The organism is Arthrobacter sp. YD2, assembly GCF_030410475.1.
GTDB lineage: Bacteria > Actinomycetota > Actinomycetes > Actinomycetales > Micrococcaceae > Arthrobacter_B > Arthrobacter_B zhangbolii.
Window position 1 is genome coordinate 166894 of sequence record NZ_JAUHHB010000001.1, and the last position, 55465, is coordinate 222358.

Annotated in this window: 58 protein-coding genes, 3 tRNA genes and 1 pseudogene (2 of these 62 running past the window's edge); 29 read left to right on the forward strand and 33 right to left on the reverse strand. The window is 63.5% G+C overall.

Features of this window, described 5'->3' with window-relative positions; genetic code table 11:
- The 4 genes from QWJ37_RS00850 to soxR all read right to left on the reverse strand — a co-directional run.
- Nucleotides 1-205, reverse strand: partial view of a pentapeptide repeat-containing protein gene (locus QWJ37_RS00850; protein WP_290243388.1) — the start only. 464 nt of this gene lie to the left of the window's left edge; 205 of the gene's 669 nt are visible here — the first part of the coding sequence; the start codon lies at nt 203-205; its stop codon lies beyond the left edge, outside the window.
- 2 nt (nt 206-207) lie between these two features.
- The gene (locus tag QWJ37_RS00855; protein ID WP_227903154.1) at nt 208-426 is read right to left on the reverse strand and encodes a PLDc N-terminal domain-containing protein; all 219 of its coding nucleotides are present in this window, start codon (nt 424-426) and stop codon (nt 208-210) included.
- Nucleotides 427-537: 111 nt separating this feature from the next.
- Entirely contained in the window at nt 538-1056 is a 519-nt protein-coding gene (locus tag QWJ37_RS00860) for a flavin reductase family protein (RefSeq protein WP_227903153.1), read from the reverse strand.
- An 82-nt stretch (nt 1057-1138) separates the two neighbouring features.
- Nucleotides 1139-1687: a redox-sensitive transcriptional activator SoxR gene (gene soxR / locus QWJ37_RS00865; protein WP_290243392.1), complete on the reverse strand. Its 549-nt coding sequence runs from the start codon at nt 1685-1687 to the stop codon at nt 1139-1141.
- A 178-nt stretch (nt 1688-1865) separates the two neighbouring features.
- Here soxR and QWJ37_RS00870 point away from each other — a divergent pair, with 178 nt between their 5' ends.
- The 3 genes from QWJ37_RS00870 to QWJ37_RS00880 are packed head-to-tail and all read left to right on the forward strand — an operon-like array spanning nt 1866 to nt 4027.
- On the forward strand, nt 1866-2801 hold the full coding sequence (locus QWJ37_RS00870) for a hypothetical protein (protein WP_227903152.1): 936 nt from the start codon (nt 1866-1868) through the stop codon (nt 2799-2801).
- A gap of 15 nt (nt 2802-2816) precedes the next feature.
- A complete protein-coding gene (locus QWJ37_RS00875; RefSeq protein WP_227903151.1) occupies nt 2817-3719 on the forward strand; it encodes a Ku protein in 903 nt (300 codons plus the stop codon).
- Nucleotides 3720-3724: 5 nt separating this feature from the next.
- The gene (locus QWJ37_RS00880) at nt 3725-4027 is read left to right on the forward strand and encodes a hypothetical protein (RefSeq protein WP_227903150.1); all 303 of its coding nucleotides are present in this window, start codon (nt 3725-3727) and stop codon (nt 4025-4027) included.
- Nucleotides 4028-4036: 9 nt separating this feature from the next.
- Here QWJ37_RS00880 and QWJ37_RS00885 read toward each other — a convergent pair whose 3' ends face one another.
- From QWJ37_RS00885 to QWJ37_RS00895, 3 genes are all read right to left on the reverse strand, one after another.
- A complete protein-coding gene (locus tag QWJ37_RS00885; RefSeq protein ID WP_227928111.1) occupies nt 4037-4276 on the reverse strand; it encodes a DUF2630 family protein in 240 nt (79 codons plus the stop codon).
- A 55-nt stretch (nt 4277-4331) separates the two neighbouring features.
- A complete protein-coding gene (locus QWJ37_RS00890; protein ID WP_227928113.1) occupies nt 4332-4901 on the reverse strand; it encodes an isochorismatase family cysteine hydrolase in 570 nt (189 codons plus the stop codon).
- 103 nt (nt 4902-5004) lie between these two features.
- Nucleotides 5005-5457, reverse strand: a complete 453-nt coding sequence (locus QWJ37_RS00895) for a DUF4383 domain-containing protein (protein ID WP_227903261.1) — start codon at nt 5455-5457, stop codon at nt 5005-5007.
- Between the two features lie 326 nt (nt 5458-5783).
- Between QWJ37_RS00895 and QWJ37_RS00900 the strand changes: the two genes are divergently transcribed.
- Nucleotides 5784-7268, forward strand: a complete 1485-nt coding sequence (locus QWJ37_RS00900; RefSeq protein ID WP_290243400.1) for an FAD-dependent oxidoreductase — start codon at nt 5784-5786, stop codon at nt 7266-7268.
- Nucleotides 7269-7524: 256 nt separating this feature from the next.
- Here the strand turns inward: QWJ37_RS00900 and QWJ37_RS00905 are convergent.
- A pseudogene (locus QWJ37_RS00905) lies at nt 7525-7971 on the reverse strand (SRPBCC family protein); the annotation flags it as partial.
- 273 nt (nt 7972-8244) lie between these two features.
- Here QWJ37_RS00905 and QWJ37_RS00910 point away from each other — a divergent pair.
- Complete coding sequence (locus tag QWJ37_RS00910; protein WP_227903146.1) at nt 8245-8742, forward strand: DNA starvation/stationary phase protection protein; 498 nt, start codon at nt 8245-8247, stop codon at nt 8740-8742.
- 58 nt (nt 8743-8800) lie between these two features.
- On the opposite strand, the gene QWJ37_RS00915 is transcribed toward QWJ37_RS00910, so the two are convergent.
- Nucleotides 8801-9517, reverse strand: a complete 717-nt coding sequence (locus tag QWJ37_RS00915) for an FCD domain-containing protein (RefSeq protein WP_227903145.1) — start codon at nt 9515-9517, stop codon at nt 8801-8803.
- A gap of 122 nt (nt 9518-9639) precedes the next feature.
- On the opposite strand from QWJ37_RS00915, the gene QWJ37_RS00920 reads away from it, so the two are divergent.
- Both QWJ37_RS00920 and QWJ37_RS00925 read left to right on the forward strand, forming a co-directional pair.
- Nucleotides 9640-10158, forward strand: coding sequence for a gluconokinase (locus QWJ37_RS00920; RefSeq protein WP_227903144.1), 519 nt, complete (start codon nt 9640-9642; stop codon nt 10156-10158).
- Nucleotides 10159-10276: 118 nt separating this feature from the next.
- A complete protein-coding gene (locus QWJ37_RS00925; protein ID WP_227903143.1) occupies nt 10277-11053 on the forward strand; it encodes a metal-dependent hydrolase in 777 nt (258 codons plus the stop codon).
- 28 nt (nt 11054-11081) lie between these two features.
- Here QWJ37_RS00925 and QWJ37_RS00930 read toward each other — a convergent pair whose 3' ends face one another.
- Both QWJ37_RS00930 and QWJ37_RS00935 read right to left on the reverse strand, forming a co-directional pair.
- Nucleotides 11082-11459: a VOC family protein gene (locus QWJ37_RS00930; protein WP_227903142.1), complete on the reverse strand. Its 378-nt coding sequence runs from the start codon at nt 11457-11459 to the stop codon at nt 11082-11084.
- 59 nt (nt 11460-11518) lie between these two features.
- Nucleotides 11519-12280 carry a LysR family transcriptional regulator substrate-binding protein gene (locus QWJ37_RS00935; protein WP_227903141.1) on the reverse strand — a complete coding sequence of 254 codons (762 nt, stop codon included), beginning with the start codon at nt 12278-12280 and terminating at the stop codon, nt 11519-11521.
- 52 nt (nt 12281-12332) lie between these two features.
- On the opposite strand from QWJ37_RS00935, the gene QWJ37_RS00940 reads away from it, so the two are divergent.
- Nucleotides 12333-12740 carry a DUF5997 family protein gene (locus QWJ37_RS00940; protein WP_227903140.1) on the forward strand — a complete coding sequence of 136 codons (408 nt, stop codon included), beginning with the start codon at nt 12333-12335 and terminating at the stop codon, nt 12738-12740.
- A gap of 258 nt (nt 12741-12998) precedes the next feature.
- Here QWJ37_RS00940 and QWJ37_RS00945 read toward each other — a convergent pair.
- Nucleotides 12999-13081 (reverse strand) — tRNA-Leu (locus tag QWJ37_RS00945).
- 436 nt (nt 13082-13517) lie between these two features.
- Here QWJ37_RS00945 and QWJ37_RS00950 point away from each other — a divergent pair.
- From QWJ37_RS00950 to pknB, 7 genes are read left to right on the forward strand one after another with little or no spacing between them, the layout of a single operon-like run.
- Complete coding sequence (locus tag QWJ37_RS00950) at nt 13518-14255, forward strand: DUF3662 and FHA domain-containing protein (protein WP_227903139.1); 738 nt, start codon at nt 13518-13520, stop codon at nt 14253-14255.
- 59 nt (nt 14256-14314) lie between these two features.
- Nucleotides 14315-14740, forward strand: a complete 426-nt coding sequence (locus QWJ37_RS00955) for an FHA domain-containing protein (RefSeq protein WP_227928180.1) — start codon at nt 14315-14317, stop codon at nt 14738-14740.
- 44 nt (nt 14741-14784) lie between these two features.
- The gene (locus tag QWJ37_RS00960) at nt 14785-16239 is read left to right on the forward strand and encodes a protein phosphatase 2C domain-containing protein (RefSeq protein ID WP_290244813.1); all 1455 of its coding nucleotides are present in this window, start codon (nt 14785-14787) and stop codon (nt 16237-16239) included.
- Entirely contained in the window at nt 16239-17651 is a 1413-nt protein-coding gene (locus tag QWJ37_RS00965) for an FtsW/RodA/SpoVE family cell cycle protein (protein ID WP_227903138.1), read from the forward strand. The genes QWJ37_RS00960 and QWJ37_RS00965 overlap by 1 nt, the downstream gene beginning before the upstream one ends.
- Nucleotides 17648-19087, forward strand: a complete 1440-nt coding sequence (locus QWJ37_RS00970) for a penicillin-binding protein 2 (protein ID WP_227903137.1) — start codon at nt 17648-17650, stop codon at nt 19085-19087. The genes QWJ37_RS00965 and QWJ37_RS00970 overlap by 4 nt, the downstream gene beginning before the upstream one ends.
- Nucleotides 19084-20904, forward strand: coding sequence for a protein kinase (locus QWJ37_RS00975; RefSeq protein ID WP_290243406.1), 1821 nt, complete (start codon nt 19084-19086; stop codon nt 20902-20904). The genes QWJ37_RS00970 and QWJ37_RS00975 overlap by 4 nt, the downstream gene beginning before the upstream one ends.
- A gap of 5 nt (nt 20905-20909) precedes the next feature.
- Nucleotides 20910-22850, forward strand: coding sequence for a Stk1 family PASTA domain-containing Ser/Thr kinase (gene pknB / locus QWJ37_RS00980; protein WP_290243408.1), 1941 nt, complete (start codon nt 20910-20912; stop codon nt 22848-22850).
- 54 nt (nt 22851-22904) lie between these two features.
- Here pknB and QWJ37_RS00985 read toward each other — a convergent pair whose 3' ends face one another.
- From QWJ37_RS00985 to QWJ37_RS00995, 3 genes are read right to left on the reverse strand one after another with little or no spacing between them, the layout of a single operon-like run.
- On the reverse strand, nt 22905-23558 hold the full coding sequence (locus QWJ37_RS00985; RefSeq protein ID WP_227903134.1) for an aminodeoxychorismate/anthranilate synthase component II: 654 nt from the start codon (nt 23556-23558) through the stop codon (nt 22905-22907).
- A gap of 4 nt (nt 23559-23562) precedes the next feature.
- A complete protein-coding gene (locus QWJ37_RS00990) occupies nt 23563-23733 on the reverse strand; it encodes a hypothetical protein (RefSeq protein ID WP_227903133.1) in 171 nt (56 codons plus the stop codon).
- 1 nt (nt 23734) lies between these two features.
- Nucleotides 23735-24448: a class E sortase gene (locus QWJ37_RS00995; RefSeq protein WP_290244814.1), complete on the reverse strand. Its 714-nt coding sequence runs from the start codon at nt 24446-24448 to the stop codon at nt 23735-23737.
- Nucleotides 24449-24750: 302 nt separating this feature from the next.
- Between QWJ37_RS00995 and QWJ37_RS01000 the strand changes: the two genes are divergently transcribed.
- A complete protein-coding gene (locus QWJ37_RS01000; RefSeq protein WP_227903132.1) occupies nt 24751-25005 on the forward strand; it encodes a cell division protein CrgA in 255 nt (84 codons plus the stop codon).
- A 383-nt stretch (nt 25006-25388) separates the two neighbouring features.
- On the opposite strand, the gene QWJ37_RS01005 is transcribed toward QWJ37_RS01000, so the two are convergent.
- A complete protein-coding gene (locus QWJ37_RS01005; protein ID WP_356880721.1) occupies nt 25389-26099 on the reverse strand; it encodes a rhomboid family intramembrane serine protease in 711 nt (236 codons plus the stop codon).
- A gap of 217 nt (nt 26100-26316) precedes the next feature.
- Entirely contained in the window at nt 26317-26859 is a 543-nt protein-coding gene (locus QWJ37_RS01010) for a peptidylprolyl isomerase (RefSeq protein WP_227903130.1), read from the reverse strand.
- 151 nt (nt 26860-27010) lie between these two features.
- Here QWJ37_RS01010 and QWJ37_RS01015 point away from each other — a divergent pair, with 151 nt between their 5' ends.
- Nucleotides 27011-27985: a hypothetical protein gene (locus QWJ37_RS01015; RefSeq protein ID WP_227928124.1), complete on the forward strand. Its 975-nt coding sequence runs from the start codon at nt 27011-27013 to the stop codon at nt 27983-27985.
- A gap of 105 nt (nt 27986-28090) precedes the next feature.
- On the opposite strand, the gene QWJ37_RS01020 is transcribed toward QWJ37_RS01015, so the two are convergent.
- The 12 genes from QWJ37_RS01020 to dnaA all read right to left on the reverse strand — a co-directional run bounded on the left by QWJ37_RS01020 (nt 28091) and on the right by dnaA (nt 41061).
- On the reverse strand, nt 28091-29011 hold the full coding sequence (locus tag QWJ37_RS01020; protein ID WP_227928125.1) for a DMT family transporter: 921 nt from the start codon (nt 29009-29011) through the stop codon (nt 28091-28093).
- A 105-nt stretch (nt 29012-29116) separates the two neighbouring features.
- Nucleotides 29117-29189: transfer RNA gene (locus tag QWJ37_RS01025), tRNA-Ala, on the reverse strand.
- Nucleotides 29190-29253: 64 nt separating this feature from the next.
- The gene (locus QWJ37_RS01030; protein ID WP_227903127.1) at nt 29254-29373 is read right to left on the reverse strand and encodes a DLW-39 family protein; all 120 of its coding nucleotides are present in this window, start codon (nt 29371-29373) and stop codon (nt 29254-29256) included.
- Nucleotides 29374-29418: 45 nt separating this feature from the next.
- Nucleotides 29419-29492 (reverse strand) — tRNA-Ile (locus QWJ37_RS01035).
- 110 nt (nt 29493-29602) lie between these two features.
- Nucleotides 29603-30112, reverse strand: coding sequence for a DUF3566 domain-containing protein (locus QWJ37_RS01040; protein ID WP_227903126.1), 510 nt, complete (start codon nt 30110-30112; stop codon nt 29603-29605).
- The gene (gene gyrA / locus QWJ37_RS01045) at nt 30109-32766 is read right to left on the reverse strand and encodes a DNA gyrase subunit A (RefSeq protein WP_227903125.1); all 2658 of its coding nucleotides are present in this window, start codon (nt 32764-32766) and stop codon (nt 30109-30111) included. The genes QWJ37_RS01040 and gyrA overlap by 4 nt, the downstream gene beginning before the upstream one ends.
- A 68-nt stretch (nt 32767-32834) precedes the next feature.
- Nucleotides 32835-34880 carry a DNA topoisomerase (ATP-hydrolyzing) subunit B gene (gyrB, locus tag QWJ37_RS01050; RefSeq protein WP_227903257.1) on the reverse strand — a complete coding sequence of 682 codons (2046 nt, stop codon included), beginning with the start codon at nt 34878-34880 and terminating at the stop codon, nt 32835-32837.
- A gap of 294 nt (nt 34881-35174) precedes the next feature.
- Complete coding sequence (locus tag QWJ37_RS01055) at nt 35175-35714, reverse strand: DciA family protein (RefSeq protein ID WP_290244815.1); 540 nt, start codon at nt 35712-35714, stop codon at nt 35175-35177.
- Nucleotides 35715-35727: 13 nt separating this feature from the next.
- Nucleotides 35728-36912, reverse strand: a complete 1185-nt coding sequence (gene recF, locus QWJ37_RS01060; protein ID WP_290243421.1) for a DNA replication/repair protein RecF — start codon at nt 36910-36912, stop codon at nt 35728-35730.
- 69 nt (nt 36913-36981) lie between these two features.
- Nucleotides 36982-37887 (reverse strand): phosphogluconate dehydrogenase (NAD(+)-dependent, decarboxylating), encoded by a 906-nt coding sequence (gene gnd / locus QWJ37_RS01065; RefSeq protein WP_290243423.1) that lies wholly within the window; start codon nt 37885-37887, stop codon nt 36982-36984.
- A 52-nt stretch (nt 37888-37939) separates the two neighbouring features.
- Entirely contained in the window at nt 37940-39064 is a 1125-nt protein-coding gene (gene dnaN, locus QWJ37_RS01070; protein ID WP_227903122.1) for a DNA polymerase III subunit beta, read from the reverse strand.
- Between the two features lie 578 nt (nt 39065-39642).
- Nucleotides 39643-41061: a chromosomal replication initiator protein DnaA gene (gene dnaA / locus QWJ37_RS01075; RefSeq protein ID WP_227903121.1), complete on the reverse strand. Its 1419-nt coding sequence runs from the start codon at nt 41059-41061 to the stop codon at nt 39643-39645.
- 468 nt (nt 41062-41529) lie between these two features.
- On the opposite strand from dnaA, the gene rpmH reads away from it, so the two are divergent.
- From rpmH to QWJ37_RS01120, 9 genes are all read left to right on the forward strand, one after another.
- Nucleotides 41530-41667 (forward strand): 50S ribosomal protein L34, encoded by a 138-nt coding sequence (gene rpmH / locus QWJ37_RS01080; RefSeq protein ID WP_022892375.1) that lies wholly within the window; start codon nt 41530-41532, stop codon nt 41665-41667.
- Nucleotides 41668-41730: 63 nt separating this feature from the next.
- On the forward strand, nt 41731-42096 hold the full coding sequence (gene rnpA, locus QWJ37_RS01085) for a ribonuclease P protein component (protein WP_227903120.1): 366 nt from the start codon (nt 41731-41733) through the stop codon (nt 42094-42096).
- 7 nt (nt 42097-42103) lie between these two features.
- Nucleotides 42104-42475, forward strand: a complete 372-nt coding sequence (yidD, locus tag QWJ37_RS01090) for a membrane protein insertion efficiency factor YidD (protein WP_227903119.1) — start codon at nt 42104-42106, stop codon at nt 42473-42475.
- Between the two features lie 9 nt (nt 42476-42484).
- On the forward strand, nt 42485-43447 hold the full coding sequence (gene yidC, locus QWJ37_RS01095; RefSeq protein ID WP_227903118.1) for a membrane protein insertase YidC: 963 nt from the start codon (nt 42485-42487) through the stop codon (nt 43445-43447).
- On the forward strand, nt 43444-43989 hold the full coding sequence (locus QWJ37_RS01100; RefSeq protein WP_227903117.1) for a R3H domain-containing nucleic acid-binding protein: 546 nt from the start codon (nt 43444-43446) through the stop codon (nt 43987-43989). Before yidC ends, QWJ37_RS01100 begins: the two co-directional genes overlap by 4 nt.
- Before the next feature lie 39 nt (nt 43990-44028).
- A complete protein-coding gene (gene rsmG, locus QWJ37_RS01105; RefSeq protein ID WP_290243445.1) occupies nt 44029-44661 on the forward strand; it encodes a 16S rRNA (guanine(527)-N(7))-methyltransferase RsmG in 633 nt (210 codons plus the stop codon).
- Nucleotides 44662-45115: 454 nt separating this feature from the next.
- Entirely contained in the window at nt 45116-46003 is an 888-nt protein-coding gene (locus tag QWJ37_RS01110) for a ParA family protein (protein ID WP_269436316.1), read from the forward strand.
- Nucleotides 46004-46106: 103 nt separating this feature from the next.
- On the forward strand, nt 46107-47501 hold the full coding sequence (locus QWJ37_RS01115) for a ParB/RepB/Spo0J family partition protein (protein WP_290243446.1): 1395 nt from the start codon (nt 46107-46109) through the stop codon (nt 47499-47501).
- Nucleotides 47502-49649: 2148 nt separating this feature from the next.
- On the forward strand, nt 49650-50135 hold the full coding sequence (locus QWJ37_RS01120; RefSeq protein ID WP_290243448.1) for a hypothetical protein: 486 nt from the start codon (nt 49650-49652) through the stop codon (nt 50133-50135).
- A 541-nt stretch (nt 50136-50676) separates the two neighbouring features.
- On the opposite strand, the gene QWJ37_RS01125 is transcribed toward QWJ37_RS01120, so the two are convergent.
- Nucleotides 50677-51225 (reverse strand): hypothetical protein, encoded by a 549-nt coding sequence (locus QWJ37_RS01125; protein ID WP_290243450.1) that lies wholly within the window; start codon nt 51223-51225, stop codon nt 50677-50679.
- A gap of 72 nt (nt 51226-51297) precedes the next feature.
- On the opposite strand from QWJ37_RS01125, the gene QWJ37_RS01130 reads away from it, so the two are divergent.
- Together QWJ37_RS01130 and QWJ37_RS01135 are read left to right on the forward strand one after the other, a co-directional pair.
- Nucleotides 51298-51750: a hypothetical protein gene (locus QWJ37_RS01130; protein ID WP_290243452.1), complete on the forward strand. Its 453-nt coding sequence runs from the start codon at nt 51298-51300 to the stop codon at nt 51748-51750.
- Between the two features lie 16 nt (nt 51751-51766).
- Entirely contained in the window at nt 51767-52018 is a 252-nt protein-coding gene (locus QWJ37_RS01135; RefSeq protein ID WP_290243454.1) for a hypothetical protein, read from the forward strand.
- A gap of 8 nt (nt 52019-52026) precedes the next feature.
- Here the strand turns inward: QWJ37_RS01135 and QWJ37_RS01140 are convergent, their stop codons facing one another.
- Nucleotides 52027-53082: a DMT family transporter gene (locus QWJ37_RS01140; RefSeq protein WP_290243456.1), complete on the reverse strand. Its 1056-nt coding sequence runs from the start codon at nt 53080-53082 to the stop codon at nt 52027-52029.
- Between the two features lie 72 nt (nt 53083-53154).
- Between QWJ37_RS01140 and QWJ37_RS01145 the strand changes: the two genes are divergently transcribed.
- A complete protein-coding gene (locus tag QWJ37_RS01145) occupies nt 53155-54051 on the forward strand; it encodes a LysR family transcriptional regulator (protein WP_227903110.1) in 897 nt (298 codons plus the stop codon).
- Between the two features lie 40 nt (nt 54052-54091).
- Here QWJ37_RS01145 and QWJ37_RS01150 read toward each other — a convergent pair whose 3' ends face one another.
- Both QWJ37_RS01150 and trxA read right to left on the reverse strand, forming a co-directional pair.
- Nucleotides 54092-55282: a peptidoglycan-binding protein gene (locus QWJ37_RS01150; protein ID WP_227928134.1), complete on the reverse strand. Its 1191-nt coding sequence runs from the start codon at nt 55280-55282 to the stop codon at nt 54092-54094.
- A gap of 12 nt (nt 55283-55294) precedes the next feature.
- On the reverse strand, nt 55295-55465 hold the 3' portion of the coding sequence (gene trxA, locus QWJ37_RS01155) for a thioredoxin (protein ID WP_227903108.1). The gene runs 156 nt beyond the window's last position; only the last 171 of its 327 coding nucleotides appear in the window; its start codon lies off the right edge, out of view — the gene reads right to left on this strand; its stop codon occupies nt 55295-55297.

The window sequence follows — 55465 nt, forward strand, 5'->3', positions numbered from 1 at the left end:
CCGCACCATCCAGTGAAACCCCGGTGAGGCTGCATTCGGAAAAAACCGCACCGCGCAGTTCCAGGCCGGCAAATGATTCATCGGCATATGCCACGGCCTCCTGATGGCCGCCCACAGGAACACCGGTGCCGCTGGCCAGTTCAGGCAGGCGTACCGGATCCAGCACCGGCGCTTTGGTTCCGGCTCCTGGGGATCTGCGCGCCATGCCTAGGCCGTGCGCCGGCCGAAGAGGAAATAGGCAATGGGACCGGCAAAGTTGATGCCGCAGGCCAGCATCCACAGTGTGCGGCTGCCGCGGATCAGGGTGGCGGGCCGCCGCCGGATATCCCGGAGGGCAGCGCCGGCAAGCAGGAACTGCAGGCCTGTCAGGACTCCGAGTCCCCTCTTTTGTCCCGTGCTCAGGTCCTTGAACTTCTTTTTGGCCATTGCTGCGTCCTCTTTCGGGTCCTTCGCCGGACGGCTTCCTGCCACCGGTTCTCCCCCGATTATCCCCTGTTTTCACAGCCGGAGGGCGGCGCGGGTCCGGGCTGGAGAACCTTAGCCCAGTGCCGAGTGCTCGCCCAGCCGGTGGAAGGTGCGGTTGTGGTAAACCAGCGGGTCCTGTCCCGTGCTGCCCGGGAGAATCGACAGGACGGATGCGGCAATCAGAATGGATCCGCCCACGGGCACCCGGCCGTCGATCCGGCAGAGCAGCGCCACGGGCGCGTCTTCGAGCAGGGGTTCTCCGCCGGGAAGCGTCCGGATCCTCGCGGAACCGAACCGGTCAGCGCCCTGCCGGGCGAAGATCCCGGCCAGCTCGGCATTGTCCGCACCCAGCAGGTGCACTACTACGGTTCCGGCGCCGGCGATGGCACCTGCCGTTCCGTGCATGGAGGCCAGGGAGAAGGAAAGAATGGGCGGTTCAGCCGATACCGAGGAGACCGAGGACGCCGTCAGGCCCACCGGTCCACTGCTGCCGTTGGCCGTGATGATTGCCACCCCCGCAGGATGTGCCCGGAAGGCGTCCTTGAATGCTTCCGTTACATCCCGCTCGCACAGAGCAGTATTGTGCGCCATTAATGAGTCCTTCCGCAGACCAGCCCGTTGAGGGTATGTTCCAACGGTAAAACCTCAACCATTGTTGAGGTCAAATCCGCGATTAGACGTCAAAGGCACGTGCACCGGTGCCGGAATCCGCCGAGGCGTCATCGGGATTCACAAACCGGCATTCGGCCAGTGACAGGCAGCCGCACCCGATACAGCCGCCCAGACGGTCACGCAGCGCCTGCAGGTGCCGGATACGGGAATCCAGTTCCTGCCGCCATGCTGCGGAGAGGCGCTGCCAGTCGGCCTGGTCCGGCACTCCGTCCGGCGGCAGTTCGTCAAAGGCGCGGCTGATGACGGCCAGCGGGATGCCTGCCTGTTGCGCTGCGCGGATCACAGCGACCCGCCGCAGCACGGAGCGGTCAAACCGGCGCTGGTTTCCCTGGGTCCGGCGGCTGGAAAGCAGGCCCTGACGCTCATAGAAATGCAGCGCGGAGACGCTGACACCGCTGCGCTGCGCTACCTGCCCCACTGACAGCTCCGAGCGCCCGGCCGTCAGCTCATCAGTCGCCGCCTCGCCGTGGTCGCCGTGATCCCTCTGCTCAGGCGACGTTCCCTGAGGCTCCGGGCCGCCGGACGGTGTCCCTGCTGCTCTGGTATCCACACCTGCCCCTTCCCTCGCTGCACCCCATTATCCCGCGGGCGCATTCCGCGGGCGCCCCGGCCCCCGGACGCCCGGGCGTAAACCGCCGTCGTCGTAGGTACTGGCGGTCAGCGTGCGGGCGTGTGAAAGTGTCCGTAGTGATTTTCCCCAGCCGCGCCGGAGCGCAGAGGAGGCCCCGATGGAAGGTGTACCGCTCGGCCCGCAGGAGAAACCCGGAACACTGCTCTTCCTGCCGGGTACCGGCCGGCCCAACCCGGCGCTCTCAGACCAGGTCCGGGAACAGGTGAACACAGTTCCCGGGCTCTCCGGCTGGTCGGTCCAAACCATTGAGTGGGCCGCTGCCGCGGCCGAGAACGTGAGCGGTGTTCCCGCCCTGCCGGAACGGTACTCGGCGGAGGACCCGCCTGCCCTTTCGGACGCATCTTTGGCCCTGGCCCTGTTCGGGGCCGATGTCAGCACCGCGGACCCGGTTCGCCAGGCCTCCGTGGCCGGGGCCGTCCCGTCCGTGCCGGAGGCCGCGCGGCTGGGCGAGACGCTGCAGGATCTGGTCCTGGGTGTGGTGACAGACGCCGCCGTCCGGCATCGGATCCGCCTGACCGACGCAGCCGGAGACTTCTTCAGCAAGGTCGCCTATTATCTGCGGCAGGGAGAGGGCGCCCGCACCGTCCTGGCGGATGCCCTGGGCAGTACCGACCAGGATGCCCCGGTGGTCCTGTTCGCGCACAGTCTGGGGTCCGTGGCGGCCGTTGACCTGCTGAGTTCGCCGGACTTCACCGGCAGCCGGGTGGACCTGCTGGTCACGCTCGGTTCACCTGCCCCATGGTTCTACCAGCTTGATGCCCTCGCATACCTTGGGCCGGGACGCGGGGGCAACGCTCCCGCAGCACCCTGGCTGAACTTCTGGGACGAGCGTGACCTGTTCGCTTTCTGCGCCGAACGTGTTTTCGCGGGGCGGATGGGCAGGATCACCGACAGCGAGGTGCAGTCGGGTAAGCCGTTTCCCGAGTCGCACCAGGCATATTTTTCCGACCCGAGGGTTTACCGGCTCCTCTGGGAACACCTGCAGGAGACGGAATCAGGGAAACCGGGCTCTGGCAACGGCACCGGAGTTTAGTGTTCACTGGTCTACATGAGAGCGATCTGGAAAGGCGCTATTGCCTTTGGGCTGGTTAACGTACCGGTCAAGGTTTATTCCGCCACCGAGGACCACGACGTCAGCCTTCACCAGGTGCACGGCAAGGACGGCGGGCGCATCCGCTATCAGCGCCGGTGCGAGATCTGCGGCGAAGTCGTTGAGTACAAGGACATAGCCAAGGCGTACGACGACGGCGAGCAGACGGTGGTCCTCACGGATGAGGACCTGGCTTCCCTGCCGGTTGAACGAAGCCGGGAGATCGACGTCGTGGAATTCGTTCCCAGCGACCAGGTGGACCCGATCCTGTTCGACCGTACGTATTATCTGGAACCTGATTCGAAATCCACCAAGTCCTATGTGCTGCTGCGCCGGACCCTGGAGGACACCGACCGCACCGCCATTGTGCAGTTCTCGCTGCGGCAGAAGAGCCGGCTAGGCGCCCTGCGCGTGCGCGGGGACGTCCTGACCCTGCAGACCCTGCTCTGGGAGGACGAAGTGCGGGAAGCGTCCTTCCCGTCGCTGGATGAAAAAGTACGGATTTCCGCCAAGGAACTGGAGATGTCCTCGGCACTCGTGGATTCCTTCAGCTCGGACTTTGATCCCTCTGAGTTCACTGACGACTATCAGGAACAGCTCAAGACGCTCATCGACGCCAAGCTCGAACAGGGCGAATCCCTGGATACCGAAGAGACATTCGGCGCGGAATCCGAAGACGAGGGCGGGAAGGTCCTGGACCTGATGGAAGCACTGCGGCGCAGTGTGGAGAAAAACCGGGACAAAAAGAGCGGTGCGGACTCAAAGTCGGCCGGTTCCAAGGGCGGGAGCACCAAAAAGGCTCCGGCCAAGTCCAAAACAGCCAGTTCCAAGAGCACCGCCAAAACCAGGAAAGGCGCCTGAGTCCTATGGCATCACGCAACTTCTTCACGGATCAGTTCGGCAGGCAGACGGTTATCGAGGTGCCCAATGCACCCATCATCGGCTGGGGTGTCTTCGGCCTCGCCTCCATGATGGCGTTGACGCCGCGGCGTGCGGACCAGCTGAAGACGCTCAGCAAGGCCTGCCTGCTGCTGTGGGCCCTGGGCGAAACCTTCCGCGGTGAAAGCGGATTCCGGCGCAGCATCGGCGCAGCAACACTGCTGAGCCAAATCACGGCCAGGCCGGAGAACGGAGAGAAGTCAGCTCAGGGGAAGGCGGCGGGGGCCTAGCCCGGCCGGCTACTGGCGGTAGCCTTCGACTTCGCTGATCGGCCGGGGCTGTGCCTCATCAGGATTCTGCCCGGCATCCAGCTTGGCCCGGCGCTGCCTCAGCAGATCCCAGCACTGGTCCAGCTGTTCCTCAACCCGGCGCAGCTCTTCCGCATGTTTTTCCGGTGCAGCTGCCGGGTCCGTATCCCGCAGGGATTGCTCCTGCGTAACGAGTTCCTGGATCCGGTGCTGAATGTCCTGTGCGTCCATGCCCCAACGTTAACCGTGCCGGACCGGGGTTACCAGCACCCGGCACGGCGGAAGGTCATCCCTGCGAGCTGCAGCTGTGCAGAAAGTCCTTGAGTTCGGCCGAGCTCTGCACCGGCTGGCGGTATTCATCCGAAAGCATTCTGAGAATGGTCTCCTCGTACTCGCTGTCGGTCGAGGCCAGCGCCTCGCGCGCAAACCGGACGCGGAAGTTGTTCGCGAACGCGTCTGCGGCTGTCTGGGCAACACAGTTGTGCGTCGCAACGCCGGCCAGGATCAGGGTTTCAACGTTCCAGTTCCTCAGCCGCAGCAGTACATCGGTACCGATGAATGCGCTGTCCCTGGTCTTCACCAGCCGGGGCAGGTCATTCCACTCCAGGCCGGGAACGAAGTCCGCCTGCTTACTGCCGCTGAAGATGAATCCCTGATCGTCGTCGAGCATGCTGAGCGTCCAGGTGGACTTGTCCCGTTCATGTTCGGTGCACACCATCAGCACCGGAACTCCGGCGGCTTTGGCCTCGCGGATCAGCTCGTTGGTCTTCTCCACCAGGCGTTCCTGATGCTGTTGCAGAGCGGGGCTTTCGAAATAGGCATTCTGCATGTCAATGACCATCAGTGCGGCTGACACAACCGGGTTCCTTCCTTCACGGACTGTCCGGGCTGGACAGAGTTAGGGAACCCAGTGTGCCAGCAGTGAGGCACCGGCGGTCAAATACAAGGTGCAGCCGGCTCTAGTTCGGGATGGAGCCCTCCCCGGGGTTTCCGCTGCTGCGCGAGGGTCCCCCGCCAGCCGAGGGACGCCGTTCGGTGTCCCGTCCAAGAATGAGCCCGAGCAGGATCATTACGACGGCCAGAACCACGTGGAGCCAGTTATCGGCCGTGTTGAACGGGACGAAGTTCGCACTTGAATCCAGCGGAATCAGCAGGCCGTAAATGAAGAGGACGGCGTACAGGATGCCCGCACCCACCAGGTAAAGGCGGGCGGAGGAATTGGTCCTGGCCATGGCCAGGCCGGCAAAGCCCAGCAGCATGTGGACCACGTTGTGCAGCACTGAGACCTGGAAGACGCCCAGCAGAACCGCTTCGGATTCATAGCCGGAGAAATATAGTGCGTTGTAATTCGCTGTGATCCCGGGGATGAACCCCAGGACGCCAATGAGCAGGAAAACAATTCCGAAAACCATTGCGGCTATCTGGGCGCTGGTCCGACGGGCGGAAAGGCCGCCTGAAGAACTGTAACTGGGGTAGGCCATGATGACTCCTCTGCTCCGCGGAACCGGAGGCCGGGCCGGGAGGATTAGGTGATCAGGGACTTTAAACTCTTGCACAATTGGGGCAAGGTGGGAAGCATACTGACTTTCCAAGGACCCTGAGGGGGAACGAATGAGTTTTAGCCCGATACCGGCCGCAGGTGCCGGTTCCGGTTCCGGCCGGAGCAGGTTCATCAGCGACAGGATCTTTGTCCGTTCCGGCGCCCGTATCGCCGCATCCATCCGGCGGGAAGGCTGACGTGTTATCTCTTTGGCTCAGCAGTGCACCCCATATCCCCAGCGACTCCTTCGAACCCGGCGCATCCTATGACTCAGTGGTCGTGGGTGCCGGCCTGACCGGACTCACCACCGCTGCGCTGCTGGCCCGCAGCGGACAACGGGTGGCCGTGCTGGAAGCACGGTCCGTGGGGGCCGTCACCACGGGCAATACCACCGCCAAGCTTTCACTGCTGCAGGGGACGCAGCTTTCCAGCATTACCTCCCACCACAATGCCGGGATTGCGCGGCAGTACGTCGAGGCCAACCGGCAGGGCCAAAGCTGGCTGCTTCGCTTCTGCGACGAAAACGGGATCAGCTACGAGGTCCGCGACGCCTACAGCTATGCCACCACCGCCCAGGGACTCAGGAGCCTGCGCAAGGAGCAGGAGGCGGCCACCGCTGCCGGGCTGGACGTCGAATTCAGCACGGAAACAGAACTGCCGTTCCCCGTCACGGGCGCCCTGAGACTGCGTGATCAGGCACAGCTCCACCCCCTGACGGTGCTGGCCGGACTGGCGAAGGACTTCCGGGACCACGGCGGCATCCTGGCCGAAGGAGTGCGCGTGACCGGAGCCCGCCACGAGGACGGCTTGGGCATCAAGGTCCTGACCGGTGACGGGGAGGTATCCGCACGAAACCTGGTACTGGCCACCGGCATCCCCATCCTGGACCGCGGCGGGTACTTTTCGGTACTGAAGCCTGAAAGGTCCTATGCTGCGGCCCTGCCCGTGACCGGTGACGTGCCGCAGGGCATGTACCTGTCCGTGGATTCACCGACCCGGTCCCTGCGCACCGCCGAGGCGGAGGGCATTTCATACCTGCTGGCCGGCGGCAACGGGCACACCGTGGGACGGAAAAAACACACGCAGGAACTGGTGGATGACCTGGTCGGCTGGACCGTGGACAACTTTGAGGTGGGCACTGCCGCCAGTTTTGCCTGGTCCGCCCAGGATTATGCACCGGCCGGCAGCCTTCCCTATGTGGGGCAGCTGCCCCTGATGGGAACCAACATCTACGCTGCCACCGGCTACAACAAGTGGGGCATGACCAACGGTGTCGCCGCCGCCCTGGCGCTGAGCGCCGAAATCCTCGGCGGCGAGAACCCCTGGGCCCGCGAACTGTACAAGCCTCGGGTGGCTCCCCTCGATGCTGCCTCGACGCTGCGGGATAACGCGGAGGTGGGCCTGGAGATGCTCACCGGCTGGGCGTCAGGCCTGGCCCGGAGCACTGAGGAAGCCCCGCCGGAAGGGCAGGGCGTGGTATCCAGGGAAAACGGCAAACCGGTGGGCACGTGCACGGTCAACGGCACCACCAGCCGGGTATCTGCCATCTGCCCGCACCTGAAGGGTGTCCTGAACTGGAACGATGCCGAGCAGTCCTGGGACTGTCCGCTCCACGGCTCGCGCTTCTCCGCCACCGGCTCGCTGCTGGAAGGGCCGGCCGTCAAGGACCTTGACCGGGCCTAGGCTGCGCCCGGTCCGCAGTCGGCGCTGCGCCGGTTAAAACGGAACTGCGGATGCCCGAAGGCATCCGCAGTTCCGTTTGCGCAGGTACTTTTGCGGCAGTCCGCGCTACAGGCGGTCCAGGCTACAAACCGGCCCGCGGTCCGCCGGATTCCGGATCATCCAGGGCCGGGTCCGCTGCCGGGGCTGCTGCCAGCCCTGCGGTGTTTGTGGACGTGGGTGTGCTGCCGCCCGCGCCGGTGGCGGCGTTGCCCGGAGCGTCGACATCCCCGCGCCAGGAACCGGTCTCGGAGCCGCGGCTTTCCATAAACTCCTTGAACCGCTTCAGGTCCGCCTTCACCTGGCGGTCATCAGCACCTACAACGGAACCGATTTTCTCCACGAAGGTCTCCGGGGCCCAGTCCAGCTGCACCGTCACCCGAGTGTCCGTTTCGGACAGCCGGTGGAAGGTCACGACGCCGGCGTGGGTGGTGCCATCGGTGCTCTTCCAGGCCACCCGCTCATCCGGATGCTGCTCAGTGATTTCGGTGTCGAACTCCCGCTCGACTCCACCGACCTTCGTCACCCAGTGGTTGGTGGTATCCGTGAGCTGGGCAATCGAGACGACGCCGCTCATAAAATGCGGAAATGATTCGAACTGCGTCCACTGGTTATAGGCCGTTGTCACCGGAACTGCTACATCAATTGACTCTTCTACGGTGGTCATACTGTCCCTCCGATAGTGCGAATCCTGCATCTGGACGGGCCGTTTACCACCGGCCCTGATGTCCTCACCGTACACAGGAGGACAACCCGGATCAACCGGAAGTAAGGTTGCTTACAGTGATACCCGCCGGAACCGTTTCTGTGTGGTCCGGACATCGGACCGGGGATACGCTGAAGGAGGAAAGCCGCCCGTCGGCGGGTGAAGGGAACGCCTGACACCCTGCTTTCGGACGGTTTATCGGGTTCTCATTTTTCGTCAACCTTGGAGGAAAACATGAAGGCATCAGAAGAACTGGCCACCAACCTGCAGGCTGTGCTTGTGGACATGATTGAACTGCATCTGCAGGGCAAGCAGGCGCACTGGAACGTGGTGGGCAAGAATTTCCGCGACCTGCACCTGCAGCTTGACGAGATTATTGACGATGCACGGCTTTTCGCTGATGAACTGGCCGAGCGGATGCGTGCGCTGCGGGCTGTTCCTGACGGCCGCAGCGTGGCCGTTGCCGAAGGCACCAGCCTTCCGCCCTTCCCTGCCGGACTGGTGGACACCCGCGACACCGTCACCCATGTGGTGGCCATGCTGGAAGGCGTAGTCGGGACCATGCGCAAGGTCCATGACCAGGTGGATGAGGAAGATCCCACCACCGCTGACATCCTGCACGGCTTTATTGCCAAGCTTGAGCAGTACGCGTGGATGGTGGATGCAGAAAACATTTCCGCCACCGCGGACGTGGTCAACCCCGAAGACAGCAATCAGGAAGCCACCCGCTAGCAGCAGCTTCCGTTCACGGCCGGCGTCCGCTTTCCGAAGCACGCCGGCCGTGCGGCGCTCAGTTGGTGACGGCCCGACGGACTTCTTCCAGCAGGGCGCTCATATGCGCCAGTGCGGCACCGCTGTCCCCGGCCGCCACTGCAGCTGCCACCAGCTCGTGTCCCTCCAGGGCTTCCTTCCGGGGACATGTTGGCATCAGCCCCTGCCTGGTGCGACCGGTCAGCACCGCCGCCACCACATCCTGCAGTGAGGCGAACATATCGTTTCCGCAGACCCGAAGCAGCAGGGTGTGGAATTCTATATCCGTCTGCAGGAATGCTTCCAGCTCCCCTGCTTCACCCTGTCTCCGCATCCGACCGGCCAGCTCTACGATGCGGGCCCGCTCAGCTGTGCCCGCATGGCGCGCCGCACCCGCCGCGGCCACGGGCTCCACGCCCACCCTCAATTCGGTCAGCGTACGGAACTGCGTGTTTCTGCCCGGACCGGCAAGGCGCCACCGGATGATGCGCGGGTCGAAAACATTCCACCGCTCCGGTTCCTGCACCACAATTCCTATACGCCGTTTGGAATATACGAGGTTCATCGATTCGAGGGTCCGCATGCAGTCCCGCACCACGGTGCGGGAAACACCGAATTCCTGCTGCAGTCCATCCAAGGTCAGCCGGTCCCCCGGCCGAAGCAGGCCGGAGGCAATGTCCTGTCCCAGCGTCTCGGTAATCCGTTCATTCAGGACAGCGGCGGGCGGACCGATATCCGCGGCATCGACCTCGACCATGTCCCTCTTTTCCCGTACTTATGGCGCGCAATTCATGATGCCTTTGGTGATACCTTTGTGTCTAATTATTTTTCGGCCATTACGCCGGACCTGTGACAACGGCGTCCTTCAAGGAGATGGAAATGTCCTCCATTGATCAGCATCTCGTCATTATGGGTGTTTCCGGTTCCGGCAAAACCACCATTGCCAATATGCTCTCCAAACGGCTGGGCTGGATTGCCGCGGAAGCTGACGAGTTTCACCCCGCCGTCAACATTGCAAAAATGTCCTCGGGCACGCCCCTGGATGATGATGACCGCTGGCCGTGGCTCTACGCGATCCGTGACTGGATGGGCACCCAGGCCGGTAACGGACGCTGCACCATTGTCACCTGTTCGGCGCTCAAGCGCAGTTACCGCAACATCTTGGCGCAGGCCCCGGGCCGGGTCACCTTCGTCCACCTCGACGGCTCCGGTGATCTGCTGGCAGAGCGGATGAAAACCCGCAGCGGTCACTTCATGCCGCCCTCCCTCCTGCCCTCGCAGTTAAGCACCCTGGAACCCCTTTCATCGGATGAAGACGGTCTTCGCCTGGATATCAGCTCCGCCCCCGGGGAAATTGTGAACGCCGTGCTGCAGCACCTGGGATTCCAGCCCGCCTGAAGGCTACCCGCCCTGCCCCTCACCGTTGGACGGACTGTGCCGCTTTCCATGGAAAAATGGATAGCTGCTTAAAAGATATTCGGCGCCGGCACCGCCCTTTGGAAGGAATTCTCACACCATGATGGGTGGTCACCACGCCGCTAGCGGCGCCGCGGCCTGGGTTGCCGTAGCCTCCACCGCACCGCACGCCCTGGGCTGGTACCCGGTCACACCGCTGGGCGTTGTTACCGGTGCCCTGCTGACTGCCGGAGCAGCACTGCTGCCGGATCTGGACCATCACAGCGGCACCATCGCCCATTCCCTTCCGCCGGTGACCAGGATCCTGGCGCGCATCACGGAGACGGTCAGCGGCGGGCACCGCCGGGGCACACATTCTCTCCTCGGACTGGCCGTCTTCGTGGTGCTGGCCACTGCCCTGGGAACCTTCACTGCCGAGGTACCCGTCTTCGGTTCCGTCGCCGTGGGTGCCGGAATTCTGTCAGTACTCCTGATGGGATTCGCTTTCAAGGCCCTGAAGATTGCCGGCGGGCCGGGTCGAAGCTGGTTCCTGGCCCTGGTGTTTTCGGCGTTTATCGCCATTTACGCACCCGAGAACAATGATTGGCTGCCCGTGGCGGTGGGCCTCGGCGTCGGCGTCCATATCCTGGGGGACCTCCTGACACATCAGGGCGTGATGGTGTTGTGGCCCATCCACATCAAGCGTCCGCGGTCCCTGGCACGCTTCCCCGTGGTCAACAAGCTCTGGCGCAGCAGCGGCTGCTTTTCGATTCCGCTGATCGGTGCGGCCGGCTCCTGGCGGGAATGGGCACTGATGGTGCCGGTCACCGTGTATGCCATTTTCGGCGTAACTGTCGCAGCGCTCACCGCGCTCACAGGGTGGTCCCCCTACGCCTAGGCGCCGGTTTCCGGCAGGACCGGGCCGTTCAGTCCTGGTGCAGCTGGATATAGTTGCCGCAGCCGTCGTCGAAAACAGCCTGGGATCCCATCGCATCGATGGTGGGCTCGCCCAGGAATTCGACCCCCAGCGCCTTCAACCGGTCATATTCCGCCCGTACATCGGGAACGCCGAGCACAAGGACCGGGAGTTGCTGGGCATAAAGCCCGGACCGGTATGCCTCGGCCACGGGGTTGTCGCTGGGTTCAAGCAGGAGACCCGGTCCGCCGGGCTCCTCCGCCGAGCACACAATGAACAGGTTGTACTCCGGCATGGCCATCAGCGGTTCCAGGCCCAGCGTCCCGGTATAGAACTCATAGGCCCGCTCCGGGTCCAGCACATGGATACTGCTCATCTTGATACGCATCGCGAAAGACTACCCCTGAAACCCGGAGCCGTCAGCACAGCGGGAATCGCCGCCGCAACTCACCGGCTGCGGCGGGGCTTGCCGTTCCTGCCGCTGCCCTTGCCGGCTGCCTTGCCGGACCCCTTCGCTTTGCCCGCGCCGCCGGACCGGGCCGCCGGCTTTGCCTCGCTGCGGGACTGGCGGGCCTTGGTCCGCTGCCGGGCGGTGGACTTCTGCTCCGCGAGGACCGAGGGCTGGCGGGAGCTGTTGGCGGTGCGGCCGCGGACCACTCCAATGAACTCTTCGACGTCGGCGCCGTCCCGGTCCTGAAGCCAGGCGATACCGATTCGGGTTGCCGGCACGCCGCTTACCGGCCGGGCCACTACATCCTTGCGTGAATACAGCCTGGCCACGGACATGGGCAGCAGAACCACGCCGGCGCCGGATCCCGCTACTTCCAGTGCGACGGCGGCGCCGCCCATTTCATCCGCGTCCAGGAGGGCTTCGCCGTCCAGGTCCGCGAGGTCAATCTCATCAAACGCCGCGATCGGGTGATCCTTCGACGCCGCAGCCACCGGCTGCTCCTCATATAGGGGAATCAGGTTCATTCCGTCCGGACGGACGAACCCCTCCGGGGCGAGCCGGACAAATGCCAGATCAGCACGCCCGGACGCCAGTTCCTCGAGAGCGGCGCCCTCCTCGCATTGGAAGGTCCGCAGTTCGGTCTCGTGGCGTTCACGCCAGCGGGTAATCCATTTGCCCGGCGTGACACCCGGAACGTAGGCCACGGTCAGCGGCCGCGGGGCCGGCCCGTCATGGGGAGCTGAAGTGTCTGTGGGCATCAGAACACCTTAGCCCACCGGCCCTGCCTCCGGCGGCGGATACCCTTGGAATATGACCTCCGAGAAATCCTCCCAATCCATGAAACCTGCCACGGCAGCCAAGAAACTGGGCATCTACCTGCCCGCAGCGCCGCAGGACTTCCAGGACGGGCCTATTTCACGGGCCCGGTTTGATGAACTGCAGTCCAATCCGCCCGAATGGCTCACTGAACTCCGCCGTACCGGCCCGCACCCGCGCCCGGTGGTTGCCCAGAAGCTGAACATCTCCATCGGCGGCCTGACCCGCTCCGGGATTACCGAGCCGCTGACCACCGAGGAAATCAAGGCACTGCTGGCTGAGCCCCCGGCCTGGCTGGTGGAGGAGCGCGCGAGTTTCGCCGCCGTCCGCGCCGAGGCACAGCGGGTCAAGGAAGCCCAGGCAAAGAAAGCCCCCCGCACTGCCCAGGCCGACGAAGCCTAGTCGTCCGCCGGCTCCGCAGGACTCCTGCGGCCGCCGTCCCGGCCCGTTTCGCGCCCCGGATCGAGGAGGGCCCGCCTGAACCGCGGGCCCTCCGGGGTGATCCCGCCGGGGTCCAATGCCTACTGCTGTCTACTGCCGGGCTGTGGCCGGATCCTGTGCCTGCGGCCGGGATGCGCGTCTGCGGCCGGCTGCTGCCGGTCGTGTCAGGACATAAAAAATGACCCCGGCCGCTAAGCCGGGGTCATTCTTTAGTACTTGTGCGCGAGGGGGGATTTGAACCCCCACGCCCTTTCGGACACTGGCACCTGAAGCCAGCGCGTCTGCCGTTCCGCCACTCGCGCATAAATGGTTTCCCAAGGCAACGGTGTGCGGACAATCTCAGATGATCTAAGACATCCCCGTCGCGTTTCCTCGGGAACAGCAGAATCAAGCATACCGGCAATTTGCCGAAACACCTAAACGGCCTGGTGAAGCCGCCAAAAACCCCGTCGTTCCGGGAAAAGAGCACGTTCGGCCTGCCGGTGAAGGCGGGGGAACACATTGGCGGTGCGGGGTACGAAAACCACCTCCGGGGCTTGACGGGCCGCCGCTGCCGGGGCTGCGGTAAGACATTTTTCAGCGTGCGCCAGTAGTATCGAAGTGGACGTATGTACCTGTGAACCACCGGAACCGGTCCCAAGCCCAGTCCCGGTGCACCATTCCGCCCGCACCGATGTGCAGGAGGGCAGGCAATGCAGCCATAGGAATTCACTGGACAGGACGCGGGAGGAGACGGACATGGGCTTGCTCGACAATGTCGAACGCGGCATCGAAAAGATGGTCCGCGGTGCTTTCGCGTCCGGTTCATCCGGCCGCGTTGAACCTCTGGAACTCGCCATTGCCCTCCGCCGGGAACTGGATGAGCGTTCAATGGTCCTCGGCCAGGGACGAACCCTCGCACCCAATGTCTTTACGGTGCGCCTCTCCACGTCGGACTTCGCCCAGGCCCAGCAGTGGGGCGCTCCGCTGGCGGAGGAACTCTGCGACGTGGTGATCAAGCACGCGCGCAGCCAGTCCTACACCCTGCAGGGCGCAGTCCGGGTTTCCTTTACCCGCGACGCTTCCCTGAAGGCAGGCGTGCTGGAGGTGGACTCCTCCACCGAGAAGTCACCCGCTCCCCGGTCCACGCCGCGTATGCCCTCTCCGCCGGCACCCCGGCAGGGACCTTCGGCCCGTATGCAGCCCGTTCTGGACATTGACGGTCAGCGGTATTCACTCAACGCACCGTCAGTCGTACTGGGGAGGTCCTCCGAGGCGGATATCCTCGTCGACGACACGGGTGTCTCCCGCAGGCACCTGGAAATACGTACGGAGAACGGAACAAGCCGTGCCGTTGACCTGGGTTCCACCAACGGCAGCTTCGTCAACGGCCAGAAAGTTCAGGGTGAAGCAGTGCTAACCGATGGATCCACCATTGCCATGGGACGCACCAGGATTGTGTTCCGGTTACTCCCCGTCCGGACCGGAGGACGTTAGTGCTCAGCGTTCTAAGCGAAACACTCCTGCGGTACGGTTTCCTGGTCCTCCTGTGGATCATGGTGGTCAGTGTGGTCGGAGCCATCCGCCGCGATCTCGCCGTCGGAACCCGCAACCGGACCGGCACCCCTACTGCGCGCCAGATCCGGAAAAATCCGGAGCTGGAAAAGCGCGCACCGGCGCCCGCCAAGGTCACCCCGAAGGAACTCGTGGTCACCGAAGGGCCGCTGCGCGGAACCACTCTGGATCTGGCCGCCAGCCCCATCCTGCTGGGCCGCGCCCAGGAAGCCACCCTGGTCCTGGAAGACGACTATGCCTCCGGACGCCACGCACGTCTTTTCCCGCAGGGCAGCCGGTGGTTCATCGAGGACCTCGGCTCCACCAACGGAACCTACCTTGGCGGAAGCCAGCTCACCCGGGCGTTGCCCGTCGAACCCGGTGTACCCATCCGCATCGGTAAGACGGTCATCGAATTGAGGCCCTGACCGTGGCTTTGGTCCTCCGCTACGCAGCACGCTCTGACGTTGGAATGGTTCGTTTCAAAAACGACGATTCCGCCTACGTTGGACGCTACCTCGCCGTCGTTGCAGACGGCATGGGCGGCCACGCCGGTGGCAACGTTGCCTCCGCTTCCACCGTGCTCGACCTCGTCCATCTGGACAGCCAGGTCCATGACGATGAGCCCCTGACCGTCCTGGCGGACGAGATCCAGGCAGCCAACTCCCTGCTGTCCGAACTTGTCACCACCAGCCCGCAGCTCTCCGGTATGGGCACCACGGTCACTGCCCTGCTGCTCCATGACCGGCGCCTCGCACTGGCCCATATCGGTGATTCGCGTGCCTACCGGCTGAAGAATGACCGATTCGAACAGATCAGCATTGACCACACCTTTGTGCAGCGGCTGATTGATGAAGGCCGCCTCCGGCCTGAAGAAGCCGAGGTCCACCCGCACAAAAACGTACTGATGCGCGTCCTGGGCGACGTTGACGCCAGCCCGGAACTGGATCTGGCCACTTTCGACGTGGAACCGGGGGAACGCTGGCTGCTGTGCTCCGACGGCCTCACCGCCGTGCTGCGGGATTCAGACATTGAAGGCATTCTCCGGGGTACCCCCGACCTGCAGGAGTGCGTTGACACCCTTGTGGAACTGACGCTTGCCGGCGGGTCGCCGGATAACGTCACCGTGGCGGTCATCCAGATCGACGAGGATGCCGACGTCGACACCGAGCCGTCCGCAGCCGGGGAACCACCGCGCACCACCTCCGTAGCCGCCCTGCCCCGGACAGCCGCCGCGGCATCGGCCACCGCTCCGGATGCCTCCACCGCGGGTTCCGCTGACGGGGAAAGTACCGACACCGACCCGGATGCGGGTGAGCGGGAACGCGCGGCACTGATCCGGCAGGATCTGTCCTCCCGTCCCCACGTCCTGGTGGGAGCCGCCTCCCTGGCCACCGAAACCGGCCAGATTCCGATTGTGACCCAGCGCTCCGCCGAACGCCGTGCCGCACGCATGCTCACGCACAAAGCGGAGAACGAGGACCAGCAGGATCCGCAGCCGGACCAGGACGCACAGCCCCGCTGGCGGCGCTGGCTGCTGCCAACCTTCCTCACCGTGCTCGCCCTGCTGCTGGCCGCCGTCGTGTGGCTGGGTTACACCTGGACGCAGACCCGCTACTACGTGGGTTCCTATGACAACCGTGTGGCCATCTACAACGGCGTTTCGCAGACCGTGGGACCCATCCAGCTGTCCCATGTCACGGACATTTCGGACATTCCGGTGGACAGCCTCTCCGAATACCACCGCAACCGGGTGGAGGAGACCCTTCCGGCACGGGACCTGGAACATGCGGGCGAGATTGTGAACGAGCTCCGGGATACCGCCAAGGCCGTCCTCTGCCCGCCGGCGGACCCGACACCGGATGCAGGCTCAGCCACTGCCTCGGCCCAGCCGCCGGGGAACAACGCCTGTGGAGGTGAGCAGTAATGTCGGACGTCCCCACGGTTGCCAAACCCCGCCGCAACATTGAAGCCCTGCTGCTGCTGGTGGCCCTTCTTGTGGGAGTCGGCGCCAATATGATTGTGGGCCTCGATGAGGACCGCGCCTTTGACTCCGACTTCTGGGTCCAGGCCGGCACGCTGATGGGCCTGGTGGTGCTTTTCCACATTGTCCTGCGCTTCCGGGCTAAATATGCCGATCCGGTAATACTTCCCATTGTGACCGCGCTGAACGGTATTGGCCTGGCCATGATCCACCGGCTGGATATCACCACCGGGGAGACTGCTGCCGACCGGCAGCTGCTGTGGAGCACCGTGGCGGTGGCCGCGGGCATTGGTGTGCTGTTCCTCATCAAGGACCACCGGATCCTGCGCCGCTACACCTATATCTCGCTGATCGTCAGTGCAATCCTCCTGCTGCTGCCCCTGACTCCTCTGGGTACCACCATCAACGGTGCACGGATCTGGATCAACGTCGGGGTTGGCACCTTCCAGCCCGGCGAGGTCGCCAAGATTACCCTGGCCATATTCTTCGCCGGGTATCTATCAACTAACCGGGACCTGATCCTCCTGGCCGGCCGGAAGGTCGGTCCGCTCCAGTTCCCCCGGATGCAGGACATGGGTCCCATGATCGTGGCATGGCTGGTCAGCATCGGGGTCCTGGTGTTCCAGCGCGATCTTGGCTCGTCCATCCTCTTCTTCGGGCTGTTCATGGCCATGATCTACGTGGCCACCAGCCGCGTGAGCTGGGTGCTCATCGGCGTCGGGCTGCTTGCCGCCGGCGGGTTTGTTGCCCTCCAGCTGTTCAGCCACGTGGAGCAGCGTATTTATGGCTGGCTCAACGCCTTCGATCCGGAGGTCTACAACGGGCTCGGCGGCAGTTACCAGGTGGTCCAGGGACTCTTCGGCCTGGCGAGCGGAGGGCTGGTGGGAACCGGCCTGGGCCAGGGCCGGCCTGATCTGGTGACCTTTGCCAACAGCGACATGATTATTGCCGCCCTGGGTGAGGAACTGGGCCTGATCGGCATCTTCGCCATTGTGCTGATGTACGTGCTCCTGGTGTCCCGCGGTTTCCGCGCGGCGCTCGGCACCAAGGACGGTTTCGGCAAGCTGCTGGCATGCGGACTGTCCTTCACCATTGCCCTGCAGTGTTTTGTGGTGATCGGCGGTGTTACGCGGCTGATCCCGCTTACCGGCCTTACCACCCCGTTTATGTCCGCCGGCGGTTCCTCGCTGCTGGCCAACTGGATCATCGTTGCGCTGCTGCTGCTGATTTCGGACGCCTCCCGGCGTCCCATTGCCTCCGGGCCGGTCTCAACCGACATGGTTCCTGCCATGTCGGAATCCCCCATCGGGGCCCCGGCCCGCAACCGCCGTAACGTGAAGGAAGGAGTCGAATGAACCAGGCAATCCGTAACAGCTGGGTGGTAGCCCTGGCAATGTTCGTGCTCATCCTTGGCTCGCTCACGTATGTCCAGTTCTTCGCCGCCGAAGAACTCAATGAAAACCCGAACAACAGCCGGGCACTCTACCGGGATTTCGGCGAGCCCCGCGGCTCCATCCTGGTAGACGGGAAGGCGATTGCCGAGTCCGTTCCCTCGGATGACCAGTTCAACTTCCAGCGGGTCTACAACAACCCCCAGCTGTATTCCCACCTGACCGGGTTCTTCAACCTGAACGGAACCAGCCAGCTGGAAATGGCCATGAACGAGGAGCTTTCGGGCAACAGCGACCGCCAGTTCTACGACCGGCTGGTCCAGGTCTTCTCGGGTGCCCAGAGCCAGGGCGCCTCGGTGGAACTCACCATTGACCCGGAACTGCAGCAACTGGCCTATGACCTGATTCCGGACGGCCAAAAGGGTTCAATCGTCATGATGGATCCCAAAACCGGCGACATCCTGGCCATGGTTTCCAAGCCGACCTATGACACCAATGCCCTGGCCGTCCATGACACCGCGGTGCTGGGTGCCACCATGGAAGAACTCACGTCGGTTCCCGGCCTGTCCCCCTACACCAATCCGGCCACCCAGTCCCTGCTGGCCCCCGGATCCGTCTTCAAGCTCGTGGACACCGCCGCTGCACTGGAAACCGGCAAGTACAACGCCGATTCCGTAATTCCCAACCCGGCAGCGTTCCCGCTGCCCGGGACGAACATTTCGCTCCCGAACTTCACCACGGGTGCCTGCTCGGCCCGGTCCGAGGCTGACTTCGCCTTCGCCCTCGCCCAGTCGTGCAACACGGTGTTCGCGCAGGTGGCCCTGGACCTGGGCCAGGACGCGCTGGCCGAACAGGCGGAAAAGTTCGGGTTTGATACACCGCTGTCCATCCCCACCGAGGTGGTTGCCAGCCACTTCCCCGAGAACGAGGACCAGGCACAGCTGGCCCTGGCATCCATCGGCCAGGGAAGCGTGACCGCCACTCCTCTGGAAGTGGCCATGATTTCCGCTGCCATCGCCAACAACGGCGTGCAGATGACCCCCAATCTGATCCGCAGCGTCCGCGCCCCGGATCTGTCCGTGATCGACGAGCCGAAGCCCACCGAACTAAACAAGTCCGTCAGCCCCGAGACTGCGCGTCAGCTCACTGAATGGATGGTCGGCGTCGTCGAGAACGGCACGGCAAGTGCCGCCCGGATTCCGGGCGTCGAAGTGGCCGGCAAGACCGGAACCGCGGAAGTCGAGGGCCGGGGCGACAATGCCTGGTTCACCGGCTTCGCACCGGCCGACGATCCCCAGGTTGTCATTTCCGTCGTCATGGAAGACGTGGACCTGACCACCGGTGCCCAATTAACCACTCCAAGCGCGCAGAAACTCCTAGAGGCGGTGTTGAATAAGTGAGGCCTACATCGGGTATCACCTTAGGCGGCAGGTTCCAGCTCACCGATCGTATTGCCATTGGCGGTATGGGTGAAGTCTGGAAGGCACGGGACCTGGTCCTGGGCCGCATTGTCGCCATTAAAATCCTCAAGGAGGAGTACACCGGCGATCCGGGGTTCCTGAACCGGTTCCGGGCCGAAGCACGGCACACGGCACTGCTGAACCACCCGGGGATTGCCAATGTCTTTGACTACGGCGAGGAAGAGGGCTCCGCCTACCTGGTGATGGAGCTGGTCCCCGGCCAGCCGCTGTCCACCATCATTGAACGTGACAAGGTGCTCTCCCCGGACCGGACCCTGTCCATCATCGGCCAGACTGCCACCGCCCTGGCCGTTGCTCACAACCAGGGTCTGGTCCACCGGGACGTCAAACCCGGCAACCTGCTGATGCTGCCCGACGGCAAGGTTAAGATCACCGACTTCGGCATTGCCCGCCTGGCGGACCAGGTTCCCCTGACCGCCACCGGCCAGGTGATGGGAACCGCGCAGTACCTGGCGCCGGAGCAGGCCACCGGGCAGCAGGCCACGGGGTCCAGCGATATCTACGCGCTCGGCGTCATCGGGTACGAACTGCTGGCCGGGCGCCGTCCGTTCTCGGGCGAATCCCAGATCGCGATTGCCCTGGCACAGGTCAATGACACGCCGCCGCCGCTGCCGGAATCCATTCCGGAACCGGTCCGTGCGCTCATCATGTCCATGCTGGCTAAGGATCCGGCTGACCGTCCGGCTGATGCCGAAGCCCTGGCCGTGGCCGTGGCTGCCATCCGCCGCGGAGACATCAACGCGGCGCAGCAGGCAGTGCCTGGCATGCTGCTCTTCGGCACGTCCGCTTCGGCGGCCACCGAAGCGGTGCCTACTGCCGGAACCGCTGCCACCCGGGTAGTGGACACTTCTCCGTCCACCTCCGCCCTGCCGACCGTCGCCGGCGCCTCAGTGGCAGCTGACGACGCCCGGACGGGCCAGCTCGAGGCCTCCCGTGACTGGTCTGATGAGGACGACGTTGACTACGACGGCGACACTCCGGATGACGTTGAGGAGAAGCGGGGCCGCAGTCCGTGGACCATCCCGCTGATCGCCCTGCTGGTGCTGATCCTGGCCGGCGTCGTGACGTTCTTTGTGCTTAGCGGGTCCGATGACGAGGCGGAGGACCCTGCCCCGGCTACTTCCTCCTCTGCCCCCAGTCCGTCGCGAACCGCCTCGCCGTCACAGACCCCGTCCGAGACGCCGAGTCCCAGTGACGAGGAAATCAGCATCGATTCAGCCTCCTACGAGGGGCGTCCCGTAAACGAGGTGGCAAACGAGCTCAGCAACCTGGGCCTGCAGGTGAACCGCCTCCCCGTCTCCGACGCGGACATTCCCGAGGGACTCGTCATTGAGGTCAACCCCTCCGGCCTGCTTAGCCGAGGGGATGCCGTGACGGTGGTGTACTCCTCCGGACCGGAAATGGTTTCCGTGCCCTCGCTGCAGGGCCAGACCGAGGCCGCGGCCCGGCAGCGGATTGTGGACGCCGGGCTGGTCCCGGTCAACGGGGGTACCCAGCCCTCCGATGAGCGGCCCGGCACGGTTGTTGCCGTGAATCCCACTGAGGGGACCGCCGTTCCGCAGGGTTCCAACGTCACGTACTACATTGCTGCGGAAGCGGCTCCGGCGCCTACCCAGACGCCTCAGCCCTCGCCGACGACGGCGGAAACCCCGGATAGCAACGGCGGTGCCAGCATTGGAAGTTCAAACTTCTCCACGCAGTCCCTGCCTTCCGTCAACTCGACCATCGGCAACTAACGAATATGAGCGCAGACTTCCTTCGAGGGCAGCCCACCCTCAACACCGACAACGTCCTGAACGGACGTTACGAGGTTGGTGAATTGATTGGGCGCGGAGGCATGGCGGACGTCTACCTCGGCCGGGACATCCGGCTGGGTCGGACGGTTGCCATCAAAGTGCTGCGTCCGGATCTGGCCAGGGACCCGCTGTTCCAGTCCCGGTTCCGCCGCGAGGCCCAGGCCGTAGCGGGCCTAAACCATCCCTCAGTGGTTTCGGTATATGACACCGGCGATCAGGAGTCACCGGCCACCCGGGACGATGTCCGGCTGCCGTACATCGTGATGGAGTACGTGCCGGGCCGGACCCTGCGGGACCTGATCAAGGGCGGCGAGCTAACCATCGACCGCTCGGTAGAGTACGTCCTGGGTGTGCTTGCAGCCCTGGATTACAGCCACCGCTCGGGGATTGTGCACCGCGATATCAAGCCCGCCAATGTGATGGTTACGACCGACGGCGGGGTCAAGGTCATGGATTTCGGCATCGCCCGTGCCATGGCAGATTCGGCTGCCACCATGACCCAGACGCAGGCCGTCATCGGCACCGCCCAGTACCTTTCTCCCGAGCAGGCGCGCGGTGAAACCGTTGATGCCCGCAGTGACCTGTATTCTGCTGCGTGCCTCTTTTTTGAGCTGCTGACCGGACGGCCGCCCTTTGTGGGCGAGAGTCCCGTCTCGGTTGCCTACCAGCACGTGCGCGAACAGCCGGTTGCCGCCAGCAGCCTGAATCCGGAGGTTCCCGTCGCCCTGGACAGCATCCTGGAGCGCGGTCTGGCAAAGGACCGTAACCACCGCTACCAGACGGCCCGTGAATTCCGTGAGGCCCTGCTGGCCGTCCGTGACGGCGGGCCCGCCACAGCGGCCACACAGGCCATCAGTGTTCCGGCGGGGGACCGCTCGGGCGGTGAAGGGCAGGCCGGCAGCACCGGGCCGGTTACCGAAGCCGTTTCCTCCGAACCGGTGGAGGAACCCCGCACCCGGGCCATGGCGAAGGTCCTTGCCGGTGGTTCGCTGACCGCAGACGGCAACCACGACGATTCCGACGGGGAGGACCACCCGGCCCTTGCCATCGGTTCCACCGGTGACCGTGATCCGCAGCAGAAAGCCCGGCGCACGGCGTGGACCACGGTCTTTGTTGTCCTGCTGGTGCTGGTTCTCGGCGTCGTCGGATTCGTCGGCTGGAACACCTTGAATGCCGAGCCTCCGGCGCCGCCCACCGCGGTGATGCCGGCTGTGGAGGAGAAATCCCAGACCGACGCGATGAACGCCATCATTGAAGCCGGTTTCGGACCGCCCACCATCACTGAGGAATACAGCGGCGACGTGGCCTCGGGACTGGCCATCCGCACGTCCCCGGCAGCAGGTGCCAAGGTTCCGTTGGAGGAGAGCGTCACTCTCTTCGTGTCCAAGGGGCCCTCCAGCGCCGTAATCCCGGAAAACCTTGCCGGCATGACGGAATCAGCGGCGCGGGATGCCCTGCGCAGCCTCAACCTCAAGGGCGGAACTACCACCGAAGCTGACAGCTCCACTGTGGCGGACGGCCGGGTTCTGGGAACCGAACCGGCGGCCGGCACCTCGGTGCCGGTTGGATCGGAAGTGGATATTGTGCTTTCCAACGGTCTGGTCAGCGTTCCCGATGTGCTCGGAATGCCGGCGGAGCAGGCGGAAGACACCCTGTTGGGCCCGGATTTCCTCCTCACCCCCAAGCTCACGGAGGTTGAGTCCGCAGATGCCGAACCCGGCACGGTCATAGAGCAGAGCGTTGCGCCGGGCACCAAGATAGCGCCCAGCAGCACGGTCTTCCTGTCAGTGGCGAAGGCACCCGCTCCGGAGGAAAGCCCCAGCCCGTCGCCGTCAGCTTCCAGCACGCCGGCGTCCACCAGCGCATCCCAGGGTCGCCGCCGCTAATTGAAGCAGTCAGGGGCCGCCGCCAACCGACGGCGGCGGCCGCAGGGATTTCTCCTACGCCGACGCTGCGGTGGTTGAAATGAGCGGGCTGAGGGTGGCGGCATGGGCCGCTGCCCCGCTGAGGCCGGCGGATTCGAGCCAGTTGCCCAGCATCTGGTACCCGCCTTCGGTCAGGACTGATTCGGGGTGGAACTGCACGCCGGACAGGGGGGCCGCCGCGTGCCGCAGGCCCATGATGATTCCGCTGGCGGTGCGTGCGGTTACTTCCAAATCAGCGGGAATACTGTCCGCCACGGCAGCCAGTGAGTGGTACCGGGTGGCGGTCAGGGGACTGGGCAGTCCGGCAAACACATCCCGGCCGCCGTGTTCCACCCGGGAGGTTTTCCCGTGCATCAGTTCCGGGGCATGGGTGACCGTCCCGCCGTAGGCCTCTGCCAGTGCCTGGTGCCCCAGACAAATCCCCAGCATGGGTGTTCCCGTGTCCCCGCACCAGCGGATCAGCTCCACGCTGACGCCGGCCTCCGCAGGTGTACCCGGCCCGGGGGAGACCAACACACCGTCGTGTTCGGCAGCGAGCTTCACCGCGTCCCCGATGCTGAGGTCATCGTTGCGGACAACAGTGGTGTCGGCGCCTAGCTCCTGAAGGTAGCCCACCAGGGTATAGACAAAACTGTCGTAATTATCGATCACCAGGATACGGGTGCTCATAGTGCTAGGAACCGCCAATCGTTGAGTCCTCAGAGGAGGGGAAGAAGCTGTTCTCCGCGAGCCATGGAAAGACATACTCCATGAGCGCCAGCACGGCCGCTGCTATCAGCACCGCGGACAGGAGAATCCGGACCCACAGCGGACCCGGAAGGTGCCGGAAGATCCATCCATACATTTTAGCGACCTCCGGTGGTGTTGGCGGCAACCGTGTCCGCTATCTCGGCCGGGGGACCGGCGGAGAGCGGCAGCCAGGAGTCCATCGCCGCATAGGCAATGATGCGTTCCTGGGAACCGAAGCGCGGGTTGCAGCTGGTCAGGGTAAGGAACCGTTCGGTGGGTACGGCGGCAGGATCCGTAGGGACGGGCGCGATCACATCCACCCGGTTGGGCAGCACCACCTGGGTATTGCGGTAGACGTAGGTGTAATACCCGTCCCGGGTCTGAACATAAACCCGGTCGCCGGGCACCAGGGTGTGGATGGCGTCAAGGGATTTACCGTGGGTCTGCCGGTGGCCGGCCACCGCAAAGTTGCCTATGCCACCGGGCATGGCCGTGGCGGGGTAGTGTCCCAGTCCCAGCCGGTCCAGGACCGCTGTGCCCACCCCGCTGCTGACCGGCACGGCATAGTCAGAACCGAACCGGGGAACGTAAACAATGGCAAAAGTGTCGCCCTCGGTATCCACCGGAGCAAGAACCACCGGATCACCGTAGTCCTGGCCGGCCGGTGCCGGATCGTCCGCTGGCAGCTCGAAATCCTGCACCAGGTCCCGGATGGCGTCCTGCTGGGCACGGCCGGACTCAATGTTCGTCCACCACAGCTGCCAGGCCACAAAGAGGACAAGGATAAGTCCTGCCGTAATCAGCAGTTCGCCGGCCACCTGAACGGCCATGCGCACTTTGCCCCCGGACTGCCTGCGGTACCGGGGAGGTGTGCTGCGGGCACCGCGGCGGGCCTGTTCGGTGGCTGGGGACTCGGCCAAGGACTCTCCTTAGTTTCGGACAGCTGGCACCGTCCGACGAACCAAGGATACTCTGCGCCGGGAATTCGCTAGGATGGCAGGAAGGGGAGCATCCGAGCAGGCCGCATCGCAGACAGTGTTGACCAGCAATGCCTCGCTGCGCACCGGCCCCGTCCCAGTCCGCGACTACAAAACCACCGGCATTTGTGTAAGCCGGTTCCCCAGGAGGATCCGTGCCTGAGTCCAAATCCCGCAAGAAGTCCGCCAAGGCCGCTGCTGCCCCCGCTGCTGCACCGTCAGCGCCCAAGCCGAACCCTGTCTGGTACAAACCCGTTATGTTCGGCCTGATGATCGTCGGCCTGCTGTGGATCATCACCTACTACATCACCCAGGGACAGTTCCCGATCCCGGCGCTGGGCGCCAGCAACATTCTGGTCGGATTCGGCATCGCCATCGTCGGGTTCCTTATGACAACCCGCTGGCGATAGCCCTTCGCGGACCCTGCTCCCCGGTGCCCTAACGGGCGTCGGGGAGCTTTTTTGTGCCTCAGGAACGCACTATCCCCTTAAACCACGTTGTTCACAGCTTGTGCACGGAGTTATCCACAGGTGTGGGAAACTCTGTGGGTTACTTTGCCAACTTCCTTGCAAATAAAGGGATCCAGGTTATCCACACCTGTGGAATTACATGTGTGTAAGTCTTTACAGGCTATGGATAACCCTGTGGATCGTCTCCACCGAACCAGAACTACACCACTGTTAGTTATTAACACTGTGGGTATCCCTGTGGATAACTTTTGCGGGCTTCCCTCGGCTTAAACAGCTGTGCCCGCCGGATTGACCGGCGGGCACAGCGGCGACCGTACGGCGGTTCAGACCGGTGAAATCCAGAGCGGCGGTGCCCATAGCACGGCAGCGGCCACCAGCACCAGCGCAATGGCTGCCAGCCCGGCAAACTGGATCGCGGTCCGGTGTTTGCCTTTGGGCGCGTAGGCCAGCACGGCGGCACAGGCTGCGCCGGTAAGGAGGCCGCCCACATGGGCCTGCCAGGCAATTCCAGGGAAAACAAAACCTATGACCAGGTTCAGTCCCAGCAGGATCAGCAGGGAGCGAAGCTCACCGCGACGCTGGCGGATTACCACAAAGAGTGCGCCGAAGAGCCCGAAGACAGCCCCGGAAGCTCCCACCACGGCCACGTTCGCCGCAGCCAGGTACATCACGCCCACGGAACCGCCGAAGGCCGAGATCAGGTACAGCAGGGCGAACCTGGTCCGGCCGAAGAGCGGTTCCAGGCTGCGGCCCAGGAACCAGAGCGCATACAGGTTGAACGCGATGTGGACTATCCCGGTCTGGGAGTGCAGGAACGCGGATGTAAGCATCCGCCACGGCTCGGCATCAGTCGCCCAGGGAACGTACTGGAAGGCGGAGGTAAAGGACGGCACCACCTGCTGCAGCAGGAATACGGCTGCACAGACGGCCATGATGGTGATGGTGACAACGGGTTTTCCGTTCCGGGCTACCTGTCCTCCATACGGGGTGCGGTAGACCGGCTGGTCTTTTTTCTGCGCATTGAAGCAATCCACACACTGGACGCCTACTGCGGCATTGTGCTGGCATTCCGGGCAGGCCGGGCGCCCGCACCGCTGGCAGCGGATATAGCTGACCCGATCCGGATGGCGGGGACATACAGGTACCTTCGACGCCGGCACCTCGGCCGGCACACCATATGACATTGCTCAGAACTCCCGGATAGAGGAAATGCCCCGGCCGGAGAATCCGGCCGGGGCAGTGCCGGACAGGCTAGAGCTGCTCGACGGTGATGCTGTTGATGACCACGTCTTCGGTCGGCTTGTCGCGGCCGTCGGTGGCTACTGCGTTGAGCTGGTCCACCAGGGCGCGGGACTCGTCATCGGCCACTTCACCGAAGATGGTGTGCTTGCCCTGCAGCCAGGTGGTGGGCACGGAGGTGATGAAGAACTGGGAACCGTTGGTGCCCCGGCCCATCTGTACTCCGGCGTTGGCCATAGCCAGCTTGTACGGCGCGGAGAAGTCCAGATCAGGATTGATTTCGTCGTCGAACTGGTAACCGGGACCGCCGGTGCCGCGGCCGAGGGGATCGCCGCCCTGGATCATGAAGTCCTTGATGATCCGGTGGAAGATCGTTCCGTCGTAGAGCGGACGGCTGGTCTTCTCACCCGTCGCCGGATCGGTCCACTCGATTTCACCGGTGGCCAGGCCGACGAAGTTCTTGACCGTCTTGGGCGCGTGGTTGCCGAACAGGTTGACACGGATGTCACCCATGGACGTGTGGATGGTTGCTTTTGCTGTAGGAATAGCAGTCATAAGGACATTCTTCCACGACGCCTGTTTACATGGGCGGAAACGGCATTGTTCAGCGCACAGTGAAAACCGGGCCTCGCTGGGGCTGTCAATAGCAGAGAGTCGCGGGAACACGTAGGCTAAGGCTGAAACGACACTATCCCGGGAGGTAGTTTTGAAGAAGGACCGCATCACGCATGATCTGGAAGCCAACGTCGCCGCAGGCCTTGGCACCGCACGGGACTGGGCAACGCCCAAGGTCGAGGCAGCCAAAGGCTGGGCCGTTCCGCGCATCGAGAAGGGGATAGAGACTGCTTCTCCCAAAATCCAGGACGGCATCAAGCGCGCCGCTGACGAGATTGCCCACGGCGTTGCTACCGTCACGCCCCGTATTCAGGGCGGACTGGAGAAGGTAGGCCCGCGCATCAGCCATGCCGTGGATGAAGCCACCCCTCGGATCCAGAGCACTCTGGACCGGGCAACTCCGGCGCTGAACACCGCCAAGGACCGTGTGGTGGATGATTTCCTTCCGACCCTGTCCACCCGCATCGGTGAAACTGCCGACAACGTCTCGCGCAGCCTCACGGCCGCGAACGTGCCGGTACAGACCGCCGTCGCCAAGGTGACCGGTAACAAGAAGGCCGTGAAGCGCGCACAGAAGGCCGCCGCCGAGGCTGCCAAGAAGGCACGGAAGAACCAGAAGGGTGGAAAGGGCTGGCTGATCTTCGGCATCATCGCCGCAGCCCTCACGGCCGGCGTTGCCGCCTGGCGTGCCTCCCGTCCGGTCGAGGACCCGTGGAAGACTCCGGCTCCCCAGCCGGCCCGCACTTCCCCCGCCTCCAGCCCGGCGGCTACCGCGCCCAAGCCCGCCGAGCCGGTTGCTCCGGCCCCCGTTGAGGTACCCAAGCCGAAGCCCGCCTCCGCGCCCGCTGACAAGGCAGCCGACAAGGCTTCAGAGAACCTCAAGACCGCAGGTTCCGAGACCAAGGAAACCGTTGCGAGCATCAAGGAAGCAGCCGAGCGCGCTGCTTCCCGCTCCGGCGACAAGGTCTCCGAAGCCGGCAAGCACACCAAGGAAGCTGCCAGCGAAGCCAAGGAAGCTGTAAAGCCTTCCGGTGCGCACTCGGAGAACAACACCGGCAAGAAGTAGTCCGCAGCTTGCCGGTTCGCCGGTAACTGCAGACACGGTAACTGCAGACACAGAGAAGGAGGGTCCCGCCTGCGGGGCCCTCCTTCTGCGTCTGCAGCCCCCGCCCTAGAGCTCTCCGCCCAGGGCCGGCGGCGCCGGGGGAACCGCGGGGGCAGCAGCGGCGGCGCGCCTGCGGTTGCGACCCTGTCCGGCCACCACCACGGCAAGACCGGCCAGAATCAGGGCCAGCCCCGCATAGGTGCCTGCCGGCAGCTGCTCGTGGAGGAACACTGCCGCCAGGATGGCAGCCCCCGGGATTTCCAGCAGGATGATCATTGACACCACCAGCGGGCTGATCACCGCCAGCAGGTGGTTGAACACGGTGTGCCCCAGAATCTGGGCTACCAGCGTGACGGCCAGGATCCCCAGCCATGCTGCCGGCGGAAAACCGATTATCGGCTGCCTGAAGGCCGCACAGAGGCCCAGCAGGAGTACGGCGCAGGCTCCGTAGCAAAGCGTGGTGTACGTCCCCGTAGCCATCGTTTCGCGGGCTTTGCCCCCGGCGATCGTGTAGACACCGGCCAGGGCGCCGCCGGCAACGGCGAGCAGGTCACCGATCAGCGCTTCACGGGATAGTCCCAGGTCGAATCCGGAAATGACGACGACGCCGGCGAAGGCCGCTGCCAGCCCCAGCAGCACCACGGGCGCCACCCGGATGCCGCGCAGCACGTTGAACAGGGCGATCCACCCTGCCTGCAGGCACACCAGTGCCGTTGCCGCAGCCACAGAGGTCATCTGCAGGGCAGTGATAAAGCAGGCGAAGTGCAGGGCCAGGGCAATGGCTGCCACGGCCGTCCATTTGTAGTCCCGCCCGGTAAGCGCCCGGAAGGCGCGCCGGTGGACAACTGCCGCAGGGGCACCCATCAATACGGCGCCGATGGCGTTGCGCCAGAAAGCGATGGCCAGGGCCGGTGCGGCGGTAGCCGCCATGATGGGCCCGGATGCTGAGACACCCAGCACGCCCACCAGGGCGAGGAAAATATTCACAGGCCAACAGTAGTGCAGTGCAGCGCGTTGCCGGGGCCGGGATTCCGGGTCTGCCGGTTAACGCAGAAGGTCCCCGCTCCGGAGAGCGGGGACCTTCTGTTTCGGTGGAGGCACGGGGACTCGAACCCCGAACCCCCTGCTTGCAAAGCAGGTGCGCTACCAATTGCGCCATGCCCCCGAAATGAGAACTTATCCAGTATAACCTACCGTTTCCGGTCTGTGTGCCAGATAATTCTTCGAAGTTATTCGACCTTGTCGGTCGATTCCTTCCATACGGTCTTCTCTGCGGCAGTTTCCTGCCACTTCTTGAAAGCGAAGATTCCCGCGGCCGCTGCCGCCGCTAGTGCGAGCAACTTTTTCACGGAATTCTCCTTACCGTTGTGGTCCACCTTTTTCAAGGTGTTCCGTGGGCGTACCAGGACTTGAACCTGGGACCTCTTCGTTATCAGCGAAGCGCTCTAACCGCCTGAGCTATACGCCCCGAACCTCTTCGGGCCGAGATATGACTTTACCGCACCTTCCGCGCGGCGCCAAATCGAGGTGTTTTTCGGTTCCGGACGGGCTGTCACAGCCCGTCCGGAACCGGCACAATCAGTCGTCCGTCAGGGTGACGCCAATGCCGCCCACGAGAGTGGAGGCGATGTTGTACAGCACTGCAGCGAGCATGGACAGGGCCGTCAGCAGCAGAACGTTGACCACCGCAATGATGGTTGCAAAGGAGACCACCTGACCCAGGGAGGCGAAGTCACGCAGGTCGAATCCGCCGGATTCGCTGCCGGCAATCTCACCCAACAGGGTATTGACGCGGTCAAAGATCCCGGTCAGGTCCAGGACGGTCCACAGGACAATGGCTGCCACCACGGTAACGACGCCGAGGGCCACGGACAGCAGGAACGCCATCTTCAGGACAGACCAGGGATCGATCTTGCTGACCAGCAGGCGCGCCTTGCGGGCCTTGGCCTTCGGAACGGGCTTTACCAGCGGCTGGCGGTTGGCCGAGGCGCTCTGACCGCCTCCAGGACGCTGGGCGGGACGGGCGGGGGTTTTCACCCGCGGTCCGCCGCCCGAGGACGACCTAGGGCTTGAGTTGGTCGAGCTCACTCGTTACCTCCATCTTGTTCCGGCTGTGCATCTGGCTCAGCCGTTTTGTCTGTAGACAACGGTACTTCATCGCCCGAGGGGGCTACAGGTTCCACACCCTCGGATGTCGGAGCCGGCTCGGAAGTTACGCCCTCGCCGTCCTCGTCCTCCACTACCGCCAGGTCCCGCTCGGAGTTCCGGGCAACCGCGATAATGCGGTCATTCTTATCCGGCTTGGCGAAGATAACTCCCATGGTGTCGCGGCCCTTGGCAGGCACACCGGTCACGGAGGAGCGGACCACCTTGCCGCCCTGCATCACCACCAGGACTTCGTCCTCTTCCTGTACCACCATGGCACCGACCAGGTGTCCGCGGTCCTCGGCCAGCTTGCCGACCTTGATGCCGAGACCGCCACGGCCCTGGACCCGGTATTCATCCGCACTGGTGCGCTTGGCGTAGCCGCCTTCGGTCACGGTGAAAACGAAGGAGTCCTCGGTGACGACGTCGGCCGCCAGGAGTTCGTCATCCTCGCGGAACTTCATGCCGGTGACGCCGGAGGTTGCCCGGCCCATCGGCCGCAGCGCCTCATCGGTGGCGGTGAAGCGCAGTGACTGGCCCATTTTTGAAACGAGCATGAGGTCATCGGTTTCGGAGACCAGCTGGGCGGAGACCAGTTCGTCGCCGTCACGCAGGTTGATGGCGATGACGCCGGCGGAGCGGTTGGTGTCATAGTCCGCCAGGCGGGTCTTCTTCACCAGGCCGCGCTTGGTGGCCAGCACCAGGTACGGGGCGGTGTCATAGTCCGGCAGGGCGAGGACCTGGGCAATGTGCTCATCCGGCTGGAAGGCCAGCAGGTTGGCTACGTGCTGCCCCTTGGCGTCGCGGCCGCCCTCGGCCAGTTCGTAGGCCTTGGCCCGGTAAACGCGGCCCAGGTTGGTGAAGAACAGCAGCCAGTGGTGGGTGGTGGTGACGAAGAAGTGCTCAACGACGTCGTCGCCGCGCAGCTGGGCTCCGCGGATGCCCTTGCCGCCGCGGGCCTGCTGGCGGTAATTGTCGCTGCGGGTCCGCTTTACGTAACCGCCGCGGGTAATGGTGACCACCATTTCCTCTTCGGGAATGAGGTCTTCCATGCTCATGTCGCCGTCGTAGCCCATGAGGATCTTGGTGCGCCGGTCATCGCCGTACTTGTCGGAGATTTCCTGCAGTTCCTCGCTGACAATCGCCCGCTGGCGCTCCTCGGAGGCCAGGATGACGTTGTATTCGGCGATTTCGGCTTCGAGCTTGGCGTGCTGGTCCTGGATCTTCTGGCGTTCCAGTGCGGCCAGGCGGCGCAGCTGCATGTCCAGGATGGCCTGGGACTGGATCTCGTCGATCTCCAGCAGGCCCATCAGGCCGGTGCGGGCATCCTCCACGGTGGAGGAGCGGCGGATCAGGGCGATGACCTCGTCCAGGGCGTCCAGGGCCTTGAGCAGGCCGCGCAGGATGTGTGCTGCTTCCTCGGCCTTGCGCAGCCGGTAGCGGGTGCGCCGGACAATGACCTCGAGCTGGTGGGTGACCCAGTGGCGGATGAAGGCGTCCAGGGACAGGGTGCGGGGCACGCCGTCCACAATGGCCAGCATGTTGGCGCCGAAGTTTTCCTGCAGCTGGGTGTGCTTGTAGAGGTTGTTCAGCACCACCTTGGCCACGGCGTCGCGCTTGAGCACAATTACCAGGCGCTGGCCGGTGCGGCCGGAGGTTTCATCGCGCATGTCGGCGATGCCGGTGATCTTGCCGTCCTTGACCAGTTCGGCAATCTTGACTGCAAGGTTGTCCGGGTTGGCCTGGTAGGGGAGCTCGGTGACCACCAGGCAGGTACGGCCCTGGAGTTCCTCCACGTTGACCACGGCGCGCATGGTGATGGAGCCGCGGCCGGTGCGGTAGGCGTCTTCAATGCCCTTGTGGCCCAGGATCGTGGCGCCGGTGGGGAAGTCGGGACCCTTGACGCGGCGGATCAGTTCCTCAAGCAGGACGTCATTCGGGGCGTCCGGGTTCTGCAGGTACCACTGCACGCCGTCGGCCACCTCCCGCAGGTTGTGCGGGGGAATGTTGGTGGCCATGCCCACGGCAATACCGGAGGAACCGTTGACCAGCAGGTTCGGGAACCTGGAGGGCAGGATGGTCGGTTCCTGGTTGCGGCCGTCGTAGTTGTCCTGGAAGTCGACGGTTTCCTCGTCGATGTCCCGGACCATTTCCATGGCCAGCGGGGCCATCTTGGTTTCCGTGTACCGCGGGGCGGCTGCGCCGTCGTTACCGGGGGAACCGAAGTTTCCCTGGCCCAGCGCCAGCGGGTAGCGCATGGTCCAGTCCTGGATCAGGCGGACCAGGGCATCGTAAATCGCCGAGTCGCCGTGCGGGTGGTACTGGCCCATGACTTCGCCGACCACGCGGGCGCACTTGTTGAAGGAGCGGTCCGGGCGGTAGCCGCCGTCGAACATCGCGTAGAGCACGCGGCGGTGCACGGGCTTCAGGCCGTCCCGTACGTCCGGCAGGGCGCGGCCGACGATGACCGCCATGGCGTAGTCAAGGTAGGAGCGCTGCATCTCGGTCTGCAGGTCAATCTGCTCGACCCGGTCAGTCAGTGCGGTCCCGGCCAGGGGAGTCTCGTCCCCGGTTACCTCGGGAGTCTCATCACTCATTGGTTCTGCTTCCGTTCTAAGTTCGCTAAGTCCTTGCCCACCGGCTGCGGGGCCGGTTCCCGGTACTGCTAGATGTCCAGGAAGCGCACGTCCTTGGCGTTCTGCTGGATAAAGCTGCGGCGGGACTCCACGTCTTCGCCCATCAGGACCGAGAAGACCTGGTCGACGGCGGCCGCGTCATCCATGGTGACCTGCAGCAGCGTGCGGTGATCCGGGTCCATGGTGGTGTCCCAGAGCTCGGTGTAGTCCATCTCGCCCAGGCCCTTGTAACGCTGGATGCCGTTGTCCTTGGGCAGGCGCTGGTTGTTGGCCAGGCCGCGGGCAATAACCTCGTCCCGCTCCCGGTCGCTGTAGACGTAATCGTGGGCGTGGTTGGACCACTTGATGCGGTACAGCGGCGGCTGGGCCAGGTACACGTAGCCGTTTTCAATCAACGGGCGCATGTAGCGGAACAGCAGCGTGAGCAGCAGCGTGGTGATGTGCTGGCCGTCAACGTCGGCATCGGCCATCAGCACGATCTTGTGGTAGCGGGCCTTCTCCACGTCAAAGTCCTCGCCGATTCCCGCGCCGAAGGCGGTGATCATGGCCTGGACTTCGGCGTTGCTGAGCGCGCGGTCCAGACGGGCGCGCTCCACGTTCAGGATCTTGCCGCGCAGCGGCAGGATGGCCTGGGTTTCGGGGTTGCGGCCGCGAACGGCGGAACCGCCGGCCGAGTCGCCCTCCACAATGTAGATTTCGGACTTCGAGGGGTCCTTTGAGGAGCAGTCCTTGAGCTTGCCCGGCATGCCGCCGGATTCCAGCAGCCCCTTGCGGCGGGTGGATTCGCGCGCCTTGCGGGCCGCGAGCCGGGCCTGGGAGGCCTGGATGGACTTGCGGATGACGTCGCGGGCCGGGCCCGGGTTGCGCTCCAGCCAGTCACCGAGCTGGTCGGTGACCACGCGCTGCACAAAGCCCTTGACCTCGGAGTTGCCCAGCTTGGTCTTGGTCTGGCCCTCGAACTGCGGTTCGGCAAGCTTGACCGAGATAACGGCGGTCAGGCCCTCACGGATGTCGTCACCGGTGAGGTTGTCATCCTTTTCCTTGATGATGTTTTTCTCGCGCGCATACCTGTTGATCAGGGACGTCATGGCGGCGCGGAAACCCTCTTCGTGGGTTCCGCCTTCATGGGTGTTGATCGTGTTCGCGTAGGTGTGGACGCTCTCGGAGTACGCGGTGGTCCACTGCATGGCCATTTCCACGGCCATCTTCTTATCCGAATCCTCGGTTTCGAAGGCAATGACGTCGTTGTGTACAACCTCGACCTTCTTGGAGGAGTTCAGGTGCTTGACGTAGTCCAGCAGGCCGTCGGCGTAGAGGTAATCCACGCTGCGGTGCTTCGGCGCAGCATCTTCGGCCGTCTCGGAAGCATCCGTGATCTCTTCGGCTTCCTCTTCCAGCGTGCGCTCATCGGTCAGCCGGATCCGCAGGCCCTTGTTCAGGAAGGCCATCTGCTGGAAACGCGCGCGCAGGGTTTCAAAGTCGAACTCGGTGGTCTCGAAGATCTCCGGGTCCGGGTAGAACGTCTGGGTGGTGCCGGTTTCCTCGGTCTGCTCGCCCTTGCGCAGCTCGCCCACGGGATGCCCGCCGTTGGCGAAGCTCTGGCGCCAGACGAAGCCCTGCCGGCGCACTTCAGTCTCCACCCGGGCGGAGAGGGCGTTGACCACGGAGATGCCAACGCCGTGCAGGCCGCCGGACACAGCGTAGCCACCGCCGCCGAACTTGCCGCCCGCGTGCAGGATGGTCATGACCACCTGCACCGTGGGAATTCCCTCGGTGGGGTGCATATCTACGGGAATGCCGCGGCCGTTGTCCGTGACGCGCACGCCGCCGTCGGCCTGCAGAACAACCTCGATGTGGTCGCAGTAGCCCGCCAGCGCCTCGTCCACCGAGTTGTCCACCACTTCATAGACCAGGTGGTGCAGGCCGCGCGGGCCGGTGGAACCGATGTACATGCCGGGGCGCTTACGGACGGCTTCAAGGCCTTCAAGGACCGTAATTTCATTAGCGCCGTATTCCACGGGGGTGGCCTTTTCCGGGGCGCTATGGTCCTCTGGTGTTACCTCTGAGTTGTCCATCTCATTGTCGTTAGCCACAGGTGCTGTCGACTCCTCTTGTGTTCGTCAGAATTGAGCCTCCCCAGCGGACAGGCATCTCCACTCTCAATTCTACCGCGCCAGAGGCGGCAAACATGTCCAAAACACCCTCTGACAAGCCAATAATGACGCTTTGCAGCGAATTGGAGCGCCCTGGATAGGGCCGGATACGCTCCAGGGGGTTTCCCGGCCCCCAGGCGGCTCCTGTCCGGGCACTGATTTCGGCCCGCCGGACTGCGCCAGGTGCCCGGAAGCTGTTCCTGCTTATCCGCAGGTTTATCCGTAGGTGTCCCGTGGACCGCGGCCCTTGACGCTGCGCAGGCCCTTGCGCCAGTTTGGCGCGGCCGGGCCAATCACGTCTATTTTCGTGACGACGCCGGGACCGAGTTCCGCATCGAACCGGGCAATCAGGGTGTCCCGCAACAGCCGCAGCTGGGTGGCCCAGGCGGTGGAATCGCAGCGGACCTGCACGGTGGTGTCGGAGAACGATTCAGGCGTGCAGTGGGCACTGACCTCGCTGCCCACGAGTTCCTCCCAGCGGGAGATGACCGATCCCACCGCCACGGGGGAGTTCCAGCCGCGTTCGCTGACAAAACGCGTGAAGACCTTGCCCAGGCCCTGCGGGTCCCGTCCAACGTATTCGCCGGGGACAAAAGGCATCTGCTGGCGGCGGCCGGTCTTGCGCCGCGTCGCCGGGGTGCGCTGGTTTCCGCGCGCCTGGGCGGCCTGGCGCATCCGGTTCAGCTGTTCCCGCGCGGCGTCCGGCCGGTCATCGGCGTCCTCAAACCGGGAACCGCTCGCCCCTGACGGGGGCAGCGGCGGATCAGCCTCAGGCAACGGGCACACTGATGCCTCCGGGAACCACATTGATGATCCGGCCGGCCAGTGCTTCGGGGATGTCATCTCCCACGGCAGCAGTGACCAGGACCTGTTCGGCGCCGGCGACGATTCCGGCAAGCCTGCGCCGTCTCTGCACGTCCAGCTCGGCGAAAACATCGTCCAGGATCAGGATGGGGCCTGCGCCCGGAGTGGGATCGTCACTGGTGAGCAGGTAATACGAGCCCAGCCGCAGCGCGAGGGCGAAGGACCAGGTTTCCCCGTGCGAGGCATAGCCCTTCGCCGGCGCCTGGCCCAGGATCAGTTCCAGCTCGTCACGGTGGGGACCCACCAGGGAGATGCCCCGGTCGAGTTCGCGCCGCCGGTTTGCGGTGAAGGCAGCCAGGAACCGCTCGGTCAGGGCGGGCACGTCCAGGCCGTACAGCTCGTCCGGATCCTGTTCGCCTTCCACGGCGCCGTCGTCATTGACCGAACCCTGCAGCGTGGACCGGTAGACCGCCCGGGCAGTTTTCGAGCCGTCCGTCAGATCCCGGTACGCGTCTGACAGGTGCGGCTGCAGACGCTGCAGTGCCTCCAGCCGTGCCGCCACCAGCTGGGCGCCGGCAACTGCCATGTGCTGATCCCAGACTTCGAGCGTTGCCTCATGGGCAGAGGTGAAACGGCCGGCGGCCCGTGCCGATTTCAGCAGGGCGTTGCGCTGTTTAAGGACCCGTTCATAGTCCGAACGGGTTGCGGCGTGGCGGGGGACCAGGGAAACGATCAGCTCATCAAGGAACCGCCGTCGGCTCCCTGGATCGCCCTTGACCAGGGCAAGGTCCTCCGGGGCAAACAGCACCGTTTTGCACAGACCCAGAATGTCCCGGGCACGAACGGGATTGGCCCGGTTGATGCGGGCGCGGTTGCTGCGTCCGGGGTTGATTTCCAGTTCGACGCCGGTGGCCTGGGATCCGCGGACCAGCCGCGCCCGGATCAGTGCCTGCGCTGCATCGAAATTGACCAGCGGCGCGTCACTGCTGACACGGTGCGAGGAAAGCCCGGCCAAATAGCCGATCGCTTCAACAATGTTCGTTTTGCCGGTGCCGTTGGGACCGACGAACACGGTCACTCCGGGCTCAAGCCGGACGTCCAGCTGGGGATAACTCCGGTATCCGGTCAGGGACAGGTGGTCAACATACATCTGTGCTTCTTTCGTCCTTTCCCGTCCCCGTGGCCTGTGCAGGCTCTCTTTCCACTGTACGCGGACTGCTTATCCTGCGTCCGACCCGCCGTGCTCCGGGCGGCGCACCTCATGTCCGCCGAACTGGCGGCGCAGCGCGGCGACCATGCGAAGGGCCGGTGCGTCCTGCTGGCGGGAGGCAAACCGTGCATAGAGGGCGGCCGTTATGGCCGGTGCGGGAATGCCGCGGGCAACGGCTTCCTCCACGGCCCAGCGGCCCTCCCCCGAATCCTCAATGTGTCCGCCGACACCGGCCAGATCCGGATCCTCCTGCAGGGCCTGGACGGCAAGTTCCAGCAGCCAGGACCTCACTACGGTGCCGTGCTGCCAGGCGGCCAGGATCCCGGGAACATCATCAACGACATCCTGTCCTGCCAGGAGTTCGTATCCCTCGGCGTAGGACTGCATCAGACCGTATTCGATCCCGTTATGAACCATTTTGGCGTAGTGCCCGGCACCGGTTTTCCCGGCGTGGACAAAGCTGTCCCCGCGTTCGCCGTCCGGCCGCAGCGCGTCAAAGAGCGGCATTGCCCGCTGTACATCATCGGCATCACCGCCCACCATCAGCGCATAGCCCTCGTCCCGGCCCCGAATGCCTCCGGAGACGCCGCAGTCAAGGAAGCGTATGCCCCGGTTTCCAAGTATCCGGGCGCTCTCGCTGTCGTCGGTGAATCTGGAGTTGCCCCCGTCAATCACCAGGTCCCCCGGGCTCAGGACCTCGGATAACGCGGTGATGGTGCCGGCGGTCGAATCCCCGGCCGGCACCATCACCCAGACAATCCGCGGGACAGGGAGCTCATCCACCAGTTCCGTGAGCGAGGAAACGTCACTATGGACCGGGTCCCTGTCAAATCCTGTTACGTCGACATTGTTACGCCGTAATCTCTCGCGCATGCCGAAGCCCATTTTCCCGAGTCCAATGAGGCCGATATGCATGTCAGCTTCTCTCTGTTTGGCTCCCGGGACTGCGGTTATGCGCCGCGGCGGACTACTGGTTTGGCAGGCGCACCGGCATCAGCAGGTAACGGTAGTCAGCCTGGTCATCACCAGTGAGTTCTTCCTGCGCCGAAATGACCGCCGGCTTGGGAGGTGTCGTGAAGGAAAAACGAACGTATTTGCTCGGGAACGCACCCAGACCCTCACTCAGGTAGTGCGGGTTGAAGGCCACGGTGATGTCGTCGCCCACCAGTGCTGCTTCCAGGGCTTCCGAAGCCTGGGCGTCTTCACCGGTACCCGCATCAAGGGTGAGCTGACCGTCGGTAAAGGCCAGCCGTACCGGCGTATTGCGTTCGGCTACGAGGGAAACACGGCGGACAGCTTCCACCAGGGCATGGGTTTCCACCGTTGCGTGGATGGGTGTGTTCTCCGGGAAAAGGGAACGGATCTTCGGGTAGTCACCGTCCACCAGCAGGGACGTTGTCCGCCGGCCCCCGCTTTCGAAGCCGATCAGCTCGCTGTCTTCGGAGAGGGCAATGTTCAGGTCGCCTGCACCGCCAAGGGTCTTGGCTACCTCGTTCAGGGTTTTTGCCTTGACCAAGGCACTGGTGGAAATGCCCGGTGTGGTGGGTTTCCAGGCCAGTTCGCGAAGTGCCAGCCGGTATCGGTCAGTGGCCAGGAAGGTAATCAGATCATCTTCGATTTCCATCCGGACGCCGGTGAGGATCGGCAGGGTGTCATCGCGGCTGGCAGCGATGATCACCTGGGAGACAGCCTGGGCGAACGCATCGCCGTCGACTACGCCGCTGACATCAGGCAGCGCCGGCAGTTCGGGGTACTCGGCCTCAGGCATGGTAGCCAAATTGAACCGGCTGTTGCGGCAGGTCAGGGTCACCTTGGCACCGTCGGTTTCCACCTCAACGGGAGCGGAGGGAAGGCTGCGGCAGATTTCGGCGAGCAGGCGCCCGGACACCAGGATGGTGCCTTCTTCGGCCACATCCGCAGGGATCTGCAGACGCGCTGAGATTTCGTAGTCGAAGCTTGCAAGGCTCAGTGAACCGTTTTCAGCCTTGATCAGCAGCCCCGAAAGGACCGGAACCGGCGGACGCGGGGACAGGGAACGTGCTGTCCACGTAACGGCCTCAGCCAGGACATCCCGCTCAACTCTGAACTTCACTGAAGGGTGCCGCCTTTCGCAACGTACTTCTCAGTACAACTGAATGTGTCTCCAGCTCATCTTGAGCTGTGGTGGGTGGTACTTGGGGCAGCATCCGCGATGCGGTGCGGCGGGTAAGAGCCGTACCGAGGTGCATGCGAATGACAACCATACTCTGTGACAGCTTAGCCCGGTCCGGTGCCGGACCGCACCGGAGTTCCTCTACCTGCAGCAGGTGGACCTGCGGAACAAAGGGGTCTGTCCCGTCCAGGCGTTTTTTGGTGTGCGTGTCGGTTGGTCCGAGGGGTGCTTGAGCTTAGTTGTTATTTGGTGGAACCGAATTTCTTAAGATCCGTAGTGTTAATAACTCCTGTGGATACTGTGGATAACCTGCCTCAGCGCCGCGTCCCGGCTGTTTAAGCCTGTTGATAACCTGTGGATCCGCCGCACGGGCTGTCCGCGGGGCTGTTGGAAACTTTTTTGGGATTCCGCGTATCCACAGGGAAGTGTGGGTAACCACGGGTTGTCCACCGAGTTATCCACACCCTTGTCCACAAATGTTAATTTTGAGCCCCTGCGGGGCTCTCCTTCCCCGTGGTTCAGGCCTCGCGCTGCTGCTGCTTGATGCGGTTGGTCAGCTCCGTGACCTGGTTGTAGATGGCGCGGCGCTCAGCCATCAGTTCGCGGATCTTCCGGTCGGCGTGGATAACCGTGGTGTGGTCGCGCCCGCCCAACTCCTGGCCGATTTTCGGAAGCGACATATCCGTCAGCTCCCGGCACAGGTACATGGCGATCTGGCGTGCGGTCACCAGGGTGCGCGTCCGCGACTTGCTGCAAAGCTCTTCCAGGCTGATCTGGAAGTAGGCAGCCGTCTGTCCCAGGATCGACGCGGCAGTGATCTCCTGCGCGCCGTCGTCGGTAATCAGGTCCTTAAGCACAATCTCGGCAAGTCCGACGTCCACCTGCTGGCGGTTCAGGCTGGCGAACGCCGTCACGCGGATCAGGGCACCCTCGAGTTCGCGGATGTTGGTGGAAATTTTCGAGGCTATGTACTCAAGTACGTCGTCCGGCGCGCTGAGGCTGTCCCCAATGGCCTTTTTCCGCAGGATGGCGATGCGGGTTTCCAGTTCCGGCGGCTGCACATCGGTCAGCAGGCCCCATTCGAACCGGGACCGCATCCGTTCCTCAAACCCGGAGAGCTGCTTGGGCGGAAGGTCGGAGGTGATAACCACCTGCTTGTTGTGGTTGTGCAGTGCGTTGAAGGTGTGGAAGAACTCTTCCTGGGTGGCATCTTTGTTGGCCAGGAACTGGATGTCATCAATGAGCAGGATGTCCACGTTGCGGTAGAGCTGCTTGAAACTGGCGCCTTCGTCATACCGGATGGAGTTGATGAAGTCGTTGGTGAACTCCTCCGAATTGACGTACCGGACCCGGATACCGGTGTAGAGGTGCCGGGCATAGTGGCCGATGGCATGTAGCAGGTGGGTCTTGCCCAGCCCTGAGTCACCGTAGATAAACAGCGGGTTGTAGGCCTTGGCCGGAGCTTCGGCCACGGCTACGGCCGCGGCGTGGGCGAAGCGGTTGGAGGAACCGATGACGAACGTCTCAAAGATGTACTTGGGGTTCAGCCGGCCGAATTCCTGGCTCGTGCTGGGCGGAGTGGGCGACGGCGCGCTTTCCCCGGACGGCACGGGGCTCGGAGCGGCGGGCTGTTCTTCCGGTTCGGGCTCCGGTTCCGCGACCGGTGTGAGATCGGCGTCAATAACGAAGGCACACTGGATGTCCGCCTGGAAGACCCCGCGCAGTACTTCGTCAAGGATGTTCTTCAGCTGGGTCTGCAGTACTTCCCGGGTGAGCTCATTGGGAACAGCTACCAGCAGGGTGGTCCCAATCAGGCCCTGGGCCTGGGCAAGCACAACGAATCCACGCTGTCGCGGGGTGACCCGGTCATCCGTCTCCAGGGTCCGAATGACCTTGCGCCAGGAGCTGCCAACATCGTTGATTTCGTCCGTACCCACAAAAACCTCTCATGACGCCTCGCGGCTGTCTAAGAAAACCAGGGATCCCGGCGGGGACCCATGGCACTTCATCCACAGAGTTATACACAGTTGGTGGATAAAGTACCCGTCGCCAAGCCTAAAGGATGATTTACCGTCGTGGTAGCTGGAAATCCGCCGGATCAAGGGGCTGTCGGCTCTCTCACAGGCGACTGTGCGGCAGGATACCCACAGCAGTTGTCCACAGGTGTTGAAAAATACGCGTGCACAGCCGGTGGACCGCCGGTTTGACTGGTGCCCGGGTGTCACCTAACGTTGAGTAGTCCTTTGTGTCTGCTATCTGTACTCACACATGCCCTGCAGGGGTTCTGGAAATCAGGGTCCAGGTCCGGGCGAGTACAGACAGACACATGAAAAAAGCGCCGCTTGTTCTTCCCCCTTGTCGCAACAAGTGCCGGCGCGACTCAAGATTGTCTTGGAGTAACTACCGTGAGCAAGCGGACTTTTCAGCCGAATAACCGCCGTCGTGCCAAGAAGCACGGCTTCCGCCTTCGCATGCGTACCCGTGCCGGCCGTGCCATCCTTTCCGCACGCCGTGGCAAGGGCCGTACCGAACTGTCGGCCTAAATAACCTCAAAGTTTGTCGATGCTGCCACTAAGCAGCTCTAGCCCGGATTCCAGGTGGTCTAAATGCTGGCCGTGAGGAATCGGGTAAGGGTATCGGCGGACTTTTCTCGTACTGTACGTTCCGGTGCCCGAAGTGGGCGCCGGAACGTAGTGCTATACGCAGTGGAAACCGGCGATCAGCCGACCCGCTTTGGCTTTATCGTTGCCAAATCCGTTGGGAACGCGGTGACACGCAACCTCGTTAAGAGAAGACTGAGGGAAGCGGCAGCGCAGAGCCTTGCTCTGAACCCAACGGGACTGGACATAGTGGTGCGGGCTCTGCCTCCGTCGGCTTCGGCGTCGTGGGCTGAGCTGAGCGCTGACTACCGCAGTGCCTTGAGTACCTGTACCGCCAAACTTTCGCAGAAACATGCCAGGCAGGGAGGATGAGCCAGCGATGAGGGACTCCGGATCGTATCCGTTGAGGGCCTTGATCGCCGTTGCCCGTTTTCTGTGGAATCTTCCACGGACGGTCCTGATTGGCCTCCTCATCACCTACCGCAGGCTTGTGTCGCCGCTCTACGGCCCGGTCTGCCGATTCTTTCCCTCATGTTCCGCCTATGCCCTCGAAGCAGTCACTGTGCATGGAGCCGTTAAGGGTTCCTGGCTGGCTTTCCGACGGCTGATCCGCTGCCATCCCTGGAACAGCGGCGGCGTGGACCACGTACCTGAGGGACACCGGATTTGGGACACGAAGAAGGTCCCGAGGATCATTGTGCTGAATCACCCCGTGATTCCAGCCGACGAAGACAGCCGCTCGGCGGCCTGAGGAGAGTAAATGGGTTTCTTCGAGACGATACTGTTCCCCTTTAAGTGGGTAGTGTCATGGATCATGTGGATCTTCCACGAGGGGTTTGTATTCCTCGGGATGGATGAAGCATCCGGCTGGACGTGGACGTTGTCCATCATCGGCCTGGTGATTGTGATCCGCGCGGCGCTGATCCCCGTCTTCGTCAAGCAGATCAAGGCTCAGCGAGGCATGCAGTCGCTGCAGCCGGACCTGAAGAAGCTGCAGCAGAAGTACAAGGGCAAGACCGACCAGCTCTCCCGTCAGGCCATGACGCAGGAGCAGATGGCGCTGTACAAGAAGCACGGCACCAACCCGTTTGCGGCCTGCCTGCCCATGCTGATCCAGATGCCGTTCTTCTTTGCCCTGTTCCAGGTGCTGAACGGTGTTTCCAAGGCCAGCGACAACGGCGAACACATTGGCGCCCTGTCTTCTCAGGCCATCCAGCAGTTCGACGAGGCCACCATCCTCGGCGCACCGCTTTCCTCCTCGCTGCTGCACGGCGGCGGCGGTGACGGACAGGTTGCCGTTGTCATCCTCTCCATCGTGATGATTCTGGCCATGACCGCTTCGCAGTTCATTACGCAGAAGCAGATCATGTCCAAGAACATGTCCGAAGAGGCCCTCGCCAGCCCCTTCATGAAGCAGCAGAAGATGATGCTGTACGTACTGCCGATCGTCTTCGGCGTAGGTGGCATCAACTTCCCCATTGGTGTTCTGATCTACTGGACCACCACCAACCTGTGGACCATGGGCCAGCAGTTCTTCGTCATCCGCCGCATGCCGACGCCGGGTTCCCCCGCCGCCAAGGCCATGGCCGAGCGCCGTGCGCGCAAGGGCCTTCCGATGGTTCCCCTGCTCGGAGAGAAGAAGGGCGAAGTCCCCGTCGAGGTTCCGGCGGCAGCCAAAGGCCAGCGCGTTCAGCCCCAGCGGAAGAACAGGAAAAAGAGATGACCCCGGAGCACGTGGATGAGCCTGCAGTGGCTGTCGAAGACGCGGTAGAAGCAGGCCGGGAGCGCCCGGGCCGGCTGGAGGAAGAGGGCGATGTTGCCGCTGACTACCTCGAGGAACTGCTGGACATTGCTGATATCGACGGCGATATCGACATAGAGGTCCGCAACGGCCGGACGTACATTTCCGTGGTCTCCGAGGAAGAAGGCGACACCGCCCTCCAGGCCCTGGTAGGCCGTGACGGAGAAGTGCTCGAAGCACTGCAGGAACTGACGCGGTTGTCTGTACTCACGGCCACCGAAAACCGGTCCCGCCTGGTGCTGGACATCACCGGATACCGTGTGGAACGCGGAGAGCAGCTTCAGTCCATCGCCGAAGATGCCGCCCGGCGTGCCAAGGACTCCGGGGAGGAAATCTCGCTGGCGCCCATGAGCGCCTACGAACGCAAGATTGTCCACGACGCAGTGGCCGAGCTCGGCCTGGTCAGTGAATCCGAAGGTGAAGGCGCAAGCCGCCACATCGTGGTTTCCCTGCCTGCATCCTAGACAATCACCCAGCAGCGCAGACAAGGAATACCAGAGCCAGTGGTCGAATCAACACCCGCCGAACAGGACGCCGCCCGGAAGATTTTCGGCGACCGCCTGGAGCTAGCCGAGCGGTACGTAGAGCACCTGGCTACCTCGGGCATGGAACGCGGATTGCTTGGTCCCCGGGAGGTGCCGCGGCTTTGGAGCCGGCATGTGCTCAACTGTGCAGTGGTGGCTGAACTGATTCCGGCGGGTGCCACAGTTGCCGACGTCGGCAGCGGCGCCGGGCTGCCGGGCCTATGTTTGGCGATTGCACGTCCCGACATCTCCATGACCCTGATCGAGCCCCTGGAACGCCGGGTGATCTGGCTGAACGAAGTGGTGGAAGATCTCGGCTTGGATAACGTACGTATCCTGCGGGGAAGGGCGGAGCAGGTAGTGGACGACGTCGATGTGGACGTTGCCACCGCACGTGCTGTCTCCGCACTGGGCGGGCTGGCCGGGCTCACCATCCCTCTGCTGCACGGCAAGGGACAGGTCCTGGCGATAAAGGGCCGCAGCGCGGAAGAGGAAGTGCAGAAGGCAGCCAAGGCCATCCGGAAGCTGGGCGGCCGGGAAACCGCCGTCGTTACGGCCGGCAGCGATCTGCTGGAAGAACCCACTACTGTGGTGCGCATCACAGTAGGCTGACCTGCCCGCGCGCGGGTCTTTGCACACACCGGTGCTGATCCCTGCTATTGGGCGGGGAGCAGATAGTCTAGATGGACTAATGCCTTAACGCTTTATGTTGGAAAGTGAGCAAGACCCGGTGAGTGTGCGCGATTCTGCCGCAAAACGAATTCCCCCTTTCGCCGCACTCGGTTCGGCCTTCTCATTTGGCAGGAAGCAACCCCAGGTGATTGCTAAGCAGGATGTTCCGGTTTCCACCGGATCCAGCCCGGCGGTCAGCGAACAGGAAATACCCGCTCCTGAGGTTGTCGAGCAGGAAGTACCGGCTGTTGTTGTTTCACGTGAAACCGAAAGACTCGAACCGCGACAGCCCGCCCAAACTGAAAGCAGTGCCGAACTCGTGCCGGCGCCCCAAGCTATCGAAGGTGGTGTATCCGAGGAAGACGCCCTGGCGGTGTCATCGTCGGTAGACGTTATGGACTTGATGGACGAGAGCACCCCGCTGGCACGTGAACTGGCCAGCGAAAGCAGGCGCCGGGAAAAACTGCGCGGACGGGTACTGCCGCGCCCTGCCCAGACCAGGATCATGACCGTCAGCAACCAGAAGGGCGGCGTGGGTAAAACCACAACCACGGTGAACCTTGCCGCCGCCCTGGCGACGGCCGGCCAGAATGTGCTGGTGATCGATATCGATCCGCAGGGCAACGCATCAACCGCACTCGGCATCGACCACCGTGCCGACGTGGAGAGCATCTACGATGTTCTGATCAACGACCTCCCCCTGGCGAATGTCGTTGCGCCCTGCCCGGACATCAATAACCTCATTTGTGCACCCGCCACCATTCACCTGGCTGGTGCCGAAATCGAGTTGGTTTCACTGGTGGCCCGCGAACAGCGCCTCCGCCGGGCCATCGATGTGTACGCCGCAGAGCGGGAAAAGCAGGGCCTTGAGCGGCTGGACTACATCTTCATTGACTGCCCGCCCAGCCTCGGACTGCTGACCGTCAACGCATTTGTTGCCGCCCGCGAGGTGCTGATCCCTATCCAGTGCGAGTACTACGCATTGGAAGGCCTTAGCCAGCTGCTGAAGAACATTGAAATGATCCAGAAGCACCTCAACGCCGATCTGGTTGTTTCCACGATCCTGCTGACCATGTACGACGGCAGGACGAACCTCGCCGCCCAGGTGGCGGCGGAAGTCCGTGAGCATTTCCCGGAGCAGGTACTCGGCGCCGTGGTTCCGCGCTCCGTGCGGATCTCGGAAGCCCCCAGCTATCAGCAGACGGTGATGACTTACGACCCGTCGTCCAGCGGTGCGCTGTCCTACCTCGAAGCCGCAGCCGAAATCGCCCAGCGCGCCTAGAGACACCCCGGCCCGGTTCACCGGACAACGTCCAACCGCGGCTTAGAATACTCTCACAATCAATCCGTGCCGCTTGTAGTGTGCATAAGGGAAGGACTTACCCATGGCCGAAAAGCGTCGTGGTTTAGGCCGCGGTCTGGGAGCTTTGATTCCTAGCAGCGCGGAGCCCGAAGAATCATCGAATACCGGGCTGTCCCCCTCGGGCAGTGGACGACCCGTGGATCTGTTTTTTGCGGCCGCGGATGATTCCCGTAACCAGGTCGGGGGTGCGGGGCCCCGGCGCGGTGCCGGGATTAACAAAGAGGCACTTCGCGGACCTTCGAAGCGAACCACTACACGCGGTTCGGTGGCCAAGTCAGCGGCGGAGGCAGTATTTGAGGAGACTCCCGACACCGCGTCCGGGAACGCCAAGGCTGTGGGTTCCACCCCTGGCAAGTCGACGCGGAAGGCCGCTACGCGCCCCGCAGAGGCCCGGGAGGGCTCCGGTAGTACAAAGAGTGCGGCAACTGCAAACAAGTCCACTGCAAAGGCTGATAGGTCCGCCAAGCAGCCGGTAAGGCGGGCGGCCGGCACGGCCGACCCGGCTGACTCGGGTCTGGAGCCGGCAAGCAGTGATGTTTCCCGTGAAACATCTACCGGCGTTGCCGAGTCAGCCCAGTTGCCCGAAGGTTTGGTGCAGGTCCCCGGCGCCACGTTCGCGGAACTTCCTATTGATTCCATTCATCCGAACCGCAAGCAGCCCAGGTCTGTCTTTGATGAAGACGACATGGCCGAGCTGGTGCATTCCATTCGTGAAATTGGCGTTCTCCAGCCGATTGTGGTGCGTCCGTCTGCTGAAGGCGACCCGGATCACCCCTACGAACTGGTTATGGGTGAGCGCCGGTGGCGTGCCACCCGAGAGGCGGGATTGGAGTTTGTTCCGGCAATCATCCGTTCCACGCAGGACGTTGATCTTCTGCGTGACGCACTCCTGGAGAACCTGCACCGCAGCCAGCTGAATCCTCTCGAAGAGGCGGCCGCCTATCAGCAGTTGCTGGACGACTTTGAATGCTCCCACGAAGAGCTTGCGGACCGCATCGGCAGGTCCAGGCCGCAGGTAACCAACACTCTGCGGTTGATGAAGCTTCCTCCGCTGGTGCAGCGGCGACTCGCGGCAGGTGTGCTCTCCGCAGGTCACGCCCGTACGCTGCTTGGGCTCGGCGATCCTGCTGAGATGGAGAAACTGGCTCAGCGGATCGTCGCCGAGGGGTTGTCTGTCCGTGCGACTGAGGAGATAGTGTCGCTCGGAGATGGATTAAAGAAGCCAGCGAAGAATGCGAAGCCGAAGCTGGGTGCCCGCCACGAACGCCTGGACTACCTTGCCACCTCGCTTTCAGACCGGCTCGACACGAACGTAAAGATCACGCTCGGCGCCCGGAAGGGTAAGGTCAGCATTGAATTCGCCAGTGTTGATGATCTGAATCGCATTATGGGAGTACTGACGCCACCGAATTCGTAGCTTCCGCTGGTTCGCGTATCGTAATGGCCACCGTTTCACGTGAAACGGTGGCCATTATGTTTTGGGCATGTGGCAGAGCATGCAGCTTGAAGGGGGCTTGCCGTCGGTACTGGTTGATTCGGTAGCTGGCAGGTCGGGTTCTCCGATTCGACTCGGTACAAAACCGGCAGGCACGGTATTCCGGATTCGCCGCTCAGCGGCGGTACCGCTGGTGCCGGCGCAGACACGTTTCACGTGAACCCCTCGTAGGGGCCGCAATTTAATGGTGCTCTGTCCGTGCTCCTCAGGAACCTAATGGCTCTTTCATCCCTGCTGGGACCGGCTATGCCGGACTGGCGACACGACACAACGTACCTCACGTCTTGGTGGCAGGGTCGAAACACGCCGATCTGTCAGTAATAGCAGCCACGGACTCGGAGACTAAGAACCCGTCCTGGTCCGCTGTTGAGTGATCTTGCCCGACGTACCTAAGGGTTCCGGCGAGTCGGTCGAGTGACGGATGTGTGTCGATCATTCGATTTAGGCGATGCTCCAGCTGAAGGTCGCTCTACAGATAGCACGGGACAAGAGCTAGGCAGATATGGTTTCACGTGAAACTACAGTCTGGTGCAGAAGACACTTGCGAGTCAGGAGTAGCCTCAATCGCTGCTAACGGTGAGGACGTCCATCCATCATGGGGCTCGGCTTGCCGCTACTGCCTATCGTTTTCGGTAACGCCTGCGATACTCAAATAGGTAGAGCGACATCCGTTGAACTCTCGCGTGCATTTGTGACGTCGGCCTTACCAATACCCGGAGCTGGGCGGCGGCCTGTCAGTCTGGCAAGTTCTATCTACTCTGCCGTTCCGGTGATCGCCCGGCAGGGGTGCGCGCCAGGGCCGTACTTCAGGGACGCGGGCCAGGGACGCACGTCAGGAACGTGTGCGCCACGCAGGGTGCTTCCAGCCCACCTTGAAAGCCGCACCCCCGACCGGCTGCGCTCGGTAGCGCTGGTCCGCTGGAGCACTGAGGACGTAGAAGGCGGGCTCACGCGGCCGCGCAGAAGCTTGTTCCACGTGAAACAACCAAGGAGCATCCACACGCGATGACCGAAAGCCGGGATGCGGCGTCTGTTAGTCGTTCAGGTGCCGGCACGAGCGCGCACGTCGCAGCTGGAGGTACGGACGGTTACGCAGCGGTCGCGAGCAAAGCTACCGGCGATCCGGTGATGTGGATTCCCCCTTGAAACGCCCAAAATAACCCGTGTCTGCCCGTATTGAATCGCCGTGAGCCCCTACCGGTCTCCACGGTCCGCTCTCCATAGCCTGTACCTTTAGACCGAAAGTGTTGCGAGGTAATCACGAATCCGCTGGTCTGCCGGGTAGAGAATCGGGACCGCTCGTGCGCGGGTGCAACCCTGGAGCGGGAGTGCCAGGGTTGTTCCCGGTTCCAAATAGTGGTGTTAGTTGACTGTCTTGGGCCTTGCTCTGCGGTCCAAGGGGTCGGGCTGGTAAGGCTCGCGACTGTTTCACGTGGAACACCTTCCGGAACCGGGCTTGAGGGCGTACATCGGGGGACGAGGCTAAGGCCCTTCCCAAGAGCCAGTGTGTGTAGAGGATGTCGTCTGCGGAATTGGGATCCTATGGTTCCAGCTCATCTGCCCTGAGGGCTGGCCTGGCATGTGGGGCCCACGAATGCTGCTGCTTCTCTTCACACGCTCGGACGCCCCGTTCGGACTAGGCCAAAGCAGTGGGCCACTGGGGAGCGCTGGTTTCACGTGAAACGACATGCCACGACTCCTGCCAAGCGGAGTATTGGCGTGTCACAGCCCGAGTACATCCCGTGAGTAGCCGCGGCCGCAGGTCGCCATTCGCGGCCCGGTTGCCCTTGCGTGCGAGGGCAACCGATGATCGAGCAAACGCTCCTATCGGAAATACTGCTCCACAGCGTCCCTATCGACAGGCGACGCAAATGACTGCACCCGGTCTTGCGTTTGCTTCATGCTCGGTACAGACGGACTATCACTCTCACCTCTTGGGGAACGTTGCAGGCAGAGAGCTCACCCCCGCCGCGTGTGCTGGAAATGTAAGCCTGCAATCCGGTAGGACTTCTCGGAGCATCAGGTCCGGTCACTGCACCAAATGTGTGGGTGCGGCAGTACGCTTTTGTCATGACAGCCACGGATTCTGGGCACCCGGTGACTCTGCGACTGTTTCCGGACTATGCAGGAACGGTGCTTTGGATGAGCGGCCCCGTGGACTACGAGGCCTCCGGACTGACGTCGGGACTCATCCGTGCTCTCAGGTCATGGGAAGAGTCCTACTACCGGTCGTTGACCCCGGACTTGCAGTGGGTGTCTGCGGAAGCAGCCAAACGGTTCACTACTAACGGCGTACAGCTGGCAAGGTGTTTGGCGGACGAGCTCGGCGAGGATTACCAGATCGAGTTCACCACGTACGAAAAGGGCGGGGCGCCTGCCGGCGTATTCCGCTCATCCGGGCCTGCGCGCAACGCTGATGCGGTTGCCAGGTTCAATGCCTTAGTGATCGCACTGCAGGCACAGGAGGACGAGGGTAACCAAGCCCAGGCCGACCGGCAGCGGGGGAAGAGGTGGTACGCATGGGCTCCGCTGTCGGGAAACTTCTTCAGGCGCTGACGCTGCAGGTAACGGCCCGGTCATGACTGCGACCATGCAGCATTAGAGCTCGCAGCAAGCAAGCTACCTGCCAACGCCGAAGACCTCCGCCGTTCAGGCATCAAGCCATCGGTGCTGCACTTCCCATGCGGCAGCTGCGGCTACACCGAATCCGTCATTACGCAGGAATGTGCGCGGATGTGCGCGGATGTGGGCGGAGCGGGCAACGGCGACAATGCCGCTGGAGTTATCACACTGCCCCTCGCTGTCGCCGGGGTTGAAAGGACCCAGTGAGTCCCACTGCCTGATCGCTGACTGCTGACACTGCGTAGACGTTCCACCGTACCGAAGCGTCCGACGCCGGTCGTCCGGCCTCCCACGAAAGAATGGGAACCGGGTCTTGAATCGGCTGTCTTCCGCCGGAGCGGCTCCGCTGCTCTCCGTGCCGAGGAGAACTGGACCCACCCCGGCCGTAATTCTGTTGGCGATCTACATCGCGCATTCCGTTGCCCGGGGAATCTATCTCGGCGCCCGGGCACCGACCGGCGTTGAACGGCCCCACTCAATACCCGGGGTGCCCGGAATGCCCGGGCCGTTGTGCGATGAGCCGCTGGAAATCTGCCGTACGCCCCTCGTGGGAAACCGCGGCCTGCACAGCCGGAGCCAGATTTAGGTGTGCATACAACTCGACAACGGCTTCCTGAACCAGCCAGACGGCAGACCGATTGCCGTGTGGGTCAGTACGCTCATCGAGAGCCGGGCCGAACACATCAACAAGGCCCGCCCGAATCGCGTCATAGCCGGCATCGACATTCCCGGGCGGGGAATCCGCATAGGCAAACAGGGTGAGGGTAAAGAGCTCAGCATTCAACGCGGACCAGGAAGCGTTTGATACTGCCACACCTGGCACGAAAAACTCTCCTCGGGCCACACCTGGCGGGCAGCCTTCGTCCGGTTCCCGTGACGGACCTGAAACGCAGCCGAGCCGGGCGAAGTAACCGGCCAAATCCTCCAATCCTGAAGGCCACCGCTCACTCACCATCCGCTTTATCAACCCGATGATCACGGAAGGGGATGGGACAGGGTAACCACTGGCCACAGGTGCACTCATGGCTGAACAGTACCCCGCATCCGGGGCCCGGTGGGGAACAATGAACGCAGTGCACAAAAGGAGGAACGAGGAGTGAAGAAATTCTATGTGGCGTCGGGCATCAGCAATATCGTCAACGTCCGGTACGTGGCCCAGGCCTTGGAAAGCCAAGGTTACGTCAATACCTATGACTGGACCCGGAACGCGACCGAGCGCGATGGGGGCACAGTCAGCCCTGGCGATCTGTGCTCCATCGGTGAGCATGAAAGAGATGCAGTAATAGGTGCAGACATCGTTGTAATCCTCCTTCCAGGCGGGAAGGGCACACATGTTGAGCTTGGCATTGCGATCGCGCAGCGCAGCAGGATCATTCTGTATTCCCCGACCAAAAGCATCTGGAACCCCGGGACCACCAGTACGTTCTACCACCTCGCTGAAGTGGAAAAGTGCCACGGAACTCTGGACGACCTCCTCACCATGATCCTCACAGAGCCGCACGCTATGGCGCCCGGAGTACCCTCGGTGGATACGACCAGAACTGATTGACCCGAGGGACCAAACCATGCAAGAGGATGCTCCGTCCTACCGGGTGTATTGCTGGCCAGGCAGCCGGGCTAAGGAAGAGTGGGAGCTTTCAGGGGCTGACCTGTATGAGGTGCTCGAATGGATACGTTCCACGGCCCGCGGCCGGTCCTACAGCCTGTGGGCCACAACCCGGCCGCCCGGCAACGTTTGCCTGGTTCGCCTGCAGGGGATCGATCCGGATGCGGATGCCGGGTCCTGGCCGGCCTGGGCAGGGCAGACCTCCGGTTAGCAGCACGCTCAGGGATCCCTCAGCGGCCGCGGTTGCGCTGAGAGGGTATCCGGCAGGGCCCCGCTGCCGGAGGCCTGCGGGGCTGCTGCTTCAGGTATCCCGCCGGAGACAGGGTGGCGCGAGGAACGGTGCCGTGCTTCCGCCCTCAGACCGATGTACGTGCCGATGATGATGAGCGCGGCCCCAATGAAGCCCAGCACAGCGAGGGTTTCCTGTCCGATGGTGATTCCAATGAGGACAGCCCAAATGGGCTCGGTTCCCATAAGGAGGCTGGCCCGGGAGCCTGACGTCTGTTGGATGGCCCACGTCTGGACCAGAAAAGCGAAAACGCTGCATGCCAGGCCGAGGTAGAGCACCCCGCCCCATTCATGTAGGTCGAAGCCCTGGACGGCCCGGAGCACGCCCCGGTAATCCGCGAGCGTGTAGAGCACGGCGCAGACGGCACTTTGAACCACTGTCAGATTCAGCGCACTGTACCCGCCGCCCCTGGTCAGGGCGGAGACGGCGGTGACGTGGATGGAGCGTACGGCGGCGGCAGCGAGCATGAGCATGTCCCCGGGGCCGGGCGCCACAAAGCCGTTGCCGGAGACGAGCAGGCACACCCCTGTGACTGCGACAATGCCGGCGACGAATACCGTGCGGGGCAGCTTCACCCGGAAGGCAATGCTCTCGGTAACCGGAGTGAAAACGATGACGAGGCTGATGATCAGCCCGGCGTTCGTAGCGCTGGTGCCGGCAATCCCGTGCGTCTCAAGGATGAGCACTGCTGCCTGGGTCAAACCCAGTACGACGCCGACAATAAGTTCGCGGCGCGTCGTCCGGCGGCGCTGCCAGATCAGCCAGATCATCGACAGCGCCAGGGACGTGATCAGGAAACGCAGCGAGAGGATGACACTGACCCCCACGGTGCCGGTGAGGTTTTTGGCAGCCAGATAGCTGCTGCCCCACAAGATGGCGACCAGGAGCAGCAACAGGTCCACCTTGCGGTCAGCAAAAAGTGAGGCAACCCGGCGTTGTTGTCCGCCGGGCGTTTTGATCGCTGAAATTCCTGGTGAGAAAGGCACCCTTCGAGTCTGGGGGAGACCGATTCGTAAGACTAGAGGGCAACTTCTGAAAGATAGGTTTAGCCTTTGCTTATGGATCTTCATCAGCTGCAACTTCTCCGCGAGCTGGGCGAGCGGGGCAGCCTCGCCGCCGTCGCCCGCGCGTCCCATGTCTCCGCGTCGGCCGTCTCCCAGCAGCTCAGCGCGTTGCAGCGTCGCGCGGAGGTTCCCCTGACCGAACGCAGGGGACGCAACCTCGTCCTCACCGAGGCCGGTGAGGCACTGGCGCGTGCGGCCGTGGACATCAGTATTGCGATGAGCACCGCCGAACAGGCAGTAGCGGGTTACCTGCAGAACCCCCGTGGGACGGTCCGGATCTCCGCCTTCAACAGTGCCGGCCTTACCTTCTTCGGCCCCCTGCTCCACGCCCTGTCCGCAGAAGGAAGCCCGCGGCTGATCTGCCATGACCGCGACGTGGGGCAGGAAAGCTTCCCGGCCCTGGCTGCCGACTTCGATCTGGTGATCGCGCACCGCCTCGAGCACACCAGTCCCTGGCCCGAATCGATCAGTGTCCTTCCGCTTCTGCGGGAACCCCTGGATGTCGCCATGGCGGACAGTCACCGGCTTGCCGGGGCACCGAGCGTCAGTGTCAGTGACCTGGCCGATGAGGACTGGGTGTCAGTCCAGGACGGATTTCCCCTCATGCCGGCGTTGGAGGCTATTGCCGTTCACGCGCGGCAACCGCTCAACATCACGCACCGGATCAATGAATTCTTCATCGCGGCCGCAATCGTGGCGGCGGGTTCCGCCATTGCGCTGATGCCCCGCCACACGGCATCCCCGCGGCAAGGAAGCGGTGTGGTGCTCAAACCGATCCATGACCTGCCCCTGGCCAGGCACGTGGACATCCTCTGCAGGCCCGAGGCCCTCCACCGGACGGCTGTCCGGCAGGTAGTCGATGCGCTGAGGCAGATAGCGGTCTCTGCCTAGGAGTGCGCGCCTGCAGCCGGCTGAAACGCGAGGAGAGGGATCAGAGGCCGGAAACCCGCCGGGAATCGGCGTCTTCCATGGGGTTGAACTTGAGCACGTCATCGAGGGCCAGGGTGCCCGTGGGCTGGTCCTCTTCCTCCAGCAGGTACAGCCGCTGGATACCAATGACAATGGAATCGGCCACCGTCTGCCGGAACACCGGATCGGCGAGGCGCTCGGCGTCGTGCGCGTTGCTCAGGTAGCCCAGATCCAGTCCCACGGACGGAACACCGGGGACCTTCAGGGTGTCCCAGGTCCGCGCATGGACCCCGAGGCTGTCCATGTCGGTGCGGGCGCTAAGTTCCTTCATCAGCAGTACGGCGGCGCGGTGCCCGATGGGGGAGCGAGCCTCGCCCGTGCCCGGCAGGCCCCAGTAGTAGGCGGCAATGCCGGAGGCGGGCTGCTGGTCCAGCCAGTCGCAGTGGATATCCAGGTTAAGGCTGGGCACACCTGACCGGGCTCCGGGGGAGTCGGATGCCACTTCGGACACGGGTGGAACCAGCCGGGCGCCGAACTCCCTGAGAATGCGTCCCACCCGGCCGGCTATGTCAGTGGTGACGAGCTGCTCGGTAAGCGGTTCCCCGCTGAGGCGTTCGGCGGTGTGCGGGGAGGCCAGCGCGGAGCGGCCAATGTTCACGGATATGAGCCTGCCGCGCAGGGCAGCGGTGGAGCGGTCGAGCCGCTCGTAGTCGCGCAGGGCAAACGCCTGGCTGGGCGAAATGGCTCGGTTGACCCGGGACATGGCGGTCATGGTGTCGCCGTCGCAGACGCCGCTGCCGGGCAGGCCCAGGTTGTGCTGCAGTTCGGCAACGGCATAGCGGGTGCGTACACCGAAACTGCCGTCGATATGCCCGTAGTAGAACCCCAGGTGCGAAAGGTGGCGCTGCAGCTCAGCGACGTCGTCGCCCCGCAGCGGGGAACCCTCAATGTGGCTCAGGGTACGGTCCCCGAACTTGAACTGTGCTTCCTGCAGCGCCCGCTGGGTGTCCGGGCCCGCTACGCCGTCCACAATGAGGCCGCGGCTCTGTTGGAAGGCTCGGACGGCGGCATCCACGTGGTCATCGAAAATCGTGGGGTCGTTAACGGAATCCGGTGCCAGATAGGACAGGGTGACGCCGGCGCGCAGCAACGCTTCACGAAGCGTCACTACGCGCCGGCTGGCATCCAGCCTCCGCAGGCTATCGCCGTGCATGGTTCTTGGTCTTTACTTCAGGAAGGCCGCGAATTCCTGCTCCAGGACCTGCTTGGGCTTCGCGCCGATGGACGTTGCAGCCACTTCACCGCCCTGGAAGACGTAAACGGCGGGAATGGAGGTGATGCCGTACTGGGCGGCGATGGCGGGATTGTCATCCACGTTCACCTTCACCACATCCAC

Coding starts and splice junctions, on each gene's coding strand:
- QWJ37_RS00855 (WP_227903154.1), bottom strand. CDS start 426: ATGGCCAAAAAGAAGTTCAAGGACCTGAGCACGGGACAAAAGAGGGGA.
- QWJ37_RS00860 (WP_227903153.1), bottom strand. CDS start 1,056: ATGGCGCACAATACTGCTCTGTGCGAGCGGGATGTAACGGAAGCATTC.
- QWJ37_RS00870 (WP_227903152.1), top strand. CDS start 1,866: ATGGAAGGTGTACCGCTCGGCCCGCAGGAGAAACCCGGAACACTGCTC.
- QWJ37_RS00875 (WP_227903151.1), top strand. CDS start 2,817: ATGAGAGCGATCTGGAAAGGCGCTATTGCCTTTGGGCTGGTTAACGTA.
- QWJ37_RS00880 (WP_227903150.1), top strand. CDS start 3,725: ATGGCATCACGCAACTTCTTCACGGATCAGTTCGGCAGGCAGACGGTT.
- QWJ37_RS00885 (WP_227928111.1), bottom strand. CDS start 4,276: ATGGACGCACAGGACATTCAGCACCGGATCCAGGAACTCGTTACGCAG.
- QWJ37_RS00895 (WP_227903261.1), bottom strand. CDS start 5,457: ATGGTTTTCGGAATTGTTTTCCTGCTCATTGGCGTCCTGGGGTTCATC.
- QWJ37_RS00910 (WP_227903146.1), top strand. CDS start 8,245: ATGAAGGCATCAGAAGAACTGGCCACCAACCTGCAGGCTGTGCTTGTG.
- QWJ37_RS00915 (WP_227903145.1), bottom strand. CDS start 9,517: ATGGTCGAGGTCGATGCCGCGGATATCGGTCCGCCCGCCGCTGTCCTG.
- QWJ37_RS00920 (WP_227903144.1), top strand. CDS start 9,640: ATGTCCTCCATTGATCAGCATCTCGTCATTATGGGTGTTTCCGGTTCC.
- QWJ37_RS00925 (WP_227903143.1), top strand. CDS start 10,277: ATGATGGGTGGTCACCACGCCGCTAGCGGCGCCGCGGCCTGGGTTGCC.
- QWJ37_RS00930 (WP_227903142.1), bottom strand. CDS start 11,459: ATGCGTATCAAGATGAGCAGTATCCATGTGCTGGACCCGGAGCGGGCC.
- QWJ37_RS00935 (WP_227903141.1), bottom strand. CDS start 12,280: ATGCCCACAGACACTTCAGCTCCCCATGACGGGCCGGCCCCGCGGCCG.
- QWJ37_RS00940 (WP_227903140.1), top strand. CDS start 12,333: ATGACCTCCGAGAAATCCTCCCAATCCATGAAACCTGCCACGGCAGCC.
- QWJ37_RS00950 (WP_227903139.1), top strand. CDS start 13,518: ATGGGCTTGCTCGACAATGTCGAACGCGGCATCGAAAAGATGGTCCGC.
- QWJ37_RS00955 (WP_227928180.1), top strand. CDS start 14,315: ATGGTGGTCAGTGTGGTCGGAGCCATCCGCCGCGATCTCGCCGTCGGA.
- QWJ37_RS00960 (WP_290244813.1), top strand. CDS start 14,785: ATGGTTCGTTTCAAAAACGACGATTCCGCCTACGTTGGACGCTACCTC.
- QWJ37_RS00965 (WP_227903138.1), top strand. CDS start 16,239: ATGTCGGACGTCCCCACGGTTGCCAAACCCCGCCGCAACATTGAAGCC.
- QWJ37_RS00970 (WP_227903137.1), top strand. CDS start 17,648: ATGAACCAGGCAATCCGTAACAGCTGGGTGGTAGCCCTGGCAATGTTC.
- pknB (WP_290243408.1), top strand. CDS start 20,910: ATGAGCGCAGACTTCCTTCGAGGGCAGCCCACCCTCAACACCGACAAC.
- QWJ37_RS00985 (WP_227903134.1), bottom strand. CDS start 23,558: ATGAGCACCCGTATCCTGGTGATCGATAATTACGACAGTTTTGTCTAT.
- QWJ37_RS00990 (WP_227903133.1), bottom strand. CDS start 23,733: ATGTATGGATGGATCTTCCGGCACCTTCCGGGTCCGCTGTGGGTCCGG.
- QWJ37_RS00995 (WP_290244814.1), bottom strand. CDS start 24,448: ATGGCCGTTCAGGTGGCCGGCGAACTGCTGATTACGGCAGGACTTATC.
- QWJ37_RS01010 (WP_227903130.1), bottom strand. CDS start 26,859: ATGACTGCTATTCCTACAGCAAAAGCAACCATCCACACGTCCATGGGT.
- gyrA (WP_227903125.1), bottom strand. CDS start 32,766: ATGAGTGATGAGACTCCCGAGGTAACCGGGGACGAGACTCCCCTGGCC.
- gyrB (WP_227903257.1), bottom strand. CDS start 34,880: ATGGACAACTCAGAGGTAACACCAGAGGACCATAGCGCCCCGGAAAAG.
- recF (WP_290243421.1), bottom strand. CDS start 36,912: ATGTATGTTGACCACCTGTCCCTGACCGGATACCGGAGTTATCCCCAG.
- gnd (WP_290243423.1), bottom strand. CDS start 37,887: ATGCATATCGGCCTCATTGGACTCGGGAAAATGGGCTTCGGCATGCGC.
- rnpA (WP_227903120.1), top strand. CDS start 41,731: ATGCTGGCCGTGAGGAATCGGGTAAGGGTATCGGCGGACTTTTCTCGT.
- yidD (WP_227903119.1), top strand. CDS start 42,104: ATGAGGGACTCCGGATCGTATCCGTTGAGGGCCTTGATCGCCGTTGCC.
- yidC (WP_227903118.1), top strand. CDS start 42,485: ATGGGTTTCTTCGAGACGATACTGTTCCCCTTTAAGTGGGTAGTGTCA.
- QWJ37_RS01100 (WP_227903117.1), top strand. CDS start 43,444: ATGACCCCGGAGCACGTGGATGAGCCTGCAGTGGCTGTCGAAGACGCG.
- QWJ37_RS01110 (WP_269436316.1), top strand. CDS start 45,116: ATGGACTTGATGGACGAGAGCACCCCGCTGGCACGTGAACTGGCCAGC.
- QWJ37_RS01115 (WP_290243446.1), top strand. CDS start 46,107: ATGGCCGAAAAGCGTCGTGGTTTAGGCCGCGGTCTGGGAGCTTTGATT.
- QWJ37_RS01120 (WP_290243448.1), top strand. CDS start 49,650: ATGACAGCCACGGATTCTGGGCACCCGGTGACTCTGCGACTGTTTCCG.
- QWJ37_RS01125 (WP_290243450.1), bottom strand. CDS start 51,225: ATGAGTGCACCTGTGGCCAGTGGTTACCCTGTCCCATCCCCTTCCGTG.
- QWJ37_RS01135 (WP_290243454.1), top strand. CDS start 51,767: ATGCAAGAGGATGCTCCGTCCTACCGGGTGTATTGCTGGCCAGGCAGC.
- QWJ37_RS01145 (WP_227903110.1), top strand. CDS start 53,155: ATGGATCTTCATCAGCTGCAACTTCTCCGCGAGCTGGGCGAGCGGGGC.
- QWJ37_RS01150 (WP_227928134.1), bottom strand. CDS start 55,282: ATGCACGGCGATAGCCTGCGGAGGCTGGATGCCAGCCGGCGCGTAGTG.